Source organism: Parasedimentitalea psychrophila, from assembly GCF_030285785.1.
Lineage (GTDB): Bacteria > Pseudomonadota > Alphaproteobacteria > Rhodobacterales > Rhodobacteraceae > Parasedimentitalea > Parasedimentitalea psychrophila.
This window is the reverse complement of record NZ_CP127247.1, coordinates 1192844-1249820: the sequence shown is the minus strand read 5'-3', so window position 1 is coordinate 1249820 and position 56977 is coordinate 1192844. Positions and strand designations below refer to the sequence as shown.

The 56977-nt window shown below is 59.8% G+C and carries 56 protein-coding genes and 2 tRNA genes (2 of these 58 cut by a window edge); 28 read left to right on the top strand and 30 right to left on the bottom strand.

Going from position 1 to position 56977, the window contains the following annotated elements:
- Positions 1-435 carry the 5' portion of a phosphoenolpyruvate carboxykinase gene (locus QPJ95_RS05985; protein WP_270917803.1) on the bottom strand. The gene continues 1164 nt to the left of window position 1, outside the view, so only the first 435 of its 1599 coding nucleotides appear in the window; it begins with the start codon at positions 433-435; its stop codon lies beyond the left edge, outside the window.
- A gap of 337 nt (positions 436-772) precedes the next feature.
- On the opposite strand from QPJ95_RS05985, the gene QPJ95_RS05980 reads away from it, so the two are divergent.
- The 7 genes from QPJ95_RS05980 to QPJ95_RS05950 are packed head-to-tail and all read left to right on the top strand — an operon-like array spanning position 773 to position 6151.
- Positions 773-1480 carry a response regulator transcription factor gene (locus tag QPJ95_RS05980; protein ID WP_270917804.1) on the top strand — a complete coding sequence of 236 codons (708 nt, stop codon included), beginning with the start codon at positions 773-775 and terminating at the stop codon, positions 1478-1480.
- Between the two features lie 33 nt (positions 1481-1513).
- Entirely contained in the window at positions 1514-3223 is a 1710-nt protein-coding gene (locus tag QPJ95_RS05975) for a sensor histidine kinase (RefSeq protein WP_270917805.1), read from the top strand.
- Between the two features lie 3 nt (positions 3224-3226).
- The gene (locus QPJ95_RS05970; protein ID WP_270917806.1) at positions 3227-3673 is read left to right on the top strand and encodes an HPr kinase/phosphorylase; all 447 of its coding nucleotides are present in this window, start codon (positions 3227-3229) and stop codon (positions 3671-3673) included.
- Complete coding sequence (rapZ, locus tag QPJ95_RS05965; protein ID WP_270917828.1) at positions 3657-4529, top strand: RNase adapter RapZ; 873 nt, start codon at positions 3657-3659, stop codon at positions 4527-4529. Before QPJ95_RS05970 ends, rapZ begins: the two co-directional genes overlap by 17 nt.
- Before the next feature lie 15 nt (positions 4530-4544).
- Positions 4545-4943, top strand: coding sequence for a PTS sugar transporter subunit IIA (locus tag QPJ95_RS05960; protein WP_270917807.1), 399 nt, complete (start codon positions 4545-4547; stop codon positions 4941-4943).
- A 9-nt stretch (positions 4944-4952) separates the two neighbouring features.
- Positions 4953-5222: an HPr family phosphocarrier protein gene (locus tag QPJ95_RS05955; RefSeq protein ID WP_270917808.1), complete on the top strand. Its 270-nt coding sequence runs from the start codon at positions 4953-4955 to the stop codon at positions 5220-5222.
- 35 nt (positions 5223-5257) lie between these two features.
- Positions 5258-6151 carry a lysophospholipid acyltransferase family protein gene (locus QPJ95_RS05950; protein WP_270917809.1) on the top strand — a complete coding sequence of 298 codons (894 nt, stop codon included), beginning with the start codon at positions 5258-5260 and terminating at the stop codon, positions 6149-6151.
- A gap of 173 nt (positions 6152-6324) precedes the next feature.
- Here QPJ95_RS05950 and QPJ95_RS05945 read toward each other — a convergent pair whose 3' ends face one another.
- The gene (locus QPJ95_RS05945) at positions 6325-7200 is read right to left on the bottom strand and encodes a 3-hydroxybutyryl-CoA dehydrogenase (protein WP_270917810.1); all 876 of its coding nucleotides are present in this window, start codon (positions 7198-7200) and stop codon (positions 6325-6327) included.
- Between the two features lie 168 nt (positions 7201-7368).
- Here QPJ95_RS05945 and QPJ95_RS05940 point away from each other — a divergent pair, with 168 nt between their 5' ends.
- Positions 7369-8205, top strand: a complete 837-nt coding sequence (locus tag QPJ95_RS05940; RefSeq protein WP_270917811.1) for a DUF6473 family protein — start codon at positions 7369-7371, stop codon at positions 8203-8205.
- 92 nt (positions 8206-8297) lie between these two features.
- Here the strand turns inward: QPJ95_RS05940 and QPJ95_RS05935 are convergent, their stop codons facing one another.
- From QPJ95_RS05935 to QPJ95_RS05910, 6 genes are all read right to left on the bottom strand, one after another.
- A complete protein-coding gene (locus tag QPJ95_RS05935) occupies positions 8298-9227 on the bottom strand; it encodes an electron transfer flavoprotein subunit alpha/FixB family protein (RefSeq protein WP_270917812.1) in 930 nt (309 codons plus the stop codon).
- Entirely contained in the window at positions 9227-9985 is a 759-nt protein-coding gene (locus QPJ95_RS05930; protein WP_270917813.1) for an electron transfer flavoprotein subunit beta/FixA family protein, read from the bottom strand. The genes QPJ95_RS05935 and QPJ95_RS05930 overlap by 1 nt, the downstream gene beginning before the upstream one ends.
- A gap of 289 nt (positions 9986-10274) precedes the next feature.
- Entirely contained in the window at positions 10275-10847 is a 573-nt protein-coding gene (locus tag QPJ95_RS05925; protein WP_270917814.1) for a cob(I)yrinic acid a,c-diamide adenosyltransferase, read from the bottom strand.
- Position 10848: 1 nt separating this feature from the next.
- The gene (locus QPJ95_RS05920; protein WP_270917815.1) at positions 10849-11055 is read right to left on the bottom strand and encodes a twin transmembrane helix small protein; all 207 of its coding nucleotides are present in this window, start codon (positions 11053-11055) and stop codon (positions 10849-10851) included.
- A gap of 83 nt (positions 11056-11138) precedes the next feature.
- Entirely contained in the window at positions 11139-11969 is an 831-nt protein-coding gene (locus QPJ95_RS05915; protein ID WP_270917816.1) for an SDR family NAD(P)-dependent oxidoreductase, read from the bottom strand.
- 44 nt (positions 11970-12013) lie between these two features.
- A complete protein-coding gene (locus tag QPJ95_RS05910) occupies positions 12014-12706 on the bottom strand; it encodes an SH3 domain-containing protein (RefSeq protein WP_270917817.1) in 693 nt (230 codons plus the stop codon).
- Between the two features lie 253 nt (positions 12707-12959).
- Here QPJ95_RS05910 and parC point away from each other — a divergent pair, with 253 nt between their 5' ends.
- The 3 genes from parC to tuf all read left to right on the top strand — a co-directional run bounded on the left by parC (position 12960) and on the right by tuf (position 17371).
- Positions 12960-15308 (top strand): DNA topoisomerase IV subunit A, encoded by a 2349-nt coding sequence (gene parC, locus QPJ95_RS05905; protein WP_270917818.1) that lies wholly within the window; start codon positions 12960-12962, stop codon positions 15306-15308.
- 154 nt (positions 15309-15462) lie between these two features.
- Positions 15463-16062 (top strand): hypothetical protein, encoded by a 600-nt coding sequence (locus QPJ95_RS05900; RefSeq protein ID WP_270917819.1) that lies wholly within the window; start codon positions 15463-15465, stop codon positions 16060-16062.
- Positions 16063-16195: 133 nt separating this feature from the next.
- The gene (gene tuf, locus QPJ95_RS05895) at positions 16196-17371 is read left to right on the top strand and encodes an elongation factor Tu (RefSeq protein WP_286018247.1); all 1176 of its coding nucleotides are present in this window, start codon (positions 16196-16198) and stop codon (positions 17369-17371) included.
- Positions 17372-17647: 276 nt separating this feature from the next.
- Here the strand turns inward: tuf and QPJ95_RS05890 are convergent, their stop codons facing one another.
- Entirely contained in the window at positions 17648-18346 is a 699-nt protein-coding gene (locus QPJ95_RS05890; protein WP_270919390.1) for a lysophospholipid acyltransferase family protein, read from the bottom strand.
- Positions 18347-18491: 145 nt separating this feature from the next.
- Between QPJ95_RS05890 and QPJ95_RS05885 the strand changes: the two genes are divergently transcribed.
- Positions 18492-18567 (top strand) — tRNA-Trp (locus QPJ95_RS05885).
- Between the two features lie 698 nt (positions 18568-19265).
- On the opposite strand, the gene QPJ95_RS05880 is transcribed toward QPJ95_RS05885, so the two are convergent.
- From QPJ95_RS05880 to paaZ, 5 genes are all read right to left on the bottom strand, one after another.
- Positions 19266-20009 (bottom strand): sulfotransferase family 2 domain-containing protein, encoded by a 744-nt coding sequence (locus QPJ95_RS05880; RefSeq protein ID WP_270919389.1) that lies wholly within the window; start codon positions 20007-20009, stop codon positions 19266-19268.
- Positions 20010-20492: 483 nt separating this feature from the next.
- Positions 20493-20569, bottom strand: a tRNA-Met gene (locus tag QPJ95_RS05875).
- Between the two features lie 138 nt (positions 20570-20707).
- Positions 20708-21664: an alpha/beta fold hydrolase gene (locus QPJ95_RS05870; protein WP_270919388.1), complete on the bottom strand. Its 957-nt coding sequence runs from the start codon at positions 21662-21664 to the stop codon at positions 20708-20710.
- 27 nt (positions 21665-21691) lie between these two features.
- The gene (locus QPJ95_RS05865; protein WP_270919387.1) at positions 21692-22495 is read right to left on the bottom strand and encodes a PaaX family transcriptional regulator C-terminal domain-containing protein; all 804 of its coding nucleotides are present in this window, start codon (positions 22493-22495) and stop codon (positions 21692-21694) included.
- 96 nt (positions 22496-22591) lie between these two features.
- On the bottom strand, positions 22592-24622 hold the full coding sequence (gene paaZ / locus QPJ95_RS05860) for a phenylacetic acid degradation bifunctional protein PaaZ (protein WP_270919386.1): 2031 nt from the start codon (positions 24620-24622) through the stop codon (positions 22592-22594).
- Between the two features lie 140 nt (positions 24623-24762).
- Between paaZ and paaG the strand changes: the two genes are divergently transcribed.
- From paaG to QPJ95_RS05840, 4 genes are read left to right on the top strand one after another with little or no spacing between them, the layout of a single operon-like run.
- A complete protein-coding gene (gene paaG / locus QPJ95_RS05855; RefSeq protein WP_270919385.1) occupies positions 24763-25548 on the top strand; it encodes a 2-(1,2-epoxy-1,2-dihydrophenyl)acetyl-CoA isomerase PaaG in 786 nt (261 codons plus the stop codon).
- A gap of 2 nt (positions 25549-25550) precedes the next feature.
- Positions 25551-25976, top strand: a complete 426-nt coding sequence (gene paaI / locus QPJ95_RS05850; RefSeq protein WP_270919384.1) for a hydroxyphenylacetyl-CoA thioesterase PaaI — start codon at positions 25551-25553, stop codon at positions 25974-25976.
- Positions 25977-25991: 15 nt separating this feature from the next.
- Entirely contained in the window at positions 25992-27302 is a 1311-nt protein-coding gene (paaK, locus tag QPJ95_RS05845; RefSeq protein ID WP_270919383.1) for a phenylacetate--CoA ligase PaaK, read from the top strand.
- Between the two features lie 4 nt (positions 27303-27306).
- Positions 27307-27903: a TetR/AcrR family transcriptional regulator gene (locus tag QPJ95_RS05840; RefSeq protein ID WP_270919382.1), complete on the top strand. Its 597-nt coding sequence runs from the start codon at positions 27307-27309 to the stop codon at positions 27901-27903.
- A 183-nt stretch (positions 27904-28086) separates the two neighbouring features.
- Here QPJ95_RS05840 and QPJ95_RS05835 read toward each other — a convergent pair whose 3' ends face one another.
- Positions 28087-28293: a cold-shock protein gene (locus tag QPJ95_RS05835; RefSeq protein ID WP_127750132.1), complete on the bottom strand. Its 207-nt coding sequence runs from the start codon at positions 28291-28293 to the stop codon at positions 28087-28089.
- Positions 28294-28351: 58 nt separating this feature from the next.
- Positions 28352-29380 (bottom strand): tryptophan--tRNA ligase, encoded by a 1029-nt coding sequence (gene trpS / locus QPJ95_RS05830; protein WP_270919381.1) that lies wholly within the window; start codon positions 29378-29380, stop codon positions 28352-28354.
- Positions 29381-29503: 123 nt separating this feature from the next.
- Between trpS and QPJ95_RS05825 the strand changes: the two genes are divergently transcribed.
- Positions 29504-30205 (top strand): rhomboid family intramembrane serine protease, encoded by a 702-nt coding sequence (locus tag QPJ95_RS05825; RefSeq protein ID WP_270919380.1) that lies wholly within the window; start codon positions 29504-29506, stop codon positions 30203-30205.
- Between the two features lie 208 nt (positions 30206-30413).
- Here QPJ95_RS05825 and murJ read toward each other — a convergent pair whose 3' ends face one another.
- The 3 genes from murJ to QPJ95_RS05810 are packed head-to-tail and all read right to left on the bottom strand — an operon-like array spanning position 30414 to position 35921.
- A complete protein-coding gene (gene murJ, locus QPJ95_RS05820) occupies positions 30414-31964 on the bottom strand; it encodes a murein biosynthesis integral membrane protein MurJ (protein WP_270919379.1) in 1551 nt (516 codons plus the stop codon).
- Positions 31961-34789 (bottom strand): [protein-PII] uridylyltransferase, encoded by a 2829-nt coding sequence (locus tag QPJ95_RS05815; protein ID WP_270919378.1) that lies wholly within the window; start codon positions 34787-34789, stop codon positions 31961-31963. Before QPJ95_RS05815 ends, murJ begins: the two co-directional genes overlap by 4 nt.
- Positions 34749-35921, bottom strand: a complete 1173-nt coding sequence (locus QPJ95_RS05810) for a penicillin-binding protein activator (protein ID WP_270919377.1) — start codon at positions 35919-35921, stop codon at positions 34749-34751. Before QPJ95_RS05810 ends, QPJ95_RS05815 begins: the two co-directional genes overlap by 41 nt.
- An 88-nt stretch (positions 35922-36009) precedes the next feature.
- Here QPJ95_RS05810 and rsmI point away from each other — a divergent pair, with 88 nt between their 5' ends.
- The 3 genes from rsmI to gshB all read left to right on the top strand — a co-directional run bounded on the left by rsmI (position 36010) and on the right by gshB (position 38442).
- Positions 36010-36870 (top strand): 16S rRNA (cytidine(1402)-2'-O)-methyltransferase, encoded by an 861-nt coding sequence (gene rsmI, locus QPJ95_RS05805; protein WP_270919376.1) that lies wholly within the window; start codon positions 36010-36012, stop codon positions 36868-36870.
- 198 nt (positions 36871-37068) lie between these two features.
- Positions 37069-37449 carry a YraN family protein gene (locus QPJ95_RS05800; protein ID WP_270919375.1) on the top strand — a complete coding sequence of 127 codons (381 nt, stop codon included), beginning with the start codon at positions 37069-37071 and terminating at the stop codon, positions 37447-37449.
- Positions 37450-37509: 60 nt separating this feature from the next.
- Positions 37510-38442: a glutathione synthase gene (gene gshB, locus QPJ95_RS05795; RefSeq protein ID WP_270919374.1), complete on the top strand. Its 933-nt coding sequence runs from the start codon at positions 37510-37512 to the stop codon at positions 38440-38442.
- Positions 38443-38625: 183 nt separating this feature from the next.
- Here gshB and QPJ95_RS05790 read toward each other — a convergent pair whose 3' ends face one another.
- The 4 genes from QPJ95_RS05790 to cobU form a co-directional block, all read right to left on the bottom strand.
- Positions 38626-40134: a YifB family Mg chelatase-like AAA ATPase gene (locus tag QPJ95_RS05790; protein WP_270919373.1), complete on the bottom strand. Its 1509-nt coding sequence runs from the start codon at positions 40132-40134 to the stop codon at positions 38626-38628.
- Between the two features lie 103 nt (positions 40135-40237).
- Positions 40238-40924 (bottom strand): glutathione S-transferase, encoded by a 687-nt coding sequence (locus QPJ95_RS05785; RefSeq protein ID WP_270919372.1) that lies wholly within the window; start codon positions 40922-40924, stop codon positions 40238-40240.
- Between the two features lie 59 nt (positions 40925-40983).
- A complete protein-coding gene (locus QPJ95_RS05780) occupies positions 40984-41565 on the bottom strand; it encodes a histidine phosphatase family protein (protein WP_270919371.1) in 582 nt (193 codons plus the stop codon).
- Entirely contained in the window at positions 41562-42080 is a 519-nt protein-coding gene (cobU, locus tag QPJ95_RS05775; protein WP_270919370.1) for a bifunctional adenosylcobinamide kinase/adenosylcobinamide-phosphate guanylyltransferase, read from the bottom strand. The genes QPJ95_RS05780 and cobU overlap by 4 nt, the downstream gene beginning before the upstream one ends.
- 274 nt (positions 42081-42354) lie before the next feature.
- Here cobU and QPJ95_RS05770 point away from each other — a divergent pair, with 274 nt between their 5' ends.
- The 8 genes from QPJ95_RS05770 (at position 42355) to QPJ95_RS05735 (ending at position 50795) form a co-directional block, all read left to right on the top strand.
- A complete protein-coding gene (locus tag QPJ95_RS05770) occupies positions 42355-43233 on the top strand; it encodes an RNA polymerase factor sigma-32 (protein WP_270919369.1) in 879 nt (292 codons plus the stop codon).
- Positions 43230-44066, top strand: coding sequence for a ChaN family lipoprotein (locus tag QPJ95_RS05765; protein WP_270919368.1), 837 nt, complete (start codon positions 43230-43232; stop codon positions 44064-44066). Before QPJ95_RS05770 ends, QPJ95_RS05765 begins: the two co-directional genes overlap by 4 nt.
- 119 nt (positions 44067-44185) lie before the next feature.
- Entirely contained in the window at positions 44186-45382 is a 1197-nt protein-coding gene (gene coaBC / locus QPJ95_RS05760; RefSeq protein WP_270919367.1) for a bifunctional phosphopantothenoylcysteine decarboxylase/phosphopantothenate--cysteine ligase CoaBC, read from the top strand.
- 76 nt (positions 45383-45458) lie between these two features.
- Positions 45459-45914, top strand: coding sequence for a dUTP diphosphatase (gene dut / locus QPJ95_RS05755; RefSeq protein WP_270919366.1), 456 nt, complete (start codon positions 45459-45461; stop codon positions 45912-45914).
- Positions 45914-46960 (top strand): HesA/MoeB/ThiF family protein, encoded by a 1047-nt coding sequence (locus tag QPJ95_RS05750; RefSeq protein ID WP_270919365.1) that lies wholly within the window; start codon positions 45914-45916, stop codon positions 46958-46960. The genes dut and QPJ95_RS05750 overlap by 1 nt, the downstream gene beginning before the upstream one ends.
- Before the next feature lie 65 nt (positions 46961-47025).
- A complete protein-coding gene (locus QPJ95_RS05745; protein ID WP_270919364.1) occupies positions 47026-47817 on the top strand; it encodes a transporter substrate-binding domain-containing protein in 792 nt (263 codons plus the stop codon).
- A 67-nt stretch (positions 47818-47884) separates the two neighbouring features.
- Positions 47885-48685, top strand: coding sequence for an amino acid ABC transporter permease (locus QPJ95_RS05740; protein WP_270919363.1), 801 nt, complete (start codon positions 47885-47887; stop codon positions 48683-48685).
- Positions 48686-48779: 94 nt separating this feature from the next.
- Complete coding sequence (locus QPJ95_RS05735) at positions 48780-50795, top strand: M3 family metallopeptidase (protein WP_270919362.1); 2016 nt, start codon at positions 48780-48782, stop codon at positions 50793-50795.
- Positions 50796-50873: 78 nt separating this feature from the next.
- Here QPJ95_RS05735 and QPJ95_RS05730 read toward each other — a convergent pair whose 3' ends face one another.
- The 7 genes from QPJ95_RS05730 to QPJ95_RS05700 form a co-directional block, all read right to left on the bottom strand.
- Complete coding sequence (locus QPJ95_RS05730; RefSeq protein ID WP_270919361.1) at positions 50874-51800, bottom strand: 2-hydroxyacid dehydrogenase; 927 nt, start codon at positions 51798-51800, stop codon at positions 50874-50876.
- Positions 51797-52207, bottom strand: coding sequence for a VOC family protein (locus QPJ95_RS05725; protein WP_270919360.1), 411 nt, complete (start codon positions 52205-52207; stop codon positions 51797-51799). Before QPJ95_RS05725 ends, QPJ95_RS05730 begins: the two co-directional genes overlap by 4 nt.
- A 185-nt stretch (positions 52208-52392) precedes the next feature.
- Positions 52393-53532 carry a rod shape-determining protein RodA gene (rodA, locus tag QPJ95_RS05720; RefSeq protein ID WP_270919359.1) on the bottom strand — a complete coding sequence of 380 codons (1140 nt, stop codon included), beginning with the start codon at positions 53530-53532 and terminating at the stop codon, positions 52393-52395.
- Complete coding sequence (gene mrdA / locus QPJ95_RS05715) at positions 53529-55472, bottom strand: penicillin-binding protein 2 (RefSeq protein ID WP_270919358.1); 1944 nt, start codon at positions 55470-55472, stop codon at positions 53529-53531. The genes rodA and mrdA overlap by 4 nt, the downstream gene beginning before the upstream one ends.
- Positions 55469-56008 (bottom strand): rod shape-determining protein MreD, encoded by a 540-nt coding sequence (locus tag QPJ95_RS05710; protein WP_270919357.1) that lies wholly within the window; start codon positions 56006-56008, stop codon positions 55469-55471. The genes mrdA and QPJ95_RS05710 overlap by 4 nt, the downstream gene beginning before the upstream one ends.
- On the bottom strand, positions 56001-56915 hold the full coding sequence (gene mreC / locus QPJ95_RS05705) for a rod shape-determining protein MreC (RefSeq protein WP_270919356.1): 915 nt from the start codon (positions 56913-56915) through the stop codon (positions 56001-56003). The genes QPJ95_RS05710 and mreC overlap by 8 nt, the downstream gene beginning before the upstream one ends.
- A gap of 55 nt (positions 56916-56970) precedes the next feature.
- Positions 56971-56977, bottom strand: the end of a protein-coding gene (locus QPJ95_RS05700; protein WP_270919355.1) for a rod shape-determining protein. It continues 1040 nt past the right edge of the window; the window shows 7 of its 1047 coding nt (coding positions 1041-1047); its start codon lies beyond the right edge, outside the window; the stop codon is at positions 56971-56973.

Here is a 56977-nt window from a genome sequence, read left to right as displayed (position 1 = left end):
GCGGTCCGGGCGGCGCAGCATGTGGCGGATGAACAGGTTATGCCAGGCCAGCTCGGTGACCATGCGGACGTTGATTGACTGCGCAGGATCGGCCCCACCGATCAGGTCCTGAACAAAATACTCTTTGCCCTTCATGTGCTCCAGCATGTCGGTATAGAGAGCCTCAAATCCTTCGGGGCTCATCTCGGTGTTGTTTTCCCACCAGATGGTGTCGACAACATTGGCGGTTTTCACCACATGTTTGTCCTTGGGGGAGCGACCGGTGAACTTGCCGGTGGAGACCAGCAGGGCGCCGCCGTTGCCCAAAGTTCCCTCATCACGCTTCAGCGCCGCCTCAATCAGTGCCGGTTCCATATAGTTGTAATAGACATGTCCCAGACCCTCGATGCCCTGATCCTCGAGTCGGAATTGCGGGTTAACCCGTCCTAATGTCATCAGTTTTTCTCCTATGGCGGCGGGACATCATATTAGCTGTGATCTCGCCGTGGGGCTATGGAAACGATCAAGCGACCGATAAAAAAGGTCATAACATGGTGGTTTAGGGTGTGAACAGGAGGCTTCCGCCACGTTAGCGCAACCATCGCAAACTTTAGCGCAACCATTTTTTTAACGCTCAAAACTATGGCACTTGTTTAGGTAATACTAAGGTATTTTTGCCTCTATAAGGACGCAACATTGCCTTGATCCGTGAATGGGGATTGATTCGAACCGGCAGAACAGCGATGAATACCGTAAAAAACAGGCAGTTTAGAGCAGATTAGGGGCGCATCAGATGTCAAAGATTGCATTGGTTGACGATGACAGGAATATCCTGACGTCAGTCTCGATGACACTCGAAGCCGAGGGTTTTGAGGTCGAAACATATAACGATGGTCAGGCAGCGTTGGACGCCTTCAACAAGAAGCTGCCGGATATGGCTGTGCTGGACATCAAGATGCCACGCATGGACGGCATGGATCTGTTGCAACGGTTGCGGCAGAAATCGCAGATGCCGGTGATCTTTCTCACCTCCAAGGATGACGAGATCGACGAGGTTCTGGGCCTGCGCATGGGGGCGGATGACTACGTCAAGAAACCGTTCTCGCAGCGCCTTTTGGTGGAACGCATTCGCGCCTTGCTGCGTCGCCAGGACGCGCTCAATGCGGATGCCAATGGCTCCGTACCCGAGACGGAAACCAAAGTCATGGAGCGCGGCTTGCTTCGCATGGACCCGCTGCGCCATTCGGTGAGCTGGAAAGACAAGGATGTCTCGCTGACGGTGACAGAATTCCTGCTGTTGCAGGCGCTGGCGCAACGTCCCGGGTTTGTCAAAAGCCGGGACCAGTTGATGGATGTGGCCTATGATGACCAAGTCTATGTGGATGACCGTACCATCGACAGCCATATCAAGCGGTTGCGAAAGAAGATGCGCAGTGCCGATCCGGACTTTTCTGCGATTGAGACCCTGTATGGCATCGGCTACCGGTATAACGAAGATTAAGCGACCCTGCTGGGTCCTGGTGGAAGGGCGCCAATGCGCGACACGGGAATGACAGACAGCCAGCACGACGGTGACGTTGTTCTGGGCGACGATTGGGTCGCCCCAGAGCACACTGTTGCGCACGAAATGCTGGCCAAGCGGGCACGCCGCAGGCTGTTCTCTTTCCGGAGATCGCCGCTGACACGCAAAATCATCACCTTCAACCTGATTGCGTTGATCATTCTGGTGGCGGGTGTCCTATATCTGAATGCCTCGCGTCAGAGCCTGGTGTTGCAGCGGGCCGGTGCCGTTGTCGGCGAGGCGCGATTGATTGCGGATGTGTTCGAAGCGCAATTGCCGAATCAAGGGGGGGTGAGTGTTGCCACCGGTGATGGTATTGATGTCGGCGCCACCCTCGACGGGTTGAGCCTGCGGACCGGCGTTGAGGTTTTTGTTTTTGATGCCTCCGAAACCCTGATTGCCCGAACGGTGGGTGCCTCCGAGAACGAAGCGGTGGATCTGCTGAACGAAGGGCAATCCGGTCGGACGCCGATCAGTGATGGGCTCTCAGCAATATGGGCTGCGGCCGAGTGGATACTGCCCTCTGACCCGGCGCCAGAGCATGAGACGCTTGAAGATCAATTGCGTCTGATGGTGCCGCATGTGTTGAGCAGTGGCACCAAGATCGAACCGGTGGTTGATACCGCTGGCGGCACTGTTTTTTCCGCCGTGACCCCCATTATACTCAATGGGCAACCCATTGCTGTGGTCGCCGTGGCCTCGCCAACGGGTGAAATTGATGCGCTGGTTCGGGCCGAACGCGAGCGGGTTTTGCAGATGTTTGTCATTGCGCTGCTGGTCTCTGTCGGATTGTCGCTGGTGCTGGCCTCGACCATTGCCAACCCATTGGCCGATCTTGCCGAAGCCGCCGAGCTGGGTCGGGATCGCGATAACCGCAAGGTGCAGCCGGGCCGCATCCGGATTCCGGATCTGTCGGCCCGCCCGGACGAAATCGGCCGCCTGAGCAGGGCGCTGCGCGGCATGGTCAAGGCGCTGTACAGCCGCATCGACAGCAACGAACAATTTGCTGCGGACGTGGCGCATGAAATTAAGAACCCGCTGGCGAGCCTGCAATCGGCGGTTGGGACACTGCGCATCGTCAAGCGTGAGGATCAACGTGAAACCCTATTGTCGGTGATAGAACATGATGTGCGGCGGCTGGACCGGCTGGTCAGCGACATCTCCAACGCCTCGCGGCTGGATGCGGAATTGGTCAAAGAAGAAGAAGAAGAATTCGATCTGCTGGAGATGATCGGCAACCTGAATCAGTATCTGGGCGAAGATGCCCGTGCCAAGGGGATCGACTATATCACCGATCTGAACGAAGGTCCGATCATGATAACCGGGCTAGAGGCGCGACTGGCGCAGGTCTTTGTCAACCTGATCACCAATGCGATTTCCTTCTGTGATGAGGGCGACGCCATCCGCGTCTGGGCCCGCCGTCGCGCCAACCGGGTGCTGGTGGTGGTCGAAGATACCGGCCCCGGCATTCCCGAACAGGCGCTGAGCAAGATTTTCAAGCGGTTCTATTCACAGCGCCCGGATGAACATTTTGGCAATAACTCCGGTCTTGGGCTGGCGATCTCAAAGCAGATTGTCGAGGCGCATGGCGGTGTGGTCTGGGCCGAGAATATTCGACCGACCGAAGTGGATATGACCTCGGAACCCCTGGGCGCGCGGTTCGTCGTCGGCCTGCCGGTCTAGCCGGTGGGCGGCATCGGTGATCTGTGCCTGCATGCAAGCTGTGTCTCGCTGGCTGGCAACGGATTGCTGATCCGTGGAGCCTCGGGCAGTGGTAAATCGACTTTGGCGCTGTCGCTGATGGCCCTGGGTGCGCGGTTGGTGGCGGATGACCGGGTGCTGCTCAGCCTGGAGCAGGGGCAGCTGATTGCCCGCGCCCCCGAGCCGATTGGCGGCTTGATCGAGGCCCGAGGTCTGGGCATCCTGCAGGCGGACCAGTGCAGCCAAACGACAATTTGCGCGGTGATCGATTTGGACATACCCGAGGTCGAGCGGCTGCCGCCAATCCGTACTGTCACGCTTTTGGGGCAGGTGGTGACACTGTTACACAGGCCTGATGCTGCCCATCTGGCGCCAGCTCTGCTACAATATCTCAAACGCGGACGACAGGACCCGGATGCAGGAACGCAGTGATACTTTGATGCCTTTGGTGCTGGTTACAGGCCCGTCTGGTGCGGGCCGGTCCAGTGCCATCAATGTGCTTGAGGATCTGGGCTTCGAGGCGATTGATAACCTGCCTCTGCGGCTGTTGCCGCGGCTGGTGATGACCGACAAAATGGACTCGCCGATGGCGCTGGGGCTGGACAGCAGAAACCGGGATTTCACCCCCGAAGCGCTGCTGGAGCTGATCTCGGTGTTTGAGGGCTATCAACATGTTGCGCTGACGGTGCTCTATCTGGATGCGAGGCCGGATGTCTTGTTGCGACGCTATTCGGAAACCCGTCGCCGTCATCCGCTGGCACCGGCCGAGACGCCTGAAATTGGCGTCACCCGTGAGCTGGACCTGATGCGCCCGATCCGCGAGCGGGCCGACATGTTGCTGGATACCTCGGACATGAATGTGCACCAGCTGAAGACCGAGATCGAGCATTGGTTCGCCCCCGGCGGCCGCTCACTGGCGCTGTCGGTGCAGAGCTTTTCTTACAAGCGGGGCATCCCGCACAGTGTCGATATGGTGTTCGACTGCCGCTTTCTGACCAATCCCTATTGGCAGCAGGATCTGCGCGGGCTGGACGGACGCGACCCGGCGGTGCAGGCACATGTCAGAACCGACCCGCGATACCGCGACTTCTTTGAGCGGGTGTTGGGGCTGACTCAAATGTTGCTGCCCGCCTATCGCGAAGAGGGGAAATCACACCTTTCAATCGCCTTTGGTTGCACCGGCGGGCAACATAGATCGGTGACATTGGCAGAAACACTGGCCAAGGCCCTTGCAGAAGATGGTCAGCAGGTGTCAATTAGACATCGCGAGCTGCAAGGCCAGCAGTAGAACAGAGAGGCCGGATTGATCGGGATTGTGATTGTCGCACATGGTGGACTTGCCAGGGAATACGTGGCCGCTGTGGAGCATGTTGTCGGTGAACTGCCGTCTCTGAGGGCGATATCCATCAGCCCAGAGGATGACCGGGACACCAAGCAAAGAGAGATCTGTACTGCTGCCAACGCGGTGGACAGCGGGTCCGGCGTTGTGGTGGTCACCGATCTGTTTGGCGGCTCGCCGTCGAACCTGAGCCTGCAGGCCTGCGCCCCGTCCAACCGTCGTATTCTATACGGTGCCAACCTGCCTTTGCTCATTAAGTTGGCAAAAACCCGCCACCTGCCAGTTGCTGATGCTGTCCGTCAGGCCATGGAAGCTGGTAAGAAATATATCAATTCGCAGAACATCAGCCCCGAGGCGGAGTAATCGATTTCGATGACGCAAAAAACACTCAAAATTGTGAATCAAAAAGGGCTGCATGCCCGGGCCTCGGCCCGGCTGGTCGAAGTGGTCGAAGGCTTTGACGCCTCGGCCGAGGTTTCACGCGATGGATTGTCGGCCTCGGGCGATAGCATTATGGGACTTTTGATGTTGGCAGCCTCAATGGGAACGACTATTGACGTCGAAACCTCGGGCCCGGACAGTGACGCATTGGCGCAGGCTCTGGAAACATTGGTGGCGGATAGGTTTGGCGAAGGCTTTTGAGCCGGACCCGCATTTGAGAAGACAGGAAGTGCGCTGTGGCGGATACCACTCAGAACAGGGACGACAACCGCATCCCGCAGGCGGGAGAGCAGGACGGCGAGATCTATAACCGCCGGGCGCTGACCTATGCCAATTCATTTGACGACCCCTGGACCTCATTTGCGATCCGGGCCATCGAATGGGCCACCGGCAAATTCACAATCCTGCGCATGGTCAGCAAGTTTGAAAAACACAATGCCGAGTTCCGGGGCCAGAAATTCTGGAGCGGCGCCTTGGAGATTATGGGGATCGAGCTGAAAACCCCAGCCGAGCAGTTGCAGAACATCCCCACCACAGGGCCTGTTGTGGTTGTCGCAAATCATCCCCACGGCATGGTCGACGGCATGGTGATTGCTGAACTGGTTGGGCGGGTGCGTCAGGATTACCGCATCCTGACCCGCTCGGTGCTGACGGGGCTGGACGAAGCGGCCACCTCGTTCATGATTCCGGTGCCGTTCCCGGACGACCCCGAGGCGCAGCGCAAGATGGTGGAAATGCGGGCCAAGGCGATGGCGCATCTGAAAGAGGGCGGCGTTGTTACCCTGTTCCCTTCGGGGGTGGTGATGGCGTCAGAGACCTGGTTTGGCCCGGCGCAGGAGGCCGAGTGGAATGTGTTCACCGCACAGATGATCCGCCGGTCGGGTGCAAAAGTTGTGCCGCTATATTTCCCCGGTAGCAATTCACGGGCCTATCAGATTGCCAACAAGATCTCAGCGGTGCTGCGCCAGGGGCTGCTGCTGCATGAAATTGTGCGGTCGTGCAATCGCCCACTATCCCCGGTCATTGGCGCAGTTGTGAGCGACGCGCAGATGGAACAATTGAAAAGTGACCCGCGCGGCTTCATGGCCTGGCTGCGGCAACACACACTGGCGCTGGGTGACAAGAGCTAAACCCAGAACTTGTAAGACCAGGTCTTGTAAGAAATGTGCGTCTGCGGCGCGCAGGCGAGTTTGCCTTAGATTTGGCCGCGGCGTCACGTGAAGATAGGGACTTTTCACGTGACGCGCTGTTTCAGTCGCACGTCTTCTGCGCCCAGAGACACAAAGGGATGGCAGCGCCAGGGTCAGCGGGTCGGAACCGGGGTCTCGCCGCGATAGTCGTAGAACCCGCGTTGGGTTTTACGGCCAAGCCAGCCGGCCTCGACATATTTGGTCAGCAGCGGGCAAGGCCGGTATTTGGTATCGGCAAGCCCGTCATGCAGCACGTTCATGATCGCCAGGCAGGTGTCCAGACCAATGAAGTCCGCCAGTTCCAGCGGCCCCATTGGGTGATTGGCGCCCAGTTTCAACGACAGGTCAATCGACTTCACCGAGCCAACACCCTCGTAGAGCGTATAGACCGCCTCGTTGATCATCGGCATCAGGATGCGGTTGACGATGAAGGCGGGGAAGTCTTCGGCGCTGGCGGCGGTCTTGCCCAGCCGCTCGACCACGCCGTGGCAGGCCGCGTAGGTTTCTTTATCGGTGGCGATGCCGCGAATCAGTTCGACCAGCTGCATCACCGGCACCGGGTTCATGAAGTGGAAGCCCATGAACCGCTCTGGCCTGTCGGTGCGCGACGCCAGTCGGGTGATGGAGATCGACGAGGTGTTCGAGGTCAGGATGGTATGGGGCTGCAAATGTGGCAGCAACGCATCGAAAATGGCCTGTTTTATGGTTTCCCGTTCGGTGGCGGCTTCGATCACCAGATCGGTCGCGCCGACGTCGGCCAGGGTTAATGTCGGGGTGATCCGGGCCATTGCGGCGGCCATTGACGCGGCCTCAATTTTGCCTTTGCTGACCTGACGGGCCATATTTTTCTCAATGGCTGCAATGGCATCGTCGAGGGCCTGCTGGTTAACGTCATTCAGAACAACATCATAGTCCGCCAGCGCCATCACATGGGCAATACCGTTGCCCATCTGTCCTGCTCCGATGATGCCGATTTTTTGGATGATCATGACTTGGGCCTTTCGGGTTGCCTGCGGCGCGATATTAGCGATTGGGTTGTGGCAGGTTCAAGTGGGATCGCACCGCATTTAAACAATTATTTAAGCGATTTTTAACATTAGCATTTTGGCAAGAGTCTCTCGTCACAGTGGGTCTTGGGTGAATAGTTGGTGGGAATTATGAGTTATGAACTGACCGGCGCGTCAGCGCTTTCGGACGAGCCATGCCGATATGGCAAATCAAAACTACTGGTGCGAGGCCCCCGCCGGGACCTCAACGCGCCGTATCTGGCCTTTATGGGCGGGACCGAGGTCTACGGGCGATTTGTGGTGCGCCCCTTTGTTTCCCGGCTCGAAGAGACGCTGGGGCGGCCCTGTGTCAACCTTGGCAGTATTAACGCCGGCCTGGACAGCTTTGTGCGGGACGACGATCTGAAGCAGGTGGCCCGCGGCGCTGATCTGACGGTGCTGCAGGTGCTGGGGGCGCAGAATATCTCAAACAGGCTGTACCGGGTGCATCCCCGGCGCAATGACCGGTTTTTGCAGGCCAGCGACGCGCTGTCCTCGTTGTACAGCGAGGTGGATTTTACCGAGTTCCATTTCAACAAGCATTTGCTGACCGGGCTGGAGGCCTGTTCCACCGATCGTTTTGGGGCCGTGCGGGCTGAGCTGGAGGCCGCTTGGGTGGCGCGGATGAGCCTGATGATCGACGATCTGGACGGGCGGGTTGTGCTGTTGTGGCTGCGCTATGAACTGGACAAAGGCGCCGAGGGCAGCAGCCCTCTGGGTCCTGAGCCGCCGCTGGTGGACTCCACGATGATTGACGCCCTGCGGCCCCGGGTGCAGGCGGTGATTGAGCTGCCGGTGCAGACTGCGGCGGTTGCAAATGACGTTGATGGGATGGTGCTGGGCGAGATGGATCTGCCCGCTGCCAGCCATATGATCGGCCCGATGGAGCATATGCGCATCGCCAACGCCGCTGCCGAGGGGCTGCGCAGGGTGCTGGCTGCCGACTGACAACGGGCCGCGTTACAGACAAAAGGCCCGCCGGTGATCGGCGGGCCTTTTGCTATCTGTGTAGGGTGCGTGCTGGCACGCACCGCGGGGGGTTAGCCCAGCTTTTCAGTCAGTTCCGGCACCGCCTGGAACAGATCGGCGACCAGGCCAAAATCAGCAACCTGGAAAATCGGCGCCTCTTCGTCTTTGTTGATGGCCACGATGATCTTGCTGTCCTTCATGCCGGCCAAGTGCTGAATGGCGCCTGAGATGCCAACTGCGACATATAGATCCGGGGCCACGACCTTACCGGTCTGGCCCACCTGCCAGTCGTTCGGGGCATAGCCCGAATCAACCGCAGCACGCGAGGCTCCCACGGCCGCGCCCAGCTTGTCTGCCAGCGCCTCGATCAGTTTGAAGTCCTCTTCGGAGCCAACACCGCGACCACCAGAGACAACCACACCAGCCGAAGTCAGCTCGGGGCGATCACTGGCTGCAACCTTGTCTTCGACCCAGGACGACAGGCCGGGATCGGTCACCGCACTGATGGTCTCAACCGAGGCCGAGCCACCATCGCCAGCCGCGTCAAAGGTCGAGGTCCGGAAGGAAATAACCTTGGTTGCGTCCTTCGATTTGACGGTCTGGATAGCGTTGCCCGCATAGATCGGACGCTCAAAGGTGTTGCCATCGACAACGCCGGATACATCAGAGATCACCATAACGTCCAGCAGGGCCGCGACGCGCGGCAGCACGTTTTTGGCATCCGTAGTGGCCGGGGCGACGATGTGCTCGTAGTCACCCGTCAGGCTGGCGATCAGCGCTGCAGTGGGTTCCGCCAAGCGGTGACCCAGCGAGGCATCTTCGGCCACCAGAACGCGGGCAACGCCAGCGATTTTGGCGGCGTCAGCAGCGGCGTCAGCGGCGGCAGCACCGGCGCAGAGCACGGTGATATCGCCTAAGGATCCCGCAGCGGTAACCGCTTTTGCAGTGGCATCCAGCGCCAGCGCGCCGTCGGTCACTTCAGCAAGGAGAAGAACAGCCATTACACAGCCCCCGCTTCTTTGAGTTTCTCGATCAGCTCGTCAACCGAAGCCACTATGATACCAGCAGCGCGGGTATCGGGCTCAATGGTCGACAAAATTTCCAGGCGCGGGGTGACATCAACGCCGTAATCTTCGGCGGTTTTGGCATCCAGCGGCTTGCGCTTGGCCTTCATGATATTGGGAAGGCTCGCGTAACGCGGCTCGTTCAGGCGCAGGTCAACGGTAATGATGGCGGGCATCGTCACCTTGAGGGTCTGCAAACCGCCGTCCACTTCGCGGGTGACCACCGCCGCGTCGCCGTCGATGTCCAGCTCCGAGGCAAAGGTGCCCTGGGACCAGCCCAGCAGCGCCGACAGCATCTGGCCGGTGGCATTCATGTCGTTGTCGATCGCCTGCTTGCCACAAAGAACCAGACCGGGCTGCTCTTCTTCGACAATCTTGGCCAGGATCTTGGCAACCGCCAGCGGCTCGATGTCGGTCTGCACATCGTCGGCAGCGACCACCAGAATGGCGCGGTCGGCACCCATCGCCAGAGCCGTGCGCAGGGTTTCCTGCGCCTGCTTGACACCGATCGAGACCGCGATGATCTCGTCAGCCTTGCCGGCCTCTTTCAGCCGGATCGCCTCTTCGACGGCAATCTCGTCAAAGGGGTTCATCGACATTTTGACATTGGCGAGATCGACACCGCTTCCGTCCGCTTTCACACGAACTTTCACGTTGTAATCAATCACGCGTTTGACAGGCACAAGTACCTTCATTTGCGTATCTCCTTAACAAACGGCGAGCCGTTCAAGCGACTCCCCCTCTATGCTCTCGCTGCGTTGATACCGACTGGTTCGCGACTGCAACAGGGCAAAATCGTCACATCAGTACACGCCGACGTCGCGTTTGATCATTTGCAGGCGTATCTTTGCAAGAATGTTTCCGATGCAAAACTGTCTGTCCCCCAGATACTCACCTCCAGCCGCAGACATCAGCGACCGGATGATTCCGTGAGCGACGCAAGCCAGATGATTCGAATTCACCTGGTGGTTTCGCAAAAGGGGATCAGCGGTTGGCGCCCGGCACCCAAAGCACATCGTCAGATCCATTGTTGTTGGCCACACGGGCCGCAACAAAGAACCAATCCGATAGCCGGTTAAGGTATTTCACGGCAGCTGGATTGACCTCTTCGCTACTGGCGAGATCGGTGGTCAGACGCTCGGCGCGTCGCGCCACGGTGCGGCAGACGTGCAGATGGGCGGACAGGGCGGATCCGCCCGGCAGCACAAAGCTGCGCAGCGGTGACAGGTCCTTGTTCATTCCGTCAATTTCGGCCTCTAGCCGGTCAACCTGGGACGCCGCCATGCGCAGCGGCGGATATTCGGCCGTGGCATCCTGCTCCATATCCGGGCGGCACAGATCGGCGCCAAGATCGAACAGGTCGTTCTGAATGCGTGCCAGTGCCGCATCCATATCTTCATGGGCGTCCTGACGGGCCACTCCGACAAAGGCGTTCAGCTCGTCCGAGGTGCCATAGGCATTGACGCGGGCGGCATGTTTGGCGACGCGTTTGCCATTGCCAAGCGCGGTGTCGCCCTTGTCGCCGGTGCGGGTGTAGATCTTGTTCAGAACAACCATGTTACTGGCCTCCCTGGTTCCGCAAATAGACGTAGGCAAGGATCAGCAGTACGGCAATAAACTGAAACAGCAGCCGCAGCCGCATCATCTTGTTGCCGTGTTTCTTGTTGAATTCGCCGCCCTTGCCGTAGCCTGCGATGCCGATGACCAGTGCCACAACCACGGCAGCCATTGCTGCAACAACCAGATAGAAAAGTGAATCAGCCATGACGCCCTCGTGATCTGTGAAATTCTTAGCTTTGGTCTAGCGCGCGTGCACTGAGAAAGCGACCTTGAAAACGCTCCCGGTTTTTAGCGCAGCTTTGCCAGAATGCGATCGGTGGCCCGGGTGGTCAGGATGCGCTTTAGAATGCCGCCGATGTGGGTCGGCGTGGTGACATAATATCGCGGGTTTGGGCGGCGCGATTCGCAGGCATGGATCAGCTTTTTGGTCACGGCCGAGGCGGGCAGCTCAAAGGTATCAGGCCCCGTGCTTTGGTATAACCGTTTCAGCAGGCTGCTTTCATACAGCTCACGCAGGGCCGAGTTTTTCCAATCGATAAACCGTTCAAAATGCGGGATTGAATTGACCCGGATCTTTGATGTCACCGGGCCGGGTTCGATCAGCACCACATGGATACCAGTGCCGCGCAGTTCGACCCGCATGGTATCGGTCAGACCCTCGATGGCATATTTGGTGGCGACATAGGCGCCGCGCCACGGAAAGGCGACCAGCCCCAGGATTGACGAATTCTGCACAATGCGGCCGTGGCCCTGGGCCCGCATCACCGGGATCACCTGGCGAGTCAGCTCATGCCAGCCAAAGAAATTGGCCTCGAATATCACCCGCAACGCCTCGGTTGGCAGGTCTTCGACCGCGCCGGGCAGCCCGTGTGCGCCGTTGTTGAACAGCGCATCAAGGGTGCCGCCGGTTGCGGCGAGAACCTGTTGCAGGCCTGCGGTGATGGTGTCGGGTTGGGTGTAGTCAATAAGCGGGCTTTCAAAGCCCTCGGCGCGCATCCGGTCGCAATCGCGCTGCTGGCGGCACGAGGCAAACACGGTCCAGCCACGCGCCCGCATGCCGCGCGCAGCGTCCAGACCAATCCCCGAGGAACAGCCTGTAATCAGAATGGTCTTTTGCATCAACGTCTCTTTACCTGAACAAAACCGGAATAACTCAGCCTTGTTTATGGGCGTTTCTTGCTGATCAGGGAAGCGGCAATCCAACCGGTCTGATCATCTTCGACCACTCGCAGGTGCAGCCAGCCGGTGCCGCTGTCTTTCAGAACTTCAACAGCCGTATCCCGGTTCAATTTGGTCACCACCGGATAAAGAGTGCCGGGGCCGCCGCGCATGTTGACGCGACTGGCGGTGACCTGACGCAAATCTGGGACCGGGTCCCGCGGCAGCGATCGATTGACCTGAACATCCGAGAGTACCTGACTGCTGGCCAGCGGCGCCAGCCCGCCGGACAGCGAGGCCAGCTGGACTGCGCTGTCGTCGGTTGGGGGGGCTGGCCCAGTCCCAGCCTCAGTCCCAGCCCCAGTCAGCCCAAAGCCAAATGACGTCTCACCCAGCGCGGCGATCTGTGCCAATGCGACTCTGGATCGCTGTTCGGGATCCGCCGCAGGTCGCGCAGGCTGGCTGGCAGCAATTGCGGTGCTGCGGCGCAGGGTGGCCGGTTGTCTGGGTTGAATGACCGGCTTGGTAACCAGCGACGCCGCCGTCACGTGCTGATCGCGAATCGGCTGCCGCTTGGCCGTGGCCGTGGCGATGGCGATGGGCTCGGGTCTTATGGGGGGTGAAAAACCGGCGCCGCCGCTCAGCTCGTAGAAGGTCCAGCCCATGAACAAGAAAGAAACCATCACAAAACGCGACATGACACCTAACCCTCCGGAACGTGTTTTTACGGCAACAAAGCAAAAATGAAACTCGCCAGCAGAGTGCCGACTGGGGTGTAACGTAGCGCAGATTGATTGCTTGGAAACAGGGGAGAGTTGGCGAAATTCTCCCCCGGTGCGGAATGCCCGGGTGGGGGGCTCCCCAAGGTCACCCGGACGGGGAAGGCCCCAGACCAAAGGAATTTTGCCGCAGCCGCTTTACCAACATCCACCGGCCAAGTATCACCGTTGCATGACCGATCTGGTAGACCCCACCGACTTGCCCTCTTCTCCTGATGGAGGCGAGATCCTGGAACCGCTGCGCCGCGCCATTGGCGAGCGCTATCTGACCTATGCGCTCAGCACGATTATGCACCGGGCCTTGCCGGATGCGCGCGATGGTCTGAAGCCGGTGCACCGCAGAATCCTCTATGCGATGAGCCGACTGCGGCTGACATCAACAGGTGGCTTTCTGAAGTCGGCCAAGATTTCGGGCGATACCATGGGGGATTTCCACCCGCATGGCGATGCCGCGATCTATGATGCAATGGCGCGTCTGGCGCAGGATTTTAGCGTTCGCTACCCGCTGGTTGACGGCCAGGGCAACTTTGGCAACATCGACGGCGATAACCCGGCGGCCTCGCGCTATACCGAAGCGCGGATGACCTTTGTCGCCGAGGCGATGCTGCAAGGCCTGACCGAGAACGCGGTGGATTTTCGCGACAATTATGATGGCCGCCTGACCGAACCGGTGGTGCTGCCGGCCACCTTTCCCAATATTCTGGCCAATGGGTCGTCGGGCATTGCGGTGGGGATGGCGACCAATATCCCGCCCCATAACATTGCCGAGCTGATCGACGCCTGCCTGCATCTGATCAAGACACCTGAGGCCGGTGACGACAGCCTGCTGAAATATGTGCCGGGCCCCGATTTCCCCACCGGAGGCATCATCGTTGAGCCGCCGGAAAACATCGCGCAGGCCTACCGCACTGGCCGTGGCTCGTTCCGGCTGCGCTGTAAATATGAGGTCGAGGATCTGGGCCGTGGTCAGTGGCAGATCGTGGTCACCGAGATCCCGTATCAGGTGCCAAAATCCAGGCTGATCGAAAAGGTCGCCGAGCTGATCCAAACCAAGAAGGTGCCGATTCTGGGCGATATCCGCGATGAATCCGCCGAGGACATCCGGGTAGTGCTGGAGCCGCGCTCCAAGAACGTCGATCCCGAAGTGCTGATGAACATGATGTACCGCAATTCGGATTTCGAGGTGCGGTTCTCGATGAACATGAATGTGCTGATTGATGGGGTCACCCCCAAGGTCTGCTCGATGAAAGAGGTGCTGCGCGCCTTTCTTGATCACCGTCGCGACGTGCTGCAGCGCCGCTCAATATACCGGATGGAAAAGATCGACCACCGGCTTGAGGTGCTGGCCGGCTTTATCATCGCCTTCCTCAATCTGGACCGGGTGATTGAAATTATCCGCTACGACGACGACCCCAAGGCGGCGCTGATGCGCGAAGACTGGGATCGCGACCATCCACGGGTGCTGGTCGAGGCTGATTATGTCTCGCCGGTTGCAGGTCCGGGCGAGCTGACCGAGGTGCAGGCCGAGGCCATCCTGAACATGCGGTTGCGCTCCCTGCGCCGTTTGGAAGAAATCGAACTGGTCCGGGAACGTGATGAGTTGCGCGACGAGCGGGCCGGGCTGGTGGAACTGCTGGCCTCGGACGACTTGCAATGGAAGACTATCTCCGCACAGTTGAAAGAGACCAAGAAAAAGTTCGGCAAGACCTATGCTGGCGGCGCCCGCCGGACCAAATTTGCCGAGGCCGGTGAGGTCGAGGAGGTGCCGCTGGAGGCGATGATCGACCGCGAGCCGATCACCGTGGTGTGCAGCCAGATGGGCTGGATCCGGGCGATGACCGGCCATATCGACCTGACCCGCGAGCTGAAGTTCAAGGATGGCGATGGCCCCCGGTTTGTTTTCCACGCGGAAACCACTGACCGGCTGCTGGCCTTTGGCAGCAATGGCCGGTTCTATACGATCAGCGCCGCCAATCTGCCCGGTGGACGTGGCATGGGCGAACCCCTGCGGCTGATCGTGGACCTGCCCAACGAAGTTGAAATCGTCGATCTGTTCATTCACCACCCCGAGGGCAGATTGCTGGTGGCCTCGATGGCTGGCAATGGCTTTATCTGTGCCGAAAAAGAGATCGTCGCCCAGACCCGCAGTGGCAAACAGGTGCTGAATGTCAAAGGCGACGACCGCGCCAAGATCTGTGTGCCGGTGGTCGGTGATCACGTTGCGGTGGTGTCTGAAAACGGCAAGTTCCTGGTGTTCTCGGTCGAAGAAATGCCCGACCTGACCCGTGGCAAGGGCGTGCGACTGCAGAAGTACCAAATGGCGCGTGGCAAGCAGGGTGCGCTGGAACTGGATGGCGGCCTCAGCGATATCACCACATTCAACTGGGATGCCGGACTGAGCTGGGAAATGGGCGGCGGCAAAACCCGCCATGAACAGGATCTGAGCCAATGGCTGGGCAAGCGCGCCGGTGTAGGCAAGCGCCCCCCGCATGGCTTCCCGCGCAGCTACAAATTTGATTGATGACAGCGACGGACCTGCGGCTGCTCAGTGGCGGACCTGTGGCTGCTCTGCCACCGGCGGCAGCCGCTCCGGTGGCGGCGGGGTGTCGCGCTTTACCCAACCACAGATCACAGTCTATCAGTTCAGCATTGAATTTTCAAAAAGAGACTGACCCATGATCCGAATTCTTGCATTTTTGACCACATTTGCCGTGCTGGCCGCCTGCACCCCGGCAACGCCGGACGAACCGCTCGAGGATCTCGGGGCCTTTTCACTGGGGCATAACATCGTTGTGGCCTCCAAAATGCAAGTGGTGCCCGGGTCGCGCGACGCCACAAAAGAAGAGTGGGCGGAGGTGATGACCAGCGAAGTCGACGCCCGGTTCGCCCGCTATGAGGGACCGCAGCTCTATCATTTTGGCATCAGCATCGAGGGTTTTTTCCTGGCCCCTCCCGGCATTCCGATTGTGCTTAGTCCAAAATCGGTGCTGGCGGTCAATGTGACGGTTTGGGATGACGCGGCCGGGACCAAGCTGAACTCGGAGGTGAAAACCTTCACCGTATTTGAAACCACATCGGCGGATAGTTTTCTGGTGGGGTCGGGGCACGCCCGCAGCCGCGAACAACAGCTGCGCGGGCTGGCCCGCAACGCGGTGGGGCAGATCGAAGAGTGGATGTTGGAGCAGCATCAGGAAAGCGGCTGGTTTGACGCGGCTGCAGATGCGGCTGAGGTGGAGCCGGCCGAGGTTGAGCTGGACCCGGCGGCCCCCAGCTAAAGGGCTGGCCTGCGGGCCGTCCTCAAGGTTTCATTTCCGAACGGCTTGATCTCTGTGCGCAAAGGCACTATGTCGCCCGCGACAATGAACAGGGTCGACTGCCGATCCCATATACCAAAAGGGCGCCTAGATCATGGCTAAGGAAAAGTTCGAACGTAACAAACCACACGTCAACATCGGCACCATCGGCCACGTTGACCACGGCAAAACCACGCTGACCGCAGCGATCACCAAATATTTTGGTGACTTCAGAGCCTATGACGAGATCGACGGCGCACCGGAAGAAAAAGCCCGTGGCATCACCATCTCGACCGCCCACGTCGAGTATGAAACCGACGCCCGTCACTATGCTCACGTTGACTGCCCCGGCCACGCCGACTACGTCAAGAACATGATCACCGGTGCGGCTCAGATGGATGGCGCCATCCTGGTGGTGAACGCGGCTGACGGCCCGATGCCACAGACTCGTGAGCACATCCTGCTGGGTCGCCAGGTTGGCATTCCCTACATGGTTGTCTACATGAACAAGGTCGATCAGGTCGACGACGAAGAACTGCTGGAACTGGTGGAAATGGAAATCCGCGAGCTGCTGTCTTCCTATGAGTACCCTGGCGACGACATCCCGGTAATCCCTGGTTCGGCTCTGGCCGCCATGGAAGGCCGCGACAATGAAATCGGCGAAGATTCGATCCGCAAGCTGATGGCTGCGGTTGACGAATACATCCCGACTCCTGAGCGCGCCATCGACCAGCCGTTCCTGATGCCGGTGGAAGACGTGTTCTCGATCTCCGGTCGTGGCACTGTTGTGACTGGCCGTATCGAGCGTGGCGTCATCAACGTTGGCGACGAAATTGAAATCGTTGGCATCCGCGACAACAAGAAAACCACCTGTACCGGTGTTGAAATGTTCCGCAAGCTGCTGGACCGTGGTGAGGCTGGCGACAATGTTGGCGTATTGCTGCGCGGTGTTGACCGGGACGGCGTTGAGCGCGGTCAGGTTCTGTGTAAGCCTAAGTCGGTTCTGCCACACACCAAGTTCGAAGCTGAGGCCTATATCCTGAACAAGGAAGAAGGCGGTCGTCACACCCCGTTCTTCGCCAACTACCGTCCTCAGTTCTACTTCCGGACTACAGACGTTACTGGTACCGTTGTTCTGCCCGAGGGCACAGAAATGGTAATGCCAGGCGACAACCTGAAGTTCAACGTTGAGCTGATCGCCCCCATCGCCATGGAAACCGGCCTGCGCTTCGCCATCCGCGAAGGCGGCCGTACCGTTGGCGCTGGTGTGGTGTCAAAAATCATCGAGTAATTTGGTGTAGGGTGCGTGCTCGCACGCACCATTTTCCACGATTATGAAAGGGCTGCCTCTGGGCGGCCCTTATCTTTTTTCAACGGCCTCTCGGGAGGCTAGATCGCCATACCTGCAACTGTCTCGCCCGGCTGATAGGTCAGGCCGCGCCTGGCGCCTGCCCCCAGGGAGGCGCGTTGCACCCTCCCAAGCTCAAGCGCCGCCCTTAGTTGGGTGTTGCGATGCAAGAAGGCAATGATGGCGAATGGGGGGGGCGCCGGGCTACTGATGGCCCCTTTAGGGGCGTGGTGCGCAGCGACGGCCGACAGCCGCATCGCTGGCGTCTGTGATGTTGTCCAGCGCCGCTTCGAGACTGAGGCGCAGGTCCTCGGCCTGTTCCGGCGTCGGCTTGCGTGGCACCTGCTGTTGCCATTCCTCGCACATCAGAACGCCACGGGAAAACGGCACTGGCAACATCTGCTTATCCCAGGTGGGCAGCTTGAGTGTGCGGCGTTGGGCAAAGCTGATGGTGAAGACCCTGCAGCCTGAACTGCGCGCCCAGATGATGGGCACGCCAGAGGAGACACGCGCGGGTCCGCGTGGCCCGTCGGCCGCAATGCCCACCGAGCTGCCATTCTTGATGCGCCGCAGCACCTCTCGCGACAGGGCGACATGGCGCTTGCGGCTGGACATTGGGATGGTGTCAAATCCCATCCGTTCCTGGACCTTGCCGGCCAGACGACCGGCGCGTGCGGCCGAGGTCAGGGTGCAAATGCGGCCCTTTGAGCAGTCAAACAAATACGGCGACATAATCAGCCGTTGGTGCCACAGAACCATGATCACCGGCGCGCCGGATTCGACCAGTGCCTCCATCGGTTCGAATCCGCTGCGGGTCCAGCGGGAGCTGCGATAGCAGAATTTCACATAGGCGGTGATCAGCCCTTCGACGGCATTTTTAAAGGCGTTGCTATCTGCAATTTTGCGTCTCAGGCTCAAGCGAATGGTCCTCCTTTGCCCTTTTCTTAACGCAAGCATCGGCAATCGCAAAGACCCGCACGAAGAAGCTTTGCAAACCGATCCCAGAAAAACAGTTTTTCCTCTTGTCAGTCGGCTGTTGCTGGCATAGGACATGCCGCACTGCAGGGGTGTAGCTCAGTTGGTAGAGCGACGGTCTCCAAAACCGTAGGTCCACAGTTCGAGCCTGTGCACCCCTGCCAGTATCCACCACAAATTGACGGTCTATCGCCCGCATCGACGGATCGTGGAGGCCATGCAGCCCCGGTACAAAGATGACACCGAGGTGTCTGACCTGTGACGGAATGTACCATTCTCGGTGGCAAGTTCACCTCGGCGGGCGGGGCTGGCAGGCAGGGTCACATTCCCGATGTCACAAAGGCTGAAGCGATGAGCCCGTTCTTTCACGGCCGGGCAATGGACGGGTTCCAAGCCAAACGCATCATTGATAACTGGATTGGCGTCTACAGCTCGGAGCGGCCTTGTACCGCTCTTGATAAGCGCAGGCCGGACACAGCATATTTCAGCAAAACGGGAACACGAAAAGCGGCATGAACAGAAAGCTGATGCAGCTTAAACAAGCTGAAAGCCTGTCCTGAAAAGCAAGACCACTTCACTTGCCAGGACGGCGTTTGTAGCCGATCTGGGCTTTGCTGCCTGCTGCCTGCTGCCTGCTGCCTGCTGCCTGCTGCCTGCTGCCTGACAACTGAAGCGAACGGCCCAAAGCCGCTATTAGTGGTCATCCCGGTGAAAGTCCGCGATCCGGCTTCGTGGCAAAGTTTGTTACCTGAATGTGCTGCGTCCATCGGTTGAAACCGTATGGACAAAACGGCCACTGTCGGAGTTCAGTTCTAGGACGGCCTTTCGCAATCTGAATTGTCTGATCTGCGTTTCGTGAGGTCTAGTTGCATTCTGCAGTCGGGTTAGCTGCAATAGCCTTTGAATGTAATATGACATCTTGAGGGTATAGATTCATAATGCGGGTTCTTAATTCTGGCGTTAGCAACTCTTCAGCGGAGAATGCTTTCTTCGATTCGTTCATTCGCGGCATTCCTTTTAAAACCGTAACCAGTTCTGGAAGCCGATCAACAACCGATGCCGGAATGTCGTGGTGGAGTTGCTCCAGCGCGACCACAGGCAGGCCGTTAGCGCCACCCGCCAAAATCAGTTCGTTTTGTCGCGCGAAATGACCGTTCAAGAACTTGCGCTCTTCATCGGCAAATACATGGCCAATCGCATCAAGCATGAGACCAAGCAAATACCGATGCTCGTCTAGAGTCTCGCCGCGTTGTTCGGCAAAGCCTCGAAAGCTAGGGTGGTCCAGTTTAGCAAGCCGACTGAGTGTTTCCCTTAGTTTCGACTTTGAATTCGGGGCGCGGGAATCGATCTTGTTCCAATAGAATGAGCAAACTCTCGCAACAGGGTCACGAACGACAACAAATGAAATGTCGGGATCTATCTTATGCCAGAATGGCCTAAATTTAATACGATGGCGGGCAAACCTGTCGCTGTGTATTCCTTGGGGATTTGAATATGCATTTCCCACCGCAAGTGCGTAGAAGAGATTTTTCAGAAACGTGCAGCCCGATTTTTGCATCCAAAATACGGTAACATTGCTTTTTTTGTGTATCAAAAACCCAGCCATGGAAAGCTAATCTCCAAATTTTTTTCTGCACCGGCGCCTCGAACCCGAGATTAACCCCATCGTGAAATTCGAGTAATATGCCCGCGGCTAGGCAATAGTCAACTCAATCTACAGCACCCATTTTGCATTGAAGTTGACCTGTAAAAGTGATGGCCCGAAATCTGTCTTTACGGCACACGGCTTTGTTGATGGCGTGCAACATATGAATTCGTCGGAACAAACGATGGGCCGTCGATCATCTATGTGCTTTCGTTTCACGAAGGGGACATGCATACGAATGAGCGAAGCCGGGTTATGAAGGTGGCTAAATCAGAACGCCCTGGTCGCCAATCATGCGTGGTAGCTTCGCCGATACGTCCGGAAGGCCGCGCCGCACTGTAATTATCTCCCCCACGGTAGCGCAGCGAAGACCCCGGCGGAACATCTGAAGTGAGGACTTTGGGTGCCAGCGGCACAGTCTTTTCAGGCTTTTCAGAGTGTTTTTGGTGGCGGTACAGGGACTCGAACCCCGGACACGCGGATTATGATTCCGCTGCTCTAACCAACTGAGCTATACCGCCACTCTGTGTGCAGGCGATTTAGGAGTTTCACGGGGCGGGGTCAAGAGAGAAATCGTAGGGATTGGATTTTCAGTGCGCTTTTTTTGAGCGCGGCGAAAACCAACCGTGGCGGCTGGGCTGCGGGCGGCAGATCATGGCTCAGCGCAGCTGTTCCACGGTGTCTCGGATGAAGGCGTTGCACTGGCTCGGCGCGCAGTTTGGCAGCATATGGCCCTGATCGGCCAGGCTCTGGCAGGGCAGCCCGAAACGCGCCATTGGCAACCCGTGGATCTGCGGCTGCAACACCGCGTCCTGCGCACCAAACAGCACCGCGCCCGGGGTTTTCAGCTCGGCGGCGTAGCGGGCGGACTGGAGGGCAATATTGCCAATGGCCAAAGTTGCGTCGGCCGAGGCAGTGACAAAGCTTTGCGGGCGCAGACCCAGCACAGCCCCGGCCTGAATGGCAAAATCGTCGGGGCAGGGGCTCGGGGCAAATACCTGCTGGAGCAGCTCTGTGGCGCTGCGCTGTGCCGCCGGAATTGCGACCGTCTGTGCCATCAGGCGGCGTATGAAGGGCGAATGTACGATCAGGCCTTTGAAAACGCCGGCCTGTTCTCTCGGATGGGTCAGGGGGGCCAGCAGCGCCAGGCCGCGTATCTTCTCGGGCGCATCCAGCGCCATGGCCAGCGCGACGGCGCCGCCCAGGGAATGGCCGCAGAGGATCGGTTGCTCTATTTTGAGCAGGTCCAGAAAGCTCTGAATCATCTTCGCCTGCTCGGGCAGCACCGCCAGGCGATCATGGTCACGGGTTGAATAGCCGCAGCCGGGACGGTCCAGAATGATAACACGGAAATCTGCGGCCAACAGGTCGGCCAGCGCATAGGTGAAATGTTGCAACTGGCCGGACAGCCCGTGGATCAACACCAGCGGCGGCGCAGCAACCGGGCCCATTTCAACATAGTGGATCACACCACCCGGAACCGGCTGAAACTTACCGACCGGCGGAATCAGTTCCTCAGCCTGCCGCGCCAGGCGCCGGGTTTTCAGATGGGAGGCGGATAGAAAGGCGGCAGACGCAGCCAGCGATGCAACAGCGAGCGTACTTATGACTGTCATGTTCAGGCTCCAAGCCGTGAGTGAAATTCAAGCGTCCACAGGCTCTCTGAGTTGGCTCAGATTTGGAAGCGGTAATTGGTCCAGCAGTGCAAATACCCGGTCCCGGCAGGCAACCCCGGGCCAGGTCAAGGGGTGGAAATCCGCCGGTAGGTCAGGGTGGCGCAACACCACGCGGCGCCAGCGATGGACGATCAGGGTGCGCAACGAAGCCACTTGCGCCGGGGTCAGCCCCGGTGGTGGATCTGACATAGAGTTCACGACTTTGAACAAGGCAGTGCAGGATTTGCTCAGCTCGGCGGGGAACAGTCTGGTTTTGAACCAGCTGGGCAATGAATAATTATCTGTCTCCAGGGCCAGTAGGTCATCTGAGGTCTTTGGCCGGGGGCCGTATCCCAGCGCCGTTGTCCGGTTGACCGCGATATAGCCTGGCAGCAGCAGCATCTCGTCCAGCGCCGCCTGACCAGCGCCACCCGCGGCAATCAATACATGCAGCTCCTGCGGCAAGACCGGGTCGCGGGCATAGATCCGAGAGGTAACGGCGGCGCATTGGTCGCGGCCATGTTGGGTCAGGTAATGGGTCGAGGCCCGGCCCGAGCGGGCGCTGTCAATCCAGCCGTCTTTGCGCAGCCGGTGCAAGGCAACCCGGATTGCTTCGGGTTTGATGCCCATTGGGGTGATGATGCGGGTCAGCGCGGCGCCGCCGATCTGCTCGTTGGGTCGTTGCGCCATGTCGCCGAACAGCGAAATGATGACCGACCAGACGCGTTGGTTTTGCGGGTCGCTCAGCAGGTTGATACTGGTTTCAAACCATTGGTCTTTGGGCTGGGTCATCGGGGTAATGTAGGCCCCCCCAATAGGGGAGACCAGCCTAATTCAGTGCGGTGGCAGGGTGTTGCTCAACCCCAGAGTGGTGCGGGCCTGCGCGGTTCAGAATGCGTTCATTGTCAGCAATTCATATTCGGCAACTTTGTCACCATCCTGATTGGAGAGGGTGACGTGCCAGCGCACTTCGCCGTAGTCTTGGTTCCGCGGGGTCTTTTTCATCACTGTCAGGCGGACTTTGATGCTGTCACCGGCGGACACCGGCTTCATGAACCGCAGATTGTCCAACCCGGTATTGGCCAGCACCGGCCCCTCGTTGGGTTCGACAAACAGCCCGGCGGCAAAGGACAGCAGCAGATATCCATGTGCCACCCGACCGGGGAAGAACGGGTTCCGCTTGGCCGCTTCGTCGTCCATGTGGGCATAAAACGTATCGCCAGTGAAATTGGCAAAGGTCTCGATGTCCTCCAAGGTCACGGTGCGGGAGGGGCTGTGCAGGGTCTCGCCAATTGCCAGCTGGTCAAAATTGCGGGTGAACGGATGCGCCGGGCCGGTGATCTCACGGCTGCCTGGTACCCATGTCTGGCCAATTGCCGACAGGATGTCCGGGCTGCCCTGAATGGCGGTGCGCTGCATATAGTGCATCACGCCGCGGATACCGCCCAGCTCCTCGCCGCCGCCAGCCCGACCGGGACCGCCATGCACCATATGCGGCAGAGGGGAGCCATGGCCGGTGCTCTCCTTCATCGAGTCGCGGTTGTTGAAATACAGCCGCCCGTGATAGGCACCCGCCCCCAGTGCCACCTGACGGGCCACAGCAGGGTCATGGGTGATCACCGAGGCCACCAGCGAGCCCTGACCCTTGTTGACCAGCGCAATCGCGTGATCGACGTCACGGTAGCCCATGATGGTAGAGACCGGCCCAAAGGCCTCGGTGTCATGCACCCGCTGGGCATTGTCGGGATCGGCGCAATGGAACAGCATCGGCGGCACAAAGGCGCCCTTGTCGGCGTCGGCGCCATCGACGGTGAAATTCTCCGGGTCGCCGTAAACGCGGGTTGCCTCCTGGCCGATGATCGCGGCCTTTTCCAGCACATCGCGTTTCTGACCATTGCTGACCAGCGCGCCCATGCGGGTGGTCTCGAGACGCGGATCGCCAATGACCACCTTATCCAGCCGGGCCGACAGCGCGCTTATCACTGCCTCGACCTGCGCTTCGGGGGCGATGATGCGACGAATGGCGGTGCATTTTTGCCCCGCCTTGGTGGTCATCTCGCGGCTGACTTCTTTGATGAACAGATCAAACTCGGGCGTGCCCGGCACCGCATCCGGCCCCAGGATAGAGCCGTTCAGGCTGTCCTGCTCGGCCACAAAGCGGATGGAGTTTTCCAGAATCACCGGGTTTGAGCGCAGTTTCAGCGCAGTCTGGGCAGAGCCGGTAAAGCTGACCACGTCCATCATGCCCAGATGGTCCAGCATATCGCCAAGACCACCAGACACCAGTTGCAGTGCGCCCGCTGGCAAAATGCCGCTGTCCAGCATCAGCCGCACCGCCAGTTCGGTGACATAACAGCTGTTTGTCGCCGGTTTCACAATCGCCGGAACCCCGGCCAGCAGGGTCGGTGCCAGTTTTTCAAGCATCCCCCAGACCGGAAAGTTGAAGGCGTTGATATGCACCGCCACGCCCTGCAGCGGGGTGCAGATGTGCTGACCCAGAAAACTGCCGGTCCGGCCCAGCTGTTCAACCTCGCCGTCCAGATAGACCTGGCCGTCGGGCATCTCGCGGCGCCCCTTGGAGGCAAAGACAAACATGGTGCCAATGCCACCATCCACATCAATCATGTGGTCGCTTTGGATAGCGCCGGTGTCAAAAGAGGCCGCGTATAGCGCCTGTTTGTGCTGGTTCAGATGCCCTGCCAATGCCTTGAGCATCCGGGCGCGGTCGTGGAAGGTCAGCGCCCGCAGGGCTGGTCCACCGACGCTGCGGGCGTGGTCCAGCATGGCCTGTACATCCAGCGCGTCATTGCCGGCGCTGGCGATCACTTCACCGGTGATGGCGCTGGCGATGTTGCGCGCCCCGGCACCGGGCGCGATCCATTGACCTGAGGCAAAGCTGGAAACCTGTTGAATGCTCATGTCGCGCTCCTTGATGTCGTGGTTCGATGGGGGGTGTCGTGGTTTGTTGGGTTGCGGAATATATTGACCAACCGGTCGGTTTATGCAAGAAATTTATCAAAACACCGATGAGGCACACGAAAATGGCAGGGGATAGGCCTATGACTAAATCAATTCTGACGCTGGATCACGGCACTTGGGTTGAGATCACCCTGAACCGCCCGGATCGGCTGAACGCCTTTAATGATGAGATGCATTATGCTCTGCGGGCCGCGATTGAGGCCGCACGCGATGCCGGGGCCCGGGCGATTCTGCTGACCGGCTCGGGGCGCGGATTTTGCGCCGGACAGGATCTGGGCGACCGGGACCCCTCCAAGTCGGACGGGCCGCCGGATCTGGGCAATACCGTACGCACCTTCTACGCGCCACTGGTGCGGCTGATCCGGTCACTTAAATTTCCGGTGATCTGCGCCGTCAACGGTGTTGCTGCCGGGGCGGGGGCCAATCTGGCGCTGGCCTGCGATCTGGTGCTGGCTGGTGAAAGCGCCAAGTTCATTCAGTCGTTCTCCAAGGTTGGCCTGATCCCCGACACCGGCGGCAGCTGGCACCTGCCCCATCTGCTGGGCGAGGCCCGCGCCAAGGGTCTGGCCCTGACCGGTGAACCACTGCCTGCGCAAAAGGCCGCTGACTGGGGCCTGATCTGGAAGGCCTATCCTGACGCAGATCTGATGGAGGAAGCGCGCGCACTGGCGGCCAAACTGGCCAATGGTCCGACTTTGGGGCTGGGGCTGACCAAGCAGACCATTCAGGCCTCGGCGACGGCCACGCTAAGTGACCAGCTGGAACTAGAGGCTGACGCGATGAAAACCTGTGGCGAAAGCGCCGATTACGCCGAGGGGGTGGCAGCCTTCCTGCAAAAACGCGCTCCGGTTTTCCAAGGAAAATGAGTATGACACCAAAACAACGCGCCGAAAAATCTGGCGAAGCCATGTGGGCGCAGGATCACGCCTCGAAATGGGCCGGGATGGAGATCGCCCATATGGATGAGGGCGTGGCCACACTGCAATTGACTGTGGCGCAGCACCATTGCAACGGCCATGGTATCTGCCACGGCGGCGTCACCTTCATGCTGGCTGACAGCGCCTTTGCCTTTGCCTGCAACAGCCGCAACCAATCAACCGTGGCGCAGCACAACGTGATCAGCTTTACCGCGCCGGGGCGGCTTGGTGATCAGCTGACTGCCAGCGCCCGCGAGCTGTCGCTGAGCGGGCGCAACGGTATCTATGACGTGACAGTGACCAATCAGCAGGGCCAGACGATCGCCGAGTTTCGGGGCATGTCCCGGGCGATCAAAGGCCAGCTATTTGACGAATAGAATGAGGACCAAGCCATGAAAGATCTGACCCCAAACAAGGCTGACCTGGACCCGATTGAAATCGCCTCGGTCGACGAGATCCGCGCGTTGCAGTTGCAACGCCTGAAGAAATCGTTGCGCCACGCCTATGACAACGTGGCCATGTATAAGCAGCGGTTCGACGCGGCGGGGGTGCATCCGGATGACCTGCAGTCGCTGTCGGATCTGGCCAAATTCCCCTTCACCTACAAAAACGATCTGCGCGACAACTACCCCTTTGGCCTGTTCGCGGTCCCGCGTGAGCAGATCATGCGCCTGCACGCATCGTCCGGCACGACAGGTAAGGCCACTGTGGTGGGCTATACCAAGAATGACATCGACAATTGGGCCGACTTGTTGGCCCGCTCGCTCAGGGCCTCGGGACTGCGCCGGGGCGACATGATCCACAACGCCTATGGCTATGGGCTGTTCACCGGCGGCCTGGGTGCCCATTACGGTATTGAACGGCTTGGGGCCACAGTGGTGCCGATGGGCGGTGGCCAAACCGAGAAACAGGTCGGGTTGATCAATGATTTCAAACCCGACGGCATCATGGTCACCCCGTCTTATATGCTGAACATCCTTGAGCAGTTCCACAAGCAGGGGCTGGACCCGCGCGAAAGCTCGCTCTCGGTTGGGGTCTTTGGGGCTGAGCCCTGGACCAATGCCATGCGGCTGGAGGTGGAAGCGGCCTTTGACATGCATGCGGTGGATATCTACGGGCTGTCGGAAATCATGGGGCCGGGGGTGGCCAATGAATGTGTCGAGACCAAGGACGGGTTGCACATTTGGGAGGATCACTTCTATCCCGAGATTATCAACCCCGAAACCGGCGAGGTCTGCGAGGACGGCGAGATGGGCGAGCTGGTGTTCACCACCCTGACCAAAGAGGGCCTGCCAATGGTCCGCTACCGCACCCGTGACCTGACCCGATTGCTGCCCGGCACCGCGCGCACCATGCGGCGGATGGAGAAAATCACCGGACGGTCCGACGACATGATCATCCTGCGCGGCGTCAACGTGTTCCCGACCCAGATCGAAGAACAGGTGATGGCCACCGGCGGGCTGGCCCCCTACTTCCAGATCGAGCTGTATAAATCTGGCCGCATGGATGCGATGCGGGTCTTTGCCGAGGCCGCACCCGGTGCGGCAGATGAATTGTCCAAGACCGCCGCCTCTCGCATGCTGAGCAAGCGGATCAAGGATATCGTTGGTGTGTCGACCGAGGTTATTGTCGGCGAACCCGGCTCTGTCGCCCGGTCTCAGGGCAAGGCGGTTCGTGTTATCGACAACCGCACCAAAGGCTGACGCAATGGCCCGCACCATAGCCAAAGACCACGACCAGAAACGCAGCCAAATCCTGAAATCCGCAGCCAAGGTGTTTGCGGATCAGGGGTTTGACCGGGCCTCGATGTCGCAACTGGCGCGCGAATGTGGCATCTCAAAGGCCAATATCTATCACTATTATGACAGCAAGGATGCCATCCTGTTCGACATTCTTGACTGCTACTTGCGCGACCTGCGCGATCGGGTCTGTGGGTTGGACCTGCAGGATCTGGCGCCGGATCAGCAATTGCACCGGATCGTCGCCGGGATTTTGCAGGCCTATCAGGGGGCGGATCACGAACATCAGGTGCAGATCAGCTCGATGTCGGCCCTGCCCGAGGTGCAGCAAGACCTGCTGCGGGGCTACCAGCGCGAGTTGGTCCATTTCATGAGTGACGCGCTCCGCAGCGCCGCACCGCAGCTGTTTGTCAATGACGCGGCCAAGCTGCGGGCGGCCACCATGTCGGTGTTTGGCATGCTGAACTGGTATTACATGTGGAACTCAGGCGCCGGATCTCAGGCACGCGAGGCCTATGCCAGTACAGTGGCCAATTTGACGCTGAACGGAATTAACGGTCTCTGACAGGAGCCAAAGGGCATGGCAGCGCGCCGTAGGCGCGCTGCCATGCCCAACCACTTTGGTGGCCTCTGCGAGGCTGCCCAAGTGGGCGGGAGCCCCTCGTTTCTGTCACGCAAAATGAAAAAAGGCCGCCCTTGAAAAAGAGCGGCCTTGATTATTGTTTGCAGCAAAAGCCGCAAAACTGCCTTACAGCAGTTTCAGCGAACCAGCAGATTCTTTGCCGTCACGGCCAGTTTCCAGCTCGTAAGAAACTTTCTGGTTGTCGTTGAGGCCGTTCAGGCCCGAACGCTCAACAGCAGAAATGTGTACAAATACGTCTTTTCCGCCAGCTTCAGGCTCAATAAAGCCAAAACCTTTAGTTGCGTTAAACCATTTTACGGTGCCGTTGGCCATCCGATTATCTCCAGTATATCGCCCAAACAACGTGTAAGGGCTTGTTGTCGTTCAGTTATTACAATGCGGCAGGCGGAACCATACCCACAATGTCATATGTCTTGCGCAGAATCGGCGCAGTGATTGCTCGCGCCCGTTCTGCACCACGAGCTAGGATGCGGTCAATCTCTGTTTGATCATTCATCAATCTTGCCATCTCAGCCGCAATCGGCGCCAGCTTGGCAACGGCCAAATCAGCGAGCAGCGGTTTGAACTCGCCAAACTGTTTGCCGCCTACCTCAGACAGCACCGCGTCGACGCTTTGGTCATTCAGCGCGGCGTAGATATTGATCAGGTTGCGCGCCTCGGGGCGACCTTCCAGACCCTTGGCCTCGCTGGGTAGCGCATCCGGGTCGGTTTTCGCCTTGCGGATCTTTTTGGCCAAGGTGTCGGCATCATCGGTCATGTTGATGCGGCTGGCATCCGAGGCATCCGACTTTGACATTTTCTTGGAGCCATCCCGCAGGCTCATCACCCGTGTGGCAGCACCCTCGATCACCGGTTCGGTCATCGGGAAAAAGTCGGTGTCATAGTCATGGTTGAACTTGGCGGCGATGTCGCGGGTCAGTTCCAGATGCTGTTTCTGATCCTCGCCCACGGGCACATGGGTGGCGTGGTAGACCAGAATGTCGGCTGCCATCAGCGCCGGATAGGCAAACAGCCCCAGTGAGGCGTTCTGGGAGTTCTTACCGGCCTTGTCCTTGAACTGGGTCATCCGCTGCATCCAGCCCATGCGGGCGACGCAGTTGAAGATCCAGGCCAGCTGGGCATGCTCGGGCACCTGGCTCTGATTGATCAGGATCGATTGCTCGGGGTCGATACCACTGGCAATAAACCCGGCGCAGAGCTCGCGGGTGGATCTCATCAGGTCCTGGGGGTTTTGCCAGACGGTGATCGCATGCAGGTCCACCATGCAATAAACGGTCTCGAAATCTGAGCCCTGCATATCGACAAAGCGCTTGATTGCGCCCAAGTAGTTGCCCAGGTGCAGGTTGCCGGATGGCTGAATGCCCGAGAACACACGCGGGGTAAAACTGGTTTCGCTCATCTGGCGAGAACTCCCGTCTGGAATTACGATCCCCGGTGGCTTACCCATGGGATCGGCCACCGTCAACAGTGCTAAGGCCTGAGAGGGTCAAACACAGCCAATAGTGGCTAAGGAGTTATCAATATGAGCAGCAACCCCAATCCGCCTCCGGTCAACCCACCCCCAGTTAATCCACTGCCACCGGCGGTGGTGGCACTGGTTTTGATCATCATGGGGATAGAGGCGGCCTTCTCGTTGGGCACCCGGGGTCTCATTGGTGGTCCCAGTGCGGTGGGCTGGCGGCTTGAGGCGCTGCAGGTCTATGGTTTCTCCAGCGAGATTTTCTGGTGGATGTGGGAGACCGGGCACTGGCCGGTCGAACATCTGATCCGCTTTATCTCCTACGCATTTGTGCACGGTGCCTTTACCCAGGCGTTGTTTGTCTGCGTCTTTGTGCTGGCGATGGGCAAGATGGTGGGCGAGGTCATGGGAGATATGGCGATGGTGGTGATCTTCCTGCTGTCGGGCATCGGCGGCGGGCTGGGATATGCCCTGCTGGTGAACTCGCAATTTCCGCTTTTTGGTGGCTTTCCGGCGGTCTACGGGCTGATCGGCGCCTTCACCTATATCCTGTGGCGATCGCTGGCGCTGGTCGGTGCCCAGCAGAGCCGGGCCTTTACCCTGATTGCGTTTCTGATGGGCATACAGTTGCTGTTTGGCCTGGTGCTGGGGGGGCAAAAAGACTGGGTGGCGGATCTGGCAGGCTTTGCCACCGGGTTTGGCCTGTCGTTCTTTCTGGCCCCCGGCGGTTGGGCGCGGATGCGCGGTAAGATCCACCGGGATTGACAGAGCGCGCCTGAAACAGGCACTCCCGCCCCCTGATGGCTCATCACAGATGAGCCCCCAGGCGTTGGGCGTGGCGCCGCGCTATCGCGCGGCGCGGCAGCGACCCTTAATCCTGTTGCATCAAGGGGCAGGGGATCAAAGTGCCTTTGTTACCGGTCATCTCGATTAGTCCGGTCTGGTCGAGACCCAGCCGGACAGTTAAGGCCGCTTATGTTCGCCCACCCCGGCGCATGGCGCGTTTGAATTCACCCAGCCGAAAGGCGCCCAGCATCTGGCCGGCGCCAAAGTAACTGACCGCGCCCAGTACAATCAGTGCAAACAGCGCCAGATAACGCCAGCGGGGCAGGGCAAAGGCCCAGTCAAAAGTTGTAACGGCAGCCAACAGCACGCCGCCCATCACCACCGAGGCCGCCACGATCCGCCAGGCCCGACGGCGGAACCTGTCATCAAACCGGGCAACCTCGCCCATGCTGCGGGCGCCATACGCCAGCAGCGCCACCATCACCCAGCCGGCGGCTGAGGCGGCGATAGCGGGGGCGATCCAGCCCACCACCGGTTTTAGTCCAAAGGCCAGGCCTGCGTTCACCACCATCGCCACCAGCGCATAGCGGAACGGCGACCGGGTGTCCTCGCGGGCGAAATACAGCGGCTGCAGCAGTTTGTGCAGCACAAACGAGGGCAGGCCAACGCCATAGACCGCAACCGCCAGGGCAATGGCGGCGACATCCTCGGGGCCAGTTGCACCGCGTTCATACAGTACTGATACCAGCGGCAGCGGCATCACCAGAAAGGCCACCGTTGAGGGGATGGTCAGCATCAGCGAAAACTCTCCGGCGCGCGACAGGGCATCGCGTGCGCCAGTCTCGTCGCCGGCCCGCAATCGGCGCGACAGGTCCGGCAGCAGCACAATGCCGACGGCAATGCCCACAACCCCCAACGGCAGCTGATACAGCCGGTCGGCGACAAACAGCCAGCTCACCGCGTTCTCAATATCCGAGGCCACCAGTTGGCCAACCACCAGATTGATCTGAGTGACGCCCATTGCCAGCGCCGCAGGCACCGCCACCCGCACCAGATTGCGCATCTCGCGGGTCAGGCGGGGGCGACCGGGACGCAGGCGAATGCCGGCGCGACCGGCAGCAGCCCAGACCAGTGCCAACTGGGCCACGCCGGCCACCGGAATGGTCCAGATCAGCCAGTTGATCACCTCGCCGCCCACAACGGCCCCCGCCACCATGGCAGCGCAGGCAAAGATATTCAGCAGCACCGGTGCGGCGGCGGCGGCGGCAAAGCGCCCGGTGGCGTTCAGCACCCCGGAAAACAGCGCCGCCAGCGACATGAACAGAATATAGGGGAACACGATGTAGCCAAAGCCAACGGTCATGTCGAACCGCGCATCCCCGGCAAAGCCATTGGCGGTGGCCCAGACCAGCCCCGGCATGAATACCATGCCCAGCCCCACCAGCACCAAGACCGCCACCAGCAGCAAGTTGAACGCGGCCTGTGCAAATCCCTGCGCATCCTCGCCCTGCTCTAGCTTTTTGGCGAACATCGGCACAAAGGCGGCGTTGAACGCACCCTCGGCGAAGAACCGGCGGAACATGTTGGGCAGACGAAACGCCGCCACAAAGGCATCCATAACCGGACCGGGACCGACATATGCGGTCAGCAGGATCTCGCGGGCAAAGCCCAGCACCCGGCTGGCGAGGGTCCAGAAGCCAACGGTCAGGAACCCGGATAACAATCTGATGGGTTTCATGATTGCGCCCGCTTGGCGCCTTCGGTGATCGCCGTGCGCAGTTTGTTCTCCAGGAAATCCTGCTTTGACTTGGCGTGATATTTCAACCCGAACATGTCCTTGACGTAGAATGTATCTACCACCTGTTCGCCATAAGTGGCGATCACCGCATTGGCGACATAGACATTTGATGCGGCCAGGGTGCGGGCCAGGTCAAACAGCAATCCGGGGCGGTCGCGGGTGTCGACCTCGATGATGGTGTATATTTCCGAGCCTTCGTTGTCGAAGGTGATATGGGTCGGCACCTTGAACGCCCGTTCGCGTTTCTTGATCTTGTCGCGCGATTTCAACGCATCCCGCGCCACCACCTCGCCGTTCAGGGTCTTGTGGATCATCTGGCTCAGACGCGGCAGGCGCGCCGCCTCGAATGGGCTGCCGTCGGCATCCTGAATCCAGAAGGCATCGGTGACATAGCCGTCTTTGGTGGTGTATGAACGCGCATCGACCACATTGGCCCCCACCAGCGCCAACGCGCCGGCCACCCGCGAGAAAATGCCGGGGTGGTCGGGCATGACAAAACAGGCGCGGGTGGCATCGCGGTCTTCATCGGGGAACAGGCGGATGACAATCCCGTTTGGATCTTCGCTTTCCTCCAACTCCCGCAGCATCTCTGCAAAATCCACATGGCCGGTGACGTGGAGCCCCTGCCAATAGGGCGGGTAATGGCGCGCGGTCTCTTTCTTGAGCAAGGGCTTGGGCCAGTCCGGCAGGGCTGCGCGCAGGTTCTTTTTGGCGCCGGCGCCGCGGTGTTCACGGTTCAGCGCCTCCATGCCGTTTTCCAGCGCTTCGCGGGTCTGTTTATACAAGGCCCGCAACAGGGCGGCCTTCCAGTTGTTCCAGGTATGGGGGCCAACACCGCGAATGTCACAGACCGTCAGCACCGTCAGCAGGTCCAGCCGTTTGACTGTCTGCACCGCCTTGGCAAAATCCCGCACCGTGCGCGGGTCGGCAATATCGCGTTTCTGCGCCATATCCGACATCAACAGGTGATAGCGCACCAACCATTCCACCGTCTCGCTGTCGGATTTGTTCAGCCCCAGCCGCGGCGCCACCTTGCGGGCGATCTGGGCGCCCAGAATCGAGTGATCGACAGGCTGCCCCTTGCCAATGTCATGCAACAGCATCGCCACCATCAGCACCTTGCGATTCAATCCCTTGCGCAGAATTTTGGAGCTAAGCGGCAGCTCGTCCTCCAGTTCCTCGCGTTCAATGGCGGCAAAGTTGGAGATCACCTGAATGGTGTGCTCGTCCACCGTATAGAAATGATACATGTTGAACTGCATCATTGCCACGATGGGGGCAAATTCCGGCAGGAAGGCCGACAGCACCCCCAGTTCGTTCATCCGCCGCAGCGCCCGTTCCGGGTTGCCGTGCTTCAGCAGCAGGTCGAGAAAAATGCGCTGTGCTTCGGGGGTGTTGCGAAATGTATCGTCGATCAGATCCAGATTGGCGGTCACCAGCCGCATCGCATCGGGGTGGATCAGCATTCCAGTGCGCAGGCCCTCCTCGAACAGCCGCAACAGGTTCAGCCGGTCGATGAGAAAACCGTCAGGATCAACAATGTCGAGCCGGTTGTTGACCACCTTGTAGCCCGGTTTGGTGCGCGGGCGACGACGGAACAGCCGCTCCAGCAGCGGTTCGCTCTTCTGGTGGGTGGCTTCCAACTTGGTCAGGAAGATGCGCGTCAGGTCCCCGACCGTGGTGGCCTGACGGAAATAATCCTGCATAAAGATTTCCACCGCTCGCCGTCCGGCGATATCCTGATAGCCCATGCGCTCGGCGACCTCGACCTGCATATCAAACGACAGCACCTCGGTTGGCCGCCCGGTGAGCAGATGCAGATGCGAGCGCACCGCCCAGAGAAAGTTCTCGGCCTTGGCAAACAGATCGTATTCTTCCGGCTCAAACAGGCCCAGCGGCACCAGTTCGGCGGTGTCATGCACCTGGTACAGATATTTGGCGATCCAGTACATCGACTGCAAATCGCGCAAGCCGCCTTTGCCCTCTTTGACGTTCGGCTCGACCATATAGCGCTGGCCCTGCTTGAAATGGCGCGCCTCGCGCTCATTCAGCTTGGCTTCGATGAACTCATAGGCGGTGCCCTGGAACAGATCGGCCTTCAGCCGCTGATCCAGCTCATCGCCCAGCAATTCGTCACCGGCCAGAAACCGATGTTCCAGCATCGCGGTGCGAATGGTGAAATCTTCGCGGCCCAGACGCAGGCAGTCCGGGATGGTGCGGCTGGCATGGCCGACCTTCAGCTTTAGATCCCAGAGCATATAGAGCATCGATTCAATGACGCTCTCGGCCCAGGCGGTGATTTTGTAAGGCGTCAGGAACAACAGGTCGACATCCGACGAGGGCGCCATCTCACCGCGGCCATAGCCGCCCACCGCCAGCACCGCAATGCGCTCACCGCGCGTCGGGTTCGCCACTGGATGCATCAGTTCACTGGCCGCAAACAGGGCCGATGTGACCAGCCCATCGGTGAGAAAGGTGTACGACCGGGTGGCTGGCCGCGAATCGAACGGCGCCTTGGAGAAGCCCTCGGCAATCACTTTGCGCCCAGCCTTATTGGCGTCCCGCAACAGCGAGACGACTTCGCCCCGCAGGGAGGCATTGGCCTGACCGTTAGCCAGATCCCTGATCCGGGTGCGGATCCTCAAAGTGTCGAAAATCGCCTGTGGATCGCAGACCAAAGGCCCCGAGGCCTGCGGGTAGCGGGTTACGGCATCGGCCGCCGGATCATGATCCGGCGCCGGAGAAGCTGCTGGGAGCTGGGTCAATGACGACCACCTTTTTGTCTTGAATTGTTGCGACCGCCAGACCGCGGTCATTGGTGCCGTCGGGACGCAGGCGGAAGATGCCGTTGACCCCCTGGAAACCGGCGCTCTGGGTCAGGGCGGCTCCGGTCAGGGCGTCTGATTTACCTGCGCCGACCAGCGCACCGATTGCGGCGATACCATCATAGGCCAGGCCGCCAATCTGATGCGGCGCACCGCCATAAGTGGCCGCATAGCGGCTGTTGAACTGTTGGGTTTTTGCCGGGTCCGGCAGTGCAAACCAGCCGCCCTGAACCCCGGGCATAGCCAGAGTCTGGGCTGGAATATCCCAGCGGGTCAGGCCCATGTATTGGGTGGTCGCCGGGTCAAGCCCGGCTTCGGGCAGCAGCTGCGTCAACAGCGGCAATGCGCCGGCTGTGGTGGCGGTCAGAAACACCGATGTGGCCCCGTTGCTGGCGGCTGAATCACGGATTGTGCCGATCGAATTGATCACCCCCTGTTGCGACAGCTCATAGCTGACACTGCCAACAATAGTGGCACCGGTGGTCACGGCTGCGGATTGGATGGCTGCGCGGCCTGCTTGACCGCTGGCATCATCCCCACTGACCACCAGAATATTTCCGTTGCCCTGACGGGCGGCGTAGCTCGAGAGCCTGCGGGCGGTGTTGCCATAGGTGGCACCCAGAATGAAAACATTGCCGCCGGCAATTGCGGTGTTGTTGGAAAAGGCCAGTACGTTCACATTGCGCTTGGCCGCTGCGACACCGGCGGCATTTGCGGCCTCGGCGTAGAGCGGGCCCAAAATAATGCGGGCGCCGTCATCCACCGCCTGGGTTGCCGCTGCTGCGGCGGTCTGCGCATTGCCAGCCGTGCTGTAGACTTTCAGATCAATCTGAATGCCCTGCAGATCGGCCATCGCCATTCGGGCGGCGTTTTCCAGGCTCTGGGCCAGCACCTCATCACCGGGCTGGCCGGAGCCACGCGGCACCAGCAAGGCCACCGGAACCGGCTTTGAGGTATTGATGGTTGGACCTCCGCCACCGCCAATGGGGTCGCAGGCAATCAAAGCAAAAGAGGACACGGCGGCAATCGCTGCGAGTGCGACCTTGCGGGCAGGCTTGAAAACAGCAAACATAATAGACTTAAAACTCCCTGATCCGGCGGTGATGCGCCGTGTTGGTGTTGGGAGGGAATAATAAACGACGATAAAGGCGGGTCCAGCGTTGAATCATCAGAATGTCAGATTGTCTCCGGGGCTGTACTTTGTTGCCACGCCCATCGGCACCGCCCGCGATATTACCCTCAGGGCGCTGGATGTTTTGGCCTCCGCCGAGGTGATTGCCGCCGAAGACACCCGCTCCCTGCGCCGCCTGATGGAGATCCACGGCGTGCCGCTGAACAGTCGCCGGGTGATCGCCTATCACGATCACAGCGGTGCTGGCGCCCGTGCGGGCTTGCTTGCGGCGTTGGCTGAGGGCAAATCGGTGGCCTATGCCTCCGAGGCGGGGATGCCATTGATTGCCGACCCCGGCTATGATCTCAGTCGCGCCGCCGCCGAGGCGGGTCATGTGGTTACCGTGGCACCGGGGGCCTCTGCCGGACTGGCGGCGCTGACCTTGGGCGGCCTGCCGACCGATGCGTTCTTTTTCGCCGGCTTCCTGCCCAATGCAAGCGGCGCCCGCCGCAAACGCTTGGAGGAGGTCAGCCGGATACCCGGCACCCTGATCTTTTACGAATCACCCAAGCGGGTGGCGGCCTCGCTGGCGGATATGGCCGAGGTGCTGGGCGACCGCCCCGCCGCCCTGTGCCGCGAGATCACCAAAAAGTTCGAAGAAGTCCGCCGCGCCTCGCTGAGCGAGCTGGTCGCGCAACTGGCCGAGAAAAGTGTGAAGGGTGAAATCGTGGTGCTGGTCGACCGCTCCCGCACCAAAGACGTGAACCCCGAGGACCTGGAGCAAGATCTGCGCGCCGCGTTGCAGGATAATTCGGTCAAGGATGCGGCGGATATCGTGTCGAAACTACACGACCTGCCCCGGCGCAAGATCTATCAAATGGCGCTGAAACTGCCCAAGGATGAAGGGTAAGACACTCGTTCATGTTGTTGGGGCAGGGTTTTTGATGAGTTGGCTCGGCCGATAGGTCGGGCCGCGCCTGACCTTCCCGTCAAACCGTAGGTTTGCCTTCGGCAATACGGGAAGGCGCTTTGCACCTCCCCAAGGTCAGCCGCGGCCCTGGTTGATATAAGATTGACGTTGCATGTCAGATAAACGACGCTCCGGCTTATGTCGGGTCCTCGAAATAGACAGCACTCAGGCCAAAGGGCTTATCTAGCTGGCGCAGCAGCCGAGGATCTGGTGGCCAAATTCTATGAACAACAAGGCTATAGTGTTGCTGCACGCCGCTGGCGCGGTGATGGTGGTGAGATCGACCTGATCTTTCGTCAGGGCGCGGCGCTGGTTTTTGTCGAGGTAAAGCAGAGCAAGACAACTGCCCGTGCCGCCGCGCGCATCACACCAGCGCAGATAGAACGGATCTACGCTAGCGCTGGGCAGTTTTTGGACACTGAACCCGCAGGTCAGCTGACCGAATCCCGCTTTGACGTCGCTTTGGTCGATGGCTCTGGCCAGATCGAAATCATCGAAAACGCTTTTGGCCAGGGTTGACCCATTGAACATGTCCCGGCGCTGGGCCATGTAATTGGCCGACAGATAAGGGATAGACGCATGAAGATCGCCTTTCAGATGGACCCAATCGGGGACGTGGACATCAACGCAGACAGCAGCTTCCGGCTGGCCGAAGAGGCGCAGGCACGCGGCCATTCGCTCTTTTTCTACGGGCCGGATCAATTGGCCTATCAAGAGGGGCGCATCACCGCCCGTGGTCAGGATATGACCGTGCAGCGGGTGGCGGGTGATCCGGCCGTACTGGGGCCGCAGCGCGAAGTGGATCTGGCTGATTTTGACGTGATCTGGCTGCGTCAGGATCCGCCGTTCGACATGCATTACATCACCGCCACCCACCTGCTGGACCGGCTCAAGGGGCAAGCACTGGTGGTGAACGATCCCTTCTGGGTGCGCAACTACCCCGAAAAACTATTGGTGCTGGATTTCCCGGACCTGACCCCACCAACAACGGTTGCCCGCGATCTGGACACCATCAAGGCCTTCAAGGCCAAGCATGGCGATGTGATCCTGAAACCGCTGTATGGCAATGGCGGCGCCGGAGTGTTCCGTCTGGATGTCAATGACCGCAACCTGACCTCGCTGCATGAATTGTTCACTGGCTTCAGCCGGGAACCGCTGATCGTGCAGAAATTCCTGCCCGACGTCAGCAACGGCGACAAACGGATTATTCTGGTTGATGGCAAGCCCGTCGGCGCCATCAACCGGGTGCCTGCTGCGGGCGAAACCCGCTCCAACATGCATGTCGGTGGTCGCCCCGAGAAGATCGGACTGACCGATCGTGATCTGGAAATCTGCGCCGCCATCGGGCCGCTGTTGAAAGAGAGAGGTCAGGTCTTTGTCGGCATTGACGTGATTGGCGATTACCTGACCGAGATCAACGTGACTTCGCCCACCGGCATCCAAGAGCTGGAGCGGTTTGACGGGGTGAACATCGCCGAGAAGATCTGGCAGGCCATTGAGGCCAAGCTGTAACTGCGGAGTTGATCCTCTTACTTTGCCCGGCCTATTGGCCGGGCCGCGCTTGACGCCTTCCCGGGGGGAAGGCGTCAAGCGCTACGTTCATTTGCACGCGTAGCGTTGCAATTTCGACGGGCCCTAATGTGTCGGGCCCTAATGTGTCGGGCCCTAATGTGTCGGGCCCTAATGTGTCGGGCCCTAATGTGATGTGGCCAGACGAAAACTCAGCGCCTCAGCCACGTCCCGACGCCGAATATCCGGAACTCCGTCGATATCGGCAATTGTTCGGGCCACCCGCAGCACCCGGTGATAGCCCCGCGCGGTCAGGCCGAACCGCTCGGCGGCGCGCCGCAGCAGATCGCGGCTCTCGCGGTCTGGCCGCGCCATCTGTTCCAGCAATTCCCCTTCGACATCGGCGTTCTGTCGCAGCTCAGGGTGGCCCTCAAAACGGCTGCATTGGCGGTCCCTTGCGGCGGCAACGCGGGCGGCTACCTCTGCCGTGCTATCGCCATTTGCCGGCAGGTCCAGATCCCTGAACGCCACCGGCGGCACCTCGACCCGCAGATCAAACCGGTCCATCAGCGGGCCGGAAATCCGCCCCATGTAATCCTCGCCACAGATTGGTGCGCGCGAGCAGGCGCGGGCCGGATCGGTCAGATAGCCGCATTTGCAGGGATTGGCCGCCGCCACCAGCATGAACCGGCTGGGGTATTTCACATGCGCATTGGCGCGGGCAATCATCACCTCGCCGGTTTCTATTGGCTGGCGCAGAGTTTCCAGCACCGCGCGGTTGAACTCGGGGAATTCGTCGAGAAACAAGATACCATTGTGGGCCAGACTGATCTCGCCCGGTTTTGCCTGCCGTCCGCCGCCGACAATCGCCGCCATCGACGCCGTGTGATGTGGTTCGCGAAACGGTCGGGTGCGGTTAATACCGCCTTCTTCGATCATTCCGCACAGGGACTGAATCATCGAGGTCTGCAAGGCCTCATTCGGGGTCAGCGGCGGCAACAGGCCCGGCAGCCGCGCCGCCAGCATTGATTTCCCCGATCCCGGCGTTCCCACCATCAACAGGTGATGGCGACCGGCAGCGGCAATCTCCAGCGCCCGTTTGGCCCGCTCCTGTCCCTTGACGTCGCGCAGATCCTTGGTTGGGGCCGGGCTGCTGACCTCGCCGGGCCGCGCCGGGGCAATCAGCATCTGGCCGGTGAAATGGCGCACCACCTCGGCCAGACTGGCGGCGCCGATCACTTTTGCCGCCTCCACCCAGGCCGCCTCGGCCCCCGATGCCTGCGGGCAAAGCAGGGTGCGTTGCTTTTCGGCGGCGGTGATGGCGGCTGGCAGCGCCCCAACCACGGGCACCAGAGTGCCATCCAGCGACAGCTCGCCCAGGGCTATGGTCTCGGCGGCGGCATCGGCGGGGATGATGTCGATTGCAGCCAGCAGCGCCAGCGCGATGGGAAGGTCGAAATGGCTGCCCTCTTTGGGCAGGTCGGCCGGCGACAGATTGACGGTGATCCGTTTTGACGGCAATGCGATCGACATGGACGAGAAGGCCGAGCGCACCCGGTCACGGGCTTCGGACACTGCCTTGTCTGGCAGCCCGACCACCGAAAACGCAGGCAGGCCCGGTGCCACAGCGCATTGCACCTCGACCTCGCGGGCCTCGACCCCGTGAAACGCAACGGTATAGGCGCGTGCGGTCATCTCTCCCTGCTCCCCAATCGCTCAGGGAGAGATGGTTGAGGATTTTGCGCTCCAAGGGGTTAACTGGGGCGTCAATTTACCATGAAATCGACCTTACTCGGGCTTACTCGGGCAGGCTCCAAGGGCGGTTGGGCAGATTCAGGTCATAGGGCATCGGATCATACTGCACCTCCTGCGCCAGTTCCTGCCAGCGCAGGACGGCAGGGTCTGATAGCAGCGCTTTGCAATAGGCGCGTGATGCCTTTGACACCGGCAGATCATAACCAATAATGCGCGCCGCTACGGGGGTGTAGAAGACATCTGCCAGCGAATAGGCGCCAAACAGGAAACCATCTGCACTGCCAGAAACCAATCGCGCATGGGCCCAGAGGGTCTCAACGCGCGCCAGATCCGTTTTGACGGCCTCAGACGGGGTGAACCCCTGCCAGATATGGCGAAATTGCATGGCGCAGTCACCGCGCAGCGCGCCAAAACCGCCGACCATCTCGGCGCAGAGCCAGCGTGCCGTTGCCCGTTGCGCCGGGTCCTTGGGCCAGAGACCGGCCTTTGGGTGCTGTTCGGCCAGGGTTTCCCCCATCGCCAGGCTCTCGCCGACAACAGTGCCGTTCGGCGTGCGCAGGGTTGGAACCAGCCGCGCCGGGGCCAGTTTCGCCATGTCTTTGGCCATGGTGCCGGAATACAGCCCAATCATGTGGGTGTTGTGCGGGATTGCGAATTTTTCGAACATGAGCCAGCCGCGTAAAGACCAACTGGAAAACATGCGGTCGCCAATATAGAGATCATAAGTCATGACCGCAGCATAGGGCTGCAAAAGTCATCCCGTAAAATGATGATTTTTGGTAAGGGTCATCAAGGACAGTGATTGATTTTCCCAATGCTCCAGCCGTCTGGCCCGTTGCGGATTTCGCTGACCGACAGGTTGTCTATTCGATGTGCAAAGGCCTGCTCAGCGGTGAGCATGTCGGCCCGCTGCACCTGCGTTAAAATTTGCCCAAAATGTCCGACAACAATTAAATTCCTGCCCATGTGGGTCTGAACCAACTGATCAATCACTGCGTCCACCCTTGCGCAGACCTCATTCCAGCTTTCACCCCTTGGTGGGCGCACGTCGCCGGGGTATTCCCAATAGGCACTGATCCGCTCGGGGTCCTCGGCGTCAATCTCTGCCCAAGTGCGCAGCTCCCAATCGCCAAAGTGTATTTCACGCAGGCCAGAATTATGGGGCAGGCGGGTCCGGCTACCCTGAATGGCGCTGGCGGTCTCTACAGACCGGCTCAGGTCCGATGAAATGACCAGCGCATCCTGTGGCAGGTAACCGTCCAGTCGCGACAGGGCGGCAGTATCGGAGAGATCTGCGGGCAAATCCGACCAGCCCACCATGCATTTGGCATGGGTCGGACCGTGGCGAACCAGAAACAGCTGCGTGGTCATACTGCGCCCTTCAAGATCAATGGCAAGCCGGCCGTGACCAGCACGGCGCAATCCGCCTGCGCTGCCAGGGCGATATTAAGCCGCCCCTGGGCCTCTCGAAATTGCCGGGACAGCGCATTGTCAGGCACAATTCCCATCCCGACCTCATTCGACACAATTACCAGATCTGCTTTGCAACGGGAAATAGCAGCCAGCAATTCCTGCTGCACAACTTGCAGGTCACTTCCAGCCAATAGGTGATTTGATAGCCACATTGTAACGCAGTCCAACAGGCAAATCTGTTGCTGTTCCAATGAGTCGAGAATTGGAGAAAGCTCCAGATCTTCCTCATAGGTTGTCCAGCCGTCACCTCTTTGCACGACATGTTTGTCTACTTTAACGCGCATTTCACGATCAAGTATTTGTGATGTCGCCAAGTAAACCCTTCTTTTTTCGGAGTTAAAACATGTTTGTTCGGCATGGGCACTCTTTCCAGAGGCCGCGCCGCCCAAAATCAGTGTGACTCGCGTAGACAAATTGAATACCCTTTTAATTATAGAAGCCGTGCCTGTGGGTAACTGCAGGGCCCGCTAAAAACAAGCTGAGACAGAGGCAGTTCTTCGTGTCGCTTATACGACCGGAGTGGCCAGCAACAGGACAGGGTTATTGCGCCCGTCCGTACACAGCACTTGTTGCCAGATGGCAGAACGCCATTGCGCCGACTAAACTGCCCGCCAATATGTTGGGCCCTTTTTGAATATCGCGTTACTCCAGGACGTAGACGGCTTTGCTGTTTTCGGGGGAAAATGCATGGCACGAGACGTACACATTGACAACCCATTGCCAAAGAAGGCGATGAAGGCCGAATTACTGGATGCGGAAACTGAATTGCGACTGGCCTATGCTTGGCGTGATCAAAAAGATGAGGCGGCTCTGCACCGCCTGATCAACGCCTACCTAAGGCTGGCCATTTCAATGGCCGCCAAGTTCAAACGCTACGGTGCGCCGATGAACGATCTGATTCAGGAAGCGGGGCTGGGGCTGATGAAGGCCGCCGACAAGTTTGACCCGGATCGCGGTGTTCGATTTTCGACCTATGCGGTCTGGTGGATCAAAGCCTCAATTCAGGACTACGTGATGCGCAACTGGTCGATGGTCCGAACCGGCTCAACCTCGTCACAGAAGTCGCTGTTTTTCAATATGCGACGGGTGCAAGCGCAGTTAGAGCGCGCACAATCCGCGCGGGGATATAAGCTGGACCGCCATCAGCTGCATCAAAAAATCGCCACCGAAATCGGCGTGCCGATCCGCGATGTGGAAATGATGGAAGGGCGGTTGTCCGGGTCTGATTTTTCATTGAACGCGGTGCAATCGGCGGATGAGGATGGCCGCGAATGGATTGATGCGCTGGAAGATGACAGCGCCCAGGCCGAGGAATTGGTTGAAAAACGCCACGACAGACGGCAGTTGCGGATCTGGCTGGTGGCGGCGATGCAGGCCTTGAATGGCCGCGAGCGGTTCATTGTAAAAGAGCGCAAGCTGCGGGATCGCCCACGCACCCTCGAGAGTCTGGGCACCGAGTTGGGTCTGTCCAAGGAACGGGTTCGCCAGCTAGAGGCCGCTGCCTTTCTGAAAATGCGGAAAAGCCTTGAAAATCAATCGCGAGAGGTTCATAGCCTGCTCATATGAAGATCCTTATTGATTTTGTAAGAAATAGCGCTGCCTTTTGGGGCGGCGCTATTGTCATTTGTGTCACCCCTGTCTCACCTGCGGCTGCGGCGCCGGACCCTGATGTGGTTCAGCTGTTGGCGACTGCGGATGTGGTGATCCTGGGGGAGGTCCATGACAATCCTGCGCATCATCAGATGCAGGCGGATATCCTGAAGGCGCTGGCCCCCAAAGCGGTGGTTTGGGAAATGATCACCCAGGTCCAAGCCGATGGCTTGGCCGCCATTCCTCTGTCGGACGCCAGTCGAGTGTCGGCCTATCTTGACTGGGCAGGCTCTGGCTGGCCAGAGTTTGGGCTTTATGCTCCGGTCTTTGCGGCGGCAAAGGGCGCGCAGCAATTTGGGGGGCTGGTGCCCCGGTCAGCGGCCAGAGCGGTGATGGAGCAGGGTGCGGCGGAGTTTTTCGGTCAGGAGGCGGCGGTGTTTGGACTGGATAGGCCGCTGCCCGACGCCGAGCAACAGGCCCGAGAGGCAGACCAGATGGCCAATCACTGCAACGCATTGCCGGTCGAGATGCTGCCCTTGATGGTCGAGTTCCAAAGGTTGCGGGATACGGTGCTGGCGGATGCGGTGGTGCAGGCCTTGCAGGCGACCGGCGGACCGGTTGCCGTGATCACCGGCAATGGTCATGCCCGCAAGGATCGCGGCGTGCCGGTCTATCTGGCAATCGCAGATCCGGAAATATTGGTCTTGTCCCTGGGGCAGGCCGAGGCGGGCCAGCTGTCGGGGGTCTTTGATCTGGTTCTGGACGCCAAAGCTGTCGAGCGCCCGGATCCCTGTCTGGCATTTCAATAATCGTGATCCTGAGACTGGGCCAGTTTCTGGGCCAGCTGCGATGCTGGGGTGGGAAATCGTTTCACACTTTCGCTGCGGCGCAGTAGTGTCGGTTGGATTGCTGCGCAAGGACGGGTAAAATGCTGGCTGACAAACGTATTCTTCTGATCATTGGCGGCGGCATTGCGGCCTATAAGGCGCTGGATCTGATCCGGCGGCTGCAGGATCGCGGCGCCCATGTGACCCCGGTTCTGACCCGGGCCGGTGAAGAATTCGTGACGCCGCTGTCGGTGTCGGCACTGGCCGGAACTGCGGTGCACCGGGATCTGTTTGACCTGACCACCGAGGCCGAGATGGGCCATATCCAACTGTCCCGCAGTGCCGACCTGATTGTGGTTGCGCCGGCCACCGCGGACCTGATGGGGAAGATGGCGCAGGGATTGGCCAATGACCTGGCCTCGACCCTGCTTTTGGCGACGGACACGCCGGTGCTGGCAGCACCCGCCATGAACGTCCGCATGTGGCAGCACCCGGCCACCCGGCGCAATGTTGAGACCTTGACAGCGGACGGCGTCAGTTTTGTGGGCCCCAATGAGGGCCGCATGGCCTGTGGTGAATTTGGCCCCGGCCGCCTGGCCGAAGTCGAGGACATAGTGGCGGCGATCTCGGCGAAGCTGTCGGAGGGGCCGCTTTTGGGCAAACGGATTCTGGTGACCTCGGGGCCGACCCATGAACCGATTGATCCGGTGCGCTATATCGCCAACCGATCATCCGGGGCGCAGGGGGCGGCGATGGCCCGTGCTCTGCGCGATCTGGGCGCTGAGGTGGTGTTTATCACGGGCCCGGCATCGGTGCGCCCGCCCGAGGGGGTGCAGGTGGTGATGGTTGAAACTGCAGGCCAGATGTCTGAGGCGGTCGAGGCTGCACTGCCAGTGGTGGCAGGGGTGTTTGCCGCTGCGGTGTCCGATTGGCGGGTGGTGAATGCCTCGGACCGTAAGTTGAAGAAATCTAAAGATGGCTTGCCAGTGATGCAGTTTGCCGAAAATCCGGACATTCTGAAGCGGGTGTCGCAGATGGGCAAAGGGCGGCCGCAACTGGTGGTGGGCTTTGCCGCTGAAACCAACGATGTCATCGAGAATGCCACTGCCAAACGCCTGCGCAAGGGCTGTGACTGGATTGTCGCCAATGATGTCTCTCCGGCCAGCGGCATCATGGGCGGCAGTGAAAATGCTGTGGTGCTGATCTCGGATCAGGGCGCCGAGGTATGGCCGCGCATGAGCAAAGATAGTGTGGCACGGCAATTGGCCGAGCGGATGGCGGCGGCGCTGGCACAGTGAGATGTGCTGTGAGATGTGCCGTGAGATGTCTTGCCTCCGGCGGGAGTATTTTGAGCAAAAAGAAAAGGATATCCGCATGATCTCAATCCGGGTGATGTATGGTGCGGGCGCTGATCAGGCTGTGCCGCTGCCTGCTTATGAAACACCGGGGGCTGCGGGGGCGGATCTGCGGGCCAACCTGCCGGATCGCGGCGCTGTTGTGCTGCTGCCGGGGGCGCGGGCGCTGGTGCCGACCGGCCTTAGGCTGGAAATTCCGCAGGGCTATGAGGTGCAGATCCGGCCCCGCTCTGGACTGGCGCTGAAACATGGCATCACCTTGCCCAATGCGCCTGGAACCATCGACAGTGACTATCGCGGCCCGCTGGGGGTGATTGTGTTGAATGCGGGTCAGCAGGCGTTTGAAATTGCCCATGGGGATCGTATTGCGCAGCTGGTGGTGGCGCCGGTGTTGCAGGCCAGTTTTGAGCTGGCAGATGAATTGAGCGATACGGCACGGGGTGGTGGCGGCTTTGGCTCGACCGGGCAAAGCTGATGTTAAGTATTCTGGCTCTGGCAGCCATTTTCTGGTGGGGCGGGCGGTTTTTGGGGATGCCCAAGGCGTTATGCGGCGGCCTTGTTCTGTTGCTGTTTGCGGCTGTCCTCATAATTCAGCTGACGCTGCCGGATGGCCATAACTTTCGTCTTGCCACCGGCGGCTCGGTGACTCCCTGGTTGATGCTGGGCGGTTTTGGCCTCTTGGCCTTGGGCTATGGGCGCATTATTGCTGCCTTAAAGGCACGTGCTCAGCCCAAGGAGACCACCATGTCGCAGCAAACCGGAACTTTTTCCGAGACCGAACTGGATCGATACGCGCGTCATATTGTGCTGCGTGAATTGGGCGGGCCCGGGCAGAAGGCGCTGAAAAATGCGCGTGTGCTGGTGATTGGCGCGGGTGGGCTGGGCGCCCCTGCGTTGCTGTATCTGGCGGCGGCGGGGGTTGGCACCATCGGTGTGATCGACGATGACGAGGTTGAAAACGCCAACCTGCAACGCCAGGTGATCCACCGCGATAAAGACATCGGCATGCCCAAGGTGTTTTCAGCCGAACAGGCGATGAAAGCGCAGAACCCCTATGTCACGGTGCGTCCCTATCACCGGCGTCTGCAGGCCGGCATGGCCGAAGCCCTGTTTGCAGACTATGATCTGATCCTGGATGGCACCGATAATTTTGACACCCGCTATCTGATCAATCGCGTGGCGGTGGCGCTGGGCAAGCCGCTGATTTCAGGGGCGCTGTCACAGTGGGAGGGCCAGCTGAGCCTGTTCCATCCCAGCGCCGGTGGTCCCTGCTACCAATGCATCTTTCCCGAAGCACCCGCCGCAGGCTTGGCGCCCTCCTGCTCCGAGGCCGGGGTGGTTGGGCCGTTGCCCGGGGTGGTCGGGGCGATGATGGCGCTAGAGGCGATCAAGCAGATTACCGGCGCCGGCGAATGCCTGCGCGGGGCGATGCTGATTTATGACGGGCTCTATTGCGAGACGCGACGTATTCAGCTGAAATCAACGCCAGATTGCCCGGTTTGCGGTCCTAAACGCGACTGATGACTTGCGCTGAGCGCGCGCTCACGGCAAGTCTGTTGCAATTAAAGTTCTTGAGAGGGGATAAGATGAAAACGATTTTCACTGTAGCCGCAGCAGCGGTGTTTGGACTGGCCAGCGGCGCACTCGCGGCGGACTTGCCTGATCTGGGCGGACAGGAAGTGGTTGTTGCCACTGAAAATGCCTATCCGCCGTTGCAATTCATGGACCCGAAAACCGGCAATGCCATCGGCTGGGAATATGACGCCATGGCGGAAATCGCCAAGCGTATCAACATCACCGTGGTCTATGAAAACAGCAGCTGGGATGCGATGATCCCGGCCGTCAGCGAAGGTCAGTATGATCTGGGCATGACCGGCATCACCATCCGCGAAGATCGCATGGAAAAGGTCGACTTTTCTGACAAATACCTGACTTCGCAGATGCGCATGATTGTGGCCGGAGATGAGAGCCGCTTTGACGACGCGGCTGGTTTTGCCGCCAACAGTGACTTTCTGGCTGCGGCACAGCCCGGCACCACACCATTCTATGTGACGGTCTATGATATCCTGGACGGTGACGAGGCCAATCCGCGCATCAAGCTGTTTGAAAACTTTGGTGCCGCAATTCAGGCGTTGCGGGTTGGCGACGTTGATCTGGCGCTGTCGGACAGCACCGCCGCCAATGGCTATGTGACCGCATCAAATGGTGGTTTGAAAATTGTTGGTGAACCGCTGGGCACCGAGGATTTTGGCTTTATCTTCCCCAAGGGCAGCAAGCTGGTCCCTTCGATCAACGCCGCTATCGCCTCGATGGAGGCCGACGGCACCCTGGAAGCACTGAACACCAAATGGTTCCTTGACTATAAACTTGGTCAGTAACGGCCTATCGCTCTGAACCTAATTATTCCCCGGTCCATTGGGCCGGGGTTTCTCTTGAAAGATGACGATGGCTGCTTCCTCAAACGACAAAGAAGACTTTCCCTGGTGGTTGGCCGCCGTTGTGCTGATCGGGCTGTATCTGGGATGGCAGGTGGTGGCGAGTGAGCTGTATCTGCAGATCCTGACAACCCTGACAAAGGGGATAAAGACCACCATCTTTGTCACCATCGTCAGCTTTACGCTGGCCTCGTTGCTTGGTCTGTTACTGGCGCTGGGGGCGGGCTCCAAATGGCTGGTGGTGCGCCAGGTCACCCGGTTCTATGTCGAGGTGGTGCGGGGTGTTCCCATCATTGTGCTGCTGCTGTATGTGGCCTTTGCCTTGGCGCCGGCGCTGGTGGAATTGCGCAATTATCTGGGCGATATGATCGGTCTGGAGCCGATCCGCACCCGCCAGTTCCCGCTGATCTGGCGGGCGATCATTGCGCTGATGGTGGCCTATTCGGCGTTTATCTCCGAAGTGTTCCGCGCCGGTCTGCAAGCGGTCGAGGAGGGCCAGATTGAGGCCGCCAAGGCGCTGGGTCTGAATGGCTGGCAACAGTTCCGGCTGGTGATCTTTCCGCAGGCCATTCGCACTATCATGCCGCCGCTGGGCAATGATTTTGTGGCACTGGTCAAGGACAGCTCGCTGGTGTCGGTGCTGGGGGTGCTGGATGTCACCCAGCTGGGCAAGGTGATTGCGGCCGGCAACTTCCGCTATTTTGAGACCTATAATGTGGTCGCACTGATCTATCTGACCATGACCATCAGCCTGTCGCTGGCCCTGCGCCGATTTGAACGCCACCTGCGGGACAAAGAAACGACTGAGTAAGCAACTCTATTGCCTAGCGGCGTGCTTTGTTGGGCCTAGGGTATTGAAGTCGGGTTGGACCAAGCACTAGCTTGCTGGCAAAGGAGACTTTGCCATGACCAACCCGCTTTTGCCCCACTGGGACACTCCATTCCAAATTGCCCCGTTTGGGGATATTTCTGACGAGGATTTTGCCCCTGCACTGGATCAGGCGCTGATCGCGCACAACGCCCAGATCGCAGCCATTGCCGGTAGCACTGAGCCGCCAACATTTGCCAATGTGATTGAGGCGCTAGAAAACCCGTGCCGCGAGCTGGACCAGGTTCTGTCGGTGTTTTTCAGTGTCGCTGGCGCTGACAGCAATCCCAAACGAGAGGCCCTGCAGCGTGAATTCTCGCCCAAGCTGGCGGCGCATTCGTCGGCCATCACCGCCAACAAGGCGCTGTTTGCCCGTATTGCCGCCGTCTGGGACGCCCGTGAAACCCTGGATCTGACCGGCGAACAACAGCGGGTGCTGATGCTGACCCACCGTGGTTTTGTGCGCGGTGGGGCGGCGCTGACCGGCGCTGATGATACCCGGATGCAAGCGATCAAGGGCAGGTTGGCAACGCTGGGCACCTCGTTTACCCAAAACCTGCTGGCGGATGAACGCGACTGGTTCATGCCGCTGGCTGAGAAGGATCTGCAAGGCCTGCCTGATTTTGCGGTTGATGCGGCCCGCGCGGCTGGTGTTGAGAAAGGCGCTGATGGCCCGGTGGTGACCCTGTCACGCTCGATCATCACGCCGTTCCTGCAGTTCTCAAAGCGTCGTGACCTGCGCGAGGTGGCTTTCAACGCCTGGGTTGCCCGTGGGGCCAATGGCGGCGAAACCGACAACCGTGAAATCGCCGCCGAGATCTTGGCGCTGCGCCATGAGCGGGCGCAGCTTCTGGGCTATGACAGCTTTGCCGATTACAAGCTGGAAACCGAGATGGCCAAGACGCCAGACGCGGTGCGCAGCTTGTTGATGGAAGTCTGGGCCCCCGCCAAATCGCGGGCTGAGGCCGACGCCGAGGTGCTGACCCAAATGATGCAGGCCGATGGCATCAATGGTGATCTGCAGCCCTGGGACTGGCGCTACTATGCTGAAAAGCGCCGCAAGGTCGAACATGATCTGGATGAGGCCGAGTTGAAGCCCTATTTGCAACTGGACCGGATGATCGAGGCCTCGTTTGCCTGTGCCACCCGCCTGTTCGGGTTGCAGTTTGCACCGCTGGACGTGGACCTGTACCACCCCGATTGCCGCGCCTGGGAGGTTACGCGGGATGGCAAACATGTGGCTGTGTTCATCGGCGATTATTTTGCCCGCGGCTCTAAACGCTCTGGCGCCTGGTGTTCTGCCATGCGCGGTCAGGCCAAGTTCCCGCAGGTGCAGGCACCTGTGGTGATCAACGTCTGCAATTTTGCCAAGGCAGAGCCGGCGCTGCTGTCCTGGGACGATGCCCGCACCCTGTTCCACGAGTTTGGTCATGCGCTGCACCAGATGCTGTCGAATGTGAGTTATGAGAGCATCTCGGGCACCTCCGTGGCGCGGGATTTTGTCGAACTGCCCAGCCAATTGTATGAACACTGGCTTGAGGTCCCCGAGGTGCTGGCTGAATTTGCCACCCACGCAGACACAGGTGCTGCGATGCCGCAAGAGCTGCTGAACAAGGTGCTGGGCGCCGCCAATTTTGATATGGGGTTCCAGACGGTGGAATATGTAGCCTCGGCGCTGGTCGATCTGGCCTTTCATGAGGGTGCGGCGCCGACAGATGTGATGGCCAAACAAGATGAGGTGTTGAGCGAGATTGGCCTGCCACCGGCGATCACCATGCGCCACGCCAGCCCGCATTTCGCGCATGTCTTTGCGGGCGACGGCTACAGTTCGGGTTATTACAGCTACATGTGGTCCGAGGTGATGGACGCCGATGCATTTGCCGCCTTTGAGGAGGCCGGAGGGGCCTTTGATGCCGAGCGGGCCAAGGCGTTGGAAGACACCATTCTGTCGACCGGCGGCTCGCAGGATCCGGGCGAATTATATGTGGCGTTCCGGGGCCGGTTGCCGGGGGTGGAGGCCCTGCTCAAGGGGCGGGGGCTGGGGGCCAGCTAAAGCGCCCGTCCCGGGCGCGGCCTCCGGCGGAGGTATTTGAAACAAGAAGAAGGCGCGCGCTGGCGCCTTCTTTTGCGGTCAGTACCCCAGATCGCGATCCACCAGATGCAAATATGGCTCTGCAGCTTCGCCGCGCCGGATGTTCTCGGCTATCACCTGTGCGGAGGTAATGGTGCGGGTTTCGGCGGCAATATGTGGGGTGACAGTGACCTTGGGATGCGCCCAATAGGGGTGATCACTGGGCAGCGGCTCAATGCGGAAGACATCCAGTGTGGCATGCGCGATATGACCGCAGTCCAATGCATCCAGTAGCGCGGCATCGTCGATCAAAGGCCCTCGGCCCGGATTGATGATCCGCGCGCCTTTGGGAAGCTGTGCCAATGTTCGCGCGTTCAGTGTATTCTCGGTTGCCGACGTGTCCGGCAGCAGGAGCACCACAATTTCAGCGCTGGTCAATGCCTGCACCAGCCCCTCAGCCCCATGTCGACAGGTAATGCCTTCGATCACCTTGGGCGCGCGAGACCATCCTGTCACCGGAAACCCCAGTTGCGATAATGCGCTGGCGCAGGCCTGCCCAAGCGCGCCTTGCCCCAGAACGGTGACCGGGCGCTCCATTGCCAAGGGGGGCACCTTGGGCTCCCATTGATCCTGCTGTAAGATGGCACGGTCAATATCCAGGTGGTAGCGCAGGACATGGCCGGTCACCCATTCCACCATGCCGGCGGTCAGCCCCGGATCCACCATCCGGCACAGGGGCATCGTCAGGCTGGCGTTGCCAACGATCTTTTCCACCCCTGCCCAGAGGCTATGCACCGACTTGCATCGGGTGTAGGGGGTGAAATCCGACAACGGGCCATTGGGCGCATAGATGATGTAATCCACACTGTCCGGCGCGTGGTCGACCCGCAAATCAACATCCAGCCCGGCCTGGCCAAAGGCCGCCTTGAGCGGTGCGGCATAAGTGTCCCAACGTGGGGGGAGGGCGGCGAACTGGACGTTGATCATCGGGCAAAAACTCCGGCCATATCTGTGAAGCCTTTGATCTCAATCGGGTTGCCTGCCGGATCATGGAAGAACATTGTGCTTTGCTCTCCCGGCTCCCCGGTGAAACGGGTGGTTGGGGATATGGTGAAATCCACATTCTTGACCACCAGGTTATCAGCCAAGACCTGCCACTGGTCCTGTGGCAGGATCACCCCCAAATGCGGCATTGGCACCATGTGCTCTCCGACCTGGCCGGAATTGGTTGTCGCAAAGACCGGCCCCAGATGCAGCGAGATCTGGTGACCAAAGAAGTTGAAATCAACCCAGGTCTTGGTGCTGCGGCCCTCGGCGCAACCCAGAACCCCGCCATAAAAGGCGCGGGCCCGCTGTAGGTCATCGACGTGATAGGCGAGGTGAAAAATGCTCATGGCGCTGCATCCCAATAGTGATTTCCCGGACCCTGAGTGGGAACGCGGCGGCGTGCAACCCCCAATTGGCTATTCAGTAACACCAGACAGGTCTCCCAGATCCATCCGCTCTTCATCTGGCCAAAAATATCCCGGGAGTGAATTGGCCGTCAGGCCAAGAGGGGGCTGGCCCCCTTTGATGCCCCTTAACGCGGCCTATGGACATGGGCGCTCTGCACAAGGCCAAAGGCCGCCAGCAGCACTAGCATCACGGAGCCTCCGTAGGACACCATTGGTAATGGCACCCCAACCACCGGAGCAAGCCCCATGACCATCGACATATTGACCGCAAAATACAGGAAAAAGGTGATTGATACCCCCATGATCACCAACGCGGAAAACCGGTCTTTGGTGGCCAGCGCCGCGGCGATACAAAACACCACGATCAGCATGTAGATGCCCAGCAACGAGACGCCGCCAACAAACCCAAATTCCTCGGCCAGAGTTGTGAAAATGAAATCCGTGTGTTTCTCGGGCAGAAAATTCAGCCGCGATTGGGTGCCCTGCATAAAGCCACGCCCGGACCAACCGCCAGACCCCAAGGCGATCTTCGACTGGGTGATGTGATAGCCGGCGCCCAGCGGGTCGGTTGAGGGGTCCAGAAAGGTATCAATGCGCCGATATTGATAGTCCTTGAGCAACTGCCAGGAGGTGCCGCGACCTTGGAACACCGCGGTGATCAGGCCAACCCCGGCCGCGATCACTGCGGCAAAATAGGCCCAGTGTACCCCGGCCAGGAACATCACGCCGCCGCCCGCTGCCAGCAGCAGGATCGAGGTGCCAAGATCGGGCTGGCGCAGCACCATAAACGTCGGCACCATAATCGCCACCACCGGGATCGCTATCCACAGCGGCCGCGAGGTTTGCTCACGGGGGAGCCAATCGTAGTAGGCGGCCAGCAGCATCACCAGGGTGATCTTGGTCAGTTCAGAGGGCTGCAACCGCATAAAGCCCAGGTCAATCCAGCGCTGCGCCCCCATGCCAATCGTGCCAAAAAACTCCACCGCCAGCAGCAGGGCAATGGAGCTCAGATAGGCCACAACTGCCATGTTGCGCCAAAACCAGATCGGCACCATGGCGATGAAGAACATCACTGCCAGCCCCATGCCAAAGCGTTTCACCTGTGGTTCCACCCAGGGGCGGACTGATCCTCCGGCCACCGAATAGAGCATGAGAAAGCCAATGCAGGCCACCGAGATCAGCAGTAGCACCAGCGGCCAGTTCAGAAACAAGATCTTGCGCAGCCCGGTTGGGGTGGTCTTGGCATTATACTCCAGATAGCTCATGCGCGGTCGCTCGCGTCCTGCAGCCGAGCCGGGCGTTCTCGCTCCAGTCGCTCCTGCTGCGCTTTGATCCGATTGCGGTCTTTCTTCGGATAGGCCGCCAGCGGCGGGGTGCCACCGTAAAGCGCTTGCAGCATGACATCGCGGACAATCGGGGCGGCGGCTGTGGAGCCTCCGCCGCCGTGCTCGACAATAACCGCGATGGCAAATTTCGGATTATCAAAGGGGGCAAAGCTGACAAACAGCGCGTGGTCGCGCCGTTCCCAGGGCAGATCCCTGTTGCGGATCACCCCGGCAGCGCGTTCGGCGGCGGTGATATTGCGGACCTGGCTGGTGCCGGACTTGCCCGCCATACGCATTGTTTCTTCAATGATCCGAGACTTATACCCGGTGCCGCGCCGGTCGTTTGATACTGAAAACATGCCTTTGCGCACGGTGCGCAGATTGTTTTCGTTCAACCCCAGGGGCACCCCCGCGCCGTTGGGCTGTTCGATGCCATCGATGGATTTGATCAGCCGCGGCGTAATGCTGCGCCCGGTGGCCAGCCGCGCGGTCATCACCGCCAGTTGCATCGGTGACGCCAGCATAAAGCCCTGCCCGATAGAGGCATTGGCGGTGTCGCCAATCAGCCAGTCTTCCCCGCGATTGCGGCTTTTCCACTCTTTGGTCGGCGTCAGCCCGGCGGCAACGGCGGACATCGGCAGATCATGGCGAATGCCCAACCCCATGCGCTGCGCCATGGCGGTAATTTTATCAATGCCGACCTTCAGCGCCAGATCATAGTAATAGACATCACAAGACCGTTTCAGCGAGGTGTTCAGATCCACATTGCCGTGGCCGCCGCGTTTCCAGCAGTGGAACCGACGGCCCGCAACCTCAAGATAGCCAGGGCACCAAACAGTTTCCTCGGTGCCAATAATGCCTTCTTCCAGCGCTGCCAGTGCAACAATCATCTTGAAGGTCGATCCTGGCGGGTAGGTGCCCTGTACCGATTTATTGGCCAGCGGCCGATAGGTGTTTTCGGTCAGCTCCCGGTAGTCGGCAATTGAAATGCCGCGCACAAACAGGTTGGGGTCAAAACTGGGGGCCGAGGAAATGGCGCGCAGATCACCGTTTTCGCAGTCGATTACCACGGCGCTGGCGCTCTCAGTGCCCAATCGAGCCTGAACATAGCCTTGCAATTCGGCATCGACGGTGAGCTGCATATCCGCGCCGGCCACGCCATCGCGGCGGTCCAGCTCGCGCATCACCCGACCAGTGGCATTGACCTCTACCCGCTTGGCGCCGGCCTTGCCCCGCAGCATGTCTTCGCGCTTCGCCTCAAAGCCGACCTTGCCGATCTGAAAGCGGGGGATCCGCAGGATGGGCTCCGGGTCGGTGATCTGGTCCAGATCATAATCGGAAACCGGGCCGACATAGCCAACCACATGGGCAAAATCCGCCCGCCGGGGATAGATCCGGGCCAGACCAACCTCGGGGGTGATGCCGGGCAGGGCCGGGGCATTCACCGCCACCTTTGAAATTTCCTGCCAGTCGATCTGATCTGCCAGGGTCACCGGTAGAAACGGCGGCGAGCGGCGCATCTCGGCAATGGCGCGTTCCAGATCCTTGGGATCAATCTCGATCAGCCGCGATAGATCCTTGATCACCTTGTCGACGTCGCCTGCATCTTCGGGGACAATGATGATGCGGTAAGAGGGGGAATTGCGGGCCAGCGCAATGCCATTGCGGTCAAAGATTTCACCCCGGGCCGGGGCCAGCAGCCGGATGTTGATGCGGTTCTCTTCCGCCAGCAGCCGGAACTGGTCGGCCTGATCCACCTGCAGGTGACGCATCCGCATCGCCAGACCACCGGCAAAGACCAGCTGAAAACCGCCCAGCAACAGAGCCCGGCGACTAAGAGTGCGATGGGTGGTTTCCAGTTCTTTTGGGTTGCGTTTCATAGGCGTATTCCCAGGGTCTCAAGCTCAGTCGAGCTCATCCGGCGCACCCCCAGAATAGACTGACTGACAAGCACCACCAAGGGATAGGCGGCAATGGTCAGTATCATCTGTATCAGGATCAAACCAAACGGCGCTTGCTGCACGCCCACCAGCGCCAGCGCCATGCGGTTGAGCACGGTAATTGCGGTCAGGACCAGGCTGACCGAAAGCCACTCGGCGGCAAAACCGGTATCGCGGTGGCTCAGGGCGCGGGGCTTCAGGTACTCGCATGCCAACAGCACAAGCAATGCCAGCAACCCGGGGGGTCTTTGAAACATCAGGTCCGCCAGCAACAGTGTCACCGCCAGCAACACAGTCGGAAGATAGTCCGGGCGGCGCAGCGACCAGGCCAATGCCGAGGCCACCAGCAGATCAGGCGGCGCCCATTTGCGCGGAACCGTATCCAGCGGCAACAGGTGGAAAAACATGATCAGCAGGGCCAGCGCCGGGAACGCAGCCCGCATGATCCAGACATGCGCAGGCGAGGTGTTAGCCATTGTCGGTCCCCAGGCTCTTGGGGCGGGGGCGCGGCAGGGGCGCCCCGGGTGGCGGCGTCACCAGCCCTCCGGGGGTATTGATGCCTTCGGTGCCATGGTGGCGCAGCACGCGCAGAAACTCCAGCCGCTCATAATCGGCAGACAGGCGCACCCGCAAACGGCCAGAGGGGTCGCTGGCCACCTGGCCAATCAATAGCCCGGCCGGGAATACATCGCCATCGCCCGAGGTTATCACCCGGTCACCGGGGCGCAGTTTGTCCGGGTTTTCCAGGAAATCGATTATCGGAGCGGCGCTGTTGTCGCCGGCAATCAGCGCATTCTGGCCCGAGGGCTGGATCGTCGCGGGCACCGAACTGGCGGCATCGGTTAACAGGATCACCCGCGCCGTATTGCGCCCGGTCCCCGAGATCCGCCCCACCAGGCCAATCCCATCCATCGCCGCCCAACCATCGCGCACCCCGTCACGCGACCCGACATTCAGCAGCACAGACTGGCGAAACGGAGAGCCACTGTCGGCCATCACCACGCCGGTGATATAGGTCAGCCGCGCATCCAGCCGTACATTGTTGAGATCCAGCAGCCGGGCATTTTCCTGCTCCAGTTGCAGCGCCGCCTCTTTCCAGGCCTGCATCCGCCGCAACTCGGACCGCAACTCGCGGTTTTGTTTGGACAATCGCTGATAAGATTGAAAGTCGCGCACCAGATTGATGGTGCCGATCACCGGCACCATTGCCCATTCCATGTTGGGCACCACGGCATCGACGACCTGAGCCCGGAATCGCTCGACCCTGGGGCTATCGATGCGCCAGACAATGAAGATCAGCGCCAGACAGAGACAGGTTACCACAACCAGCAATCGCTTCAGCGGGGTGCCGTAGTCTTCGCGCTGGGATCGATCTTTGGCCAAGGGGCTCCTCCTGGGTACTTAGATGGCACCCCATAGATGGCGAAAGGTAAGACCCTTAGCTG

Coding starts and splice junctions, on each gene's coding strand:
- QPJ95_RS05980 (WP_270917804.1), top strand. CDS start 773: ATGTCAAAGATTGCATTGGTTGACGATGACAGGAATATCCTGACGTCA.
- QPJ95_RS05975 (WP_270917805.1), top strand. CDS start 1,514: ATGCGCGACACGGGAATGACAGACAGCCAGCACGACGGTGACGTTGTT.
- rapZ (WP_270917828.1), top strand. CDS start 3,657: ATGCAGGAACGCAGTGATACTTTGATGCCTTTGGTGCTGGTTACAGGC.
- QPJ95_RS05955 (WP_270917808.1), top strand. CDS start 4,953: ATGACGCAAAAAACACTCAAAATTGTGAATCAAAAAGGGCTGCATGCC.
- QPJ95_RS05945 (WP_270917810.1), bottom strand. CDS start 7,200: ATGATCATCCAAAAAATCGGCATCATCGGAGCAGGACAGATGGGCAAC.
- QPJ95_RS05940 (WP_270917811.1), top strand. CDS start 7,369: ATGAGTTATGAACTGACCGGCGCGTCAGCGCTTTCGGACGAGCCATGC.
- QPJ95_RS05935 (WP_270917812.1), bottom strand. CDS start 9,227: ATGGCTGTTCTTCTCCTTGCTGAAGTGACCGACGGCGCGCTGGCGCTG.
- QPJ95_RS05930 (WP_270917813.1), bottom strand. CDS start 9,985: ATGAAGGTACTTGTGCCTGTCAAACGCGTGATTGATTACAACGTGAAA.
- QPJ95_RS05925 (WP_270917814.1), bottom strand. CDS start 10,847: ATGGTTGTTCTGAACAAGATCTACACCCGCACCGGCGACAAGGGCGAC.
- QPJ95_RS05920 (WP_270917815.1), bottom strand. CDS start 11,055: ATGGCTGATTCACTTTTCTATCTGGTTGTTGCAGCAATGGCTGCCGTG.
- QPJ95_RS05915 (WP_270917816.1), bottom strand. CDS start 11,969: ATGCAAAAGACCATTCTGATTACAGGCTGTTCCTCGGGGATTGGTCTG.
- QPJ95_RS05910 (WP_270917817.1), bottom strand. CDS start 12,706: ATGTCGCGTTTTGTGATGGTTTCTTTCTTGTTCATGGGCTGGACCTTC.
- parC (WP_270917818.1), top strand. CDS start 12,960: ATGACCGATCTGGTAGACCCCACCGACTTGCCCTCTTCTCCTGATGGA.
- QPJ95_RS05900 (WP_270917819.1), top strand. CDS start 15,463: ATGATCCGAATTCTTGCATTTTTGACCACATTTGCCGTGCTGGCCGCC.
- tuf (WP_286018247.1), top strand. CDS start 16,196: ATGGCTAAGGAAAAGTTCGAACGTAACAAACCACACGTCAACATCGGC.
- QPJ95_RS05880 (WP_270919389.1), bottom strand. CDS start 20,009: ATGGCTGGGTTTTTGATACACAAAAAAAGCAATGTTACCGTATTTTGG.
- QPJ95_RS05870 (WP_270919388.1), bottom strand. CDS start 21,664: ATGACAGTCATAAGTACGCTCGCTGTTGCATCGCTGGCTGCGTCTGCC.
- QPJ95_RS05865 (WP_270919387.1), bottom strand. CDS start 22,495: ATGACCCAGCCCAAAGACCAATGGTTTGAAACCAGTATCAACCTGCTG.
- paaZ (WP_270919386.1), bottom strand. CDS start 24,622: ATGAGCATTCAACAGGTTTCCAGCTTTGCCTCAGGTCAATGGATCGCG.
- paaG (WP_270919385.1), top strand. CDS start 24,763: ATGACTAAATCAATTCTGACGCTGGATCACGGCACTTGGGTTGAGATC.
- paaI (WP_270919384.1), top strand. CDS start 25,551: ATGACACCAAAACAACGCGCCGAAAAATCTGGCGAAGCCATGTGGGCG.
- paaK (WP_270919383.1), top strand. CDS start 25,992: ATGAAAGATCTGACCCCAAACAAGGCTGACCTGGACCCGATTGAAATC.
- QPJ95_RS05840 (WP_270919382.1), top strand. CDS start 27,307: ATGGCCCGCACCATAGCCAAAGACCACGACCAGAAACGCAGCCAAATC.
- QPJ95_RS05835 (WP_127750132.1), bottom strand. CDS start 28,293: ATGGCCAACGGCACCGTAAAATGGTTTAACGCAACTAAAGGTTTTGGC.
- trpS (WP_270919381.1), bottom strand. CDS start 29,380: ATGAGCGAAACCAGTTTTACCCCGCGTGTGTTCTCGGGCATTCAGCCA.
- QPJ95_RS05825 (WP_270919380.1), top strand. CDS start 29,504: ATGAGCAGCAACCCCAATCCGCCTCCGGTCAACCCACCCCCAGTTAAT.
- murJ (WP_270919379.1), bottom strand. CDS start 31,964: ATGAAACCCATCAGATTGTTATCCGGGTTCCTGACCGTTGGCTTCTGG.
- QPJ95_RS05810 (WP_270919377.1), bottom strand. CDS start 35,921: ATGTTTGCTGTTTTCAAGCCTGCCCGCAAGGTCGCACTCGCAGCGATT.
- QPJ95_RS05800 (WP_270919375.1), top strand. CDS start 37,069: ATGTCGGGTCCTCGAAATAGACAGCACTCAGGCCAAAGGGCTTATCTA.
- gshB (WP_270919374.1), top strand. CDS start 37,510: ATGAAGATCGCCTTTCAGATGGACCCAATCGGGGACGTGGACATCAAC.
- QPJ95_RS05790 (WP_270919373.1), bottom strand. CDS start 40,134: ATGACCGCACGCGCCTATACCGTTGCGTTTCACGGGGTCGAGGCCCGC.
- QPJ95_RS05785 (WP_270919372.1), bottom strand. CDS start 40,924: ATGACTTATGATCTCTATATTGGCGACCGCATGTTTTCCAGTTGGTCT.
- QPJ95_RS05780 (WP_270919371.1), bottom strand. CDS start 41,565: ATGACCACGCAGCTGTTTCTGGTTCGCCACGGTCCGACCCATGCCAAA.
- QPJ95_RS05770 (WP_270919369.1), top strand. CDS start 42,355: ATGGCACGAGACGTACACATTGACAACCCATTGCCAAAGAAGGCGATG.
- QPJ95_RS05765 (WP_270919368.1), top strand. CDS start 43,230: ATGAAGATCCTTATTGATTTTGTAAGAAATAGCGCTGCCTTTTGGGGC.
- coaBC (WP_270919367.1), top strand. CDS start 44,186: ATGCTGGCTGACAAACGTATTCTTCTGATCATTGGCGGCGGCATTGCG.
- dut (WP_270919366.1), top strand. CDS start 45,459: ATGATCTCAATCCGGGTGATGTATGGTGCGGGCGCTGATCAGGCTGTG.
- QPJ95_RS05750 (WP_270919365.1), top strand. CDS start 45,914: ATGTTAAGTATTCTGGCTCTGGCAGCCATTTTCTGGTGGGGCGGGCGG.
- QPJ95_RS05745 (WP_270919364.1), top strand. CDS start 47,026: ATGAAAACGATTTTCACTGTAGCCGCAGCAGCGGTGTTTGGACTGGCC.
- QPJ95_RS05740 (WP_270919363.1), top strand. CDS start 47,885: ATGGCTGCTTCCTCAAACGACAAAGAAGACTTTCCCTGGTGGTTGGCC.
- QPJ95_RS05735 (WP_270919362.1), top strand. CDS start 48,780: ATGACCAACCCGCTTTTGCCCCACTGGGACACTCCATTCCAAATTGCC.
- QPJ95_RS05730 (WP_270919361.1), bottom strand. CDS start 51,800: ATGATCAACGTCCAGTTCGCCGCCCTCCCCCCACGTTGGGACACTTAT.
- QPJ95_RS05725 (WP_270919360.1), bottom strand. CDS start 52,207: ATGAGCATTTTTCACCTCGCCTATCACGTCGATGACCTACAGCGGGCC.
- rodA (WP_270919359.1), bottom strand. CDS start 53,532: ATGAGCTATCTGGAGTATAATGCCAAGACCACCCCAACCGGGCTGCGC.
- mrdA (WP_270919358.1), bottom strand. CDS start 55,472: ATGAAACGCAACCCAAAAGAACTGGAAACCACCCATCGCACTCTTAGT.
- QPJ95_RS05710 (WP_270919357.1), bottom strand. CDS start 56,008: ATGGCTAACACCTCGCCTGCGCATGTCTGGATCATGCGGGCTGCGTTC.